Here is a 54,053-nt window from a genome sequence, read left to right as displayed (position 1 = left end):
TTCATCGGGTGGCATCGACAGGCAGATCCACCACTCGATCATGTTGAGCATGGGCTCGGCCGCTTTCGGCAGGTCGTCCAGGTTCTGCGTGGCGAGCCAGAACCAGGCGCCGAGCTTGCGCCACATCTTGGTGATCTTGACCACGTAGGGCGCGAGCAGAGGGTTCTTGGTGATGATGTGGCCTTCGTCCGTCACGTTGATGATCGGGCGGCCCAGGAACTGGTCGCGCTCGGCGATGTTGTTGACGGTGTTGATGAGCGAGATGTAGGCAATCGAGAGTTGGGCGTTGTAGCCCTCGCGCGCGAAGGTGGCCAGGTCCACGATGGTGATGTCCGCCTCGGGCCACGGCGTGCCGGACCGGTCGAACATCTCGCCGTCCACGCCCTGGCAGAACATATCCATGGCGTCGGCCATCTCCAGCAGCCGTGCGCGCCGCATCTCCGGCAGCGTGGCGTCGCGGGCGCGCTCGCGCAGCGCGTCGCGCACGTCGCGCGTGAGCACCGTGCGCTTGTCCGCCACGCAATGCTGGGCCGCATCGAGAATGCACTGGCGGATCAGGCTGCGGTCGGCGCGCGTCATGCGCGCTTCTTCCTTGTCCTCGCCGCCGGTGATCATCAGTCGTGCAGTGATCTCCAGCTCGCCGAGCACGTCACGCTGCTCATCGCCTTCCACGGCCATGCCGGCATCGGTCTGATCCTCGTCGAGCGCATCGGCGTCCAGCGTCTGTACCTGGCTCGGCGTATCGACCAGGCGCCGGGCGTCGGCGAACGGAGCCAGACTGACGCCCGCGCCCGGCGCGAGCTTCACCCGATGCACGGTGAGGCCCAGCCGTGCCGCGAAGTCGCCGAACAGGCCGAAGCTGTTGCCCGCCTCGACGATGAACAGGCGCGGCCGATAGATCGCCGTCACCTGATTCAGGATGTTGTTGAGCGTCGCGCTCTTGCCCGAACCCGTGGGACCGAACAGGAACAGGTGCGCGTTCATCTGCCGGTCGAGGCGGTTCAACGGATCGAAGGTGATCGGACCGCCGCCGCGGTTGAAGAACGTGATGCCAGGATGCCCCGTGCCCTGGCTGCGCCCCCAGACCGGCGCCAGGTTCGCCGCGTGTTGCGCGAACATGAGCTGGGTGTACCACTGGCGCTTGTCGGCCGCCGGGTCGAACACGCACGGCAGCCAACGCAGATAGCTGTTCAGCGGCGCCACCTCGTCCTCTTCGCGAACCGGTTGCAGGCCGGCGTTGAGCATCACGTTGACGAGCTGCAGGCCGCGCGCATCGAGCTGGTCCAGGTCGCGGCCGCGCAGATAGAACGCCAGCGCGCCGCGGTAGAGCTTGTGCGCGCTGCCGATCAGGCTGCGCGCCTGCTGCACGTCCTGGCGGGCCTGCTCCGAGGCCAAGGTCTCGCCGACGGCCTTCCTGGCGAGGTGGTTGAGGTGTGCCTCCAGCACGTCCTGGGGCGTGGCGACCAGCGTCAGACACATCATCGTGTCCTCGGGCATCTGGTCGAACAGCGCGTTCATGGCATCGCCGCCTTTGCGCGTCTCGCCCGTCAGATGGCCCGTCACGGGTGGCGTGCGCAGGCGATCCATCACGATCACCCGATGTGGCATGCCGTCGAAGAACCACAGGCCGTTGGGCACGTCCGAACGTGGCTGGCCGAAGAACAGGCGCTGCGCGAAGTCGGTGCCGCTGGCGAGTTCGATCTCGCCCTCCTCTCGCTCTTCCGGGTAGCGGGTCAGCGCGTAGAAGCGATCCCGATCTTCGGCAGCGGCGCCGAGCAGGGTCGGACTCGGGTTGAACCAGCGCAGCAGCCAGGCGTGGATGTCCGCCGCGCCGAGACGCCGGGCTTTCACGCCGGCATTCGCCAGCCCGCCGGCGAGGCGGTCGCAGATCGTGGTCAGCGCCTGCTCGGGCGACTGGCTGCGCCGCGGGGTTGAGGCCGCGGACGTGCGGCGGTAGACCACCATGCGCACGCGCCGGACCTGGCCGCGCCACGGCAGGCGCGTCACCGTGGTGTCCTCGAACAGGCCACCCGGCTTGGCGATGGCCCGCAGGTGATGGGCGAAGAAGCGCAGGTAGAAGTCGCTGAACGCACTTCCCTGCGCACGCGGCTGCAGATAGTTCGCCAGGGAGCGCAGATAGTTGGCCCAGTCGGCCTCGTCCTGGGCGTAGAGCTGCACCACCCAGGGGTTGTCGTCCAACTCGTCGAAGGAGTCCTGCAGGGCGTTCTCCAGCGCATCGCGCGCCTGCCATAGCCAGGCCATCTCGCGGCCCTCGGTGCCGACCGGCGCCAGCTCGAAGAAGGCCGCCACCGACTGGCCATCTTCCAGCAGCATGCACTTGGTGTCGGGCAGGTACTCGACCCAGGGCAGCAAGTCCGCGAACGACGGCGCGACGCCATAGAGCGCATCGTGATCGGCCTGGGTGGCCGGCCTGCGCCGGCCCCGGCCGAGCGCGCTGCCCGGCTCGGCGACACCCTGTGCCGCCAGGGCCGTTACGTGCCGTGCCCAGCCATCATCGGTCGCATTCTCGGCGTCAACAGGCGATGCGTCGGACTTGCGTGACCAAGGCAGCGACCAGGCCATCAGTAGTCCTCCACGCGCTCGCCCGGCATCGCGTACTGCACGCGCTGGTAGAGCGGGAACACCGTGCTGTAGCCGGGCACCGGCACCGGGTCGGTGCCCGCCAGGTGCGGGAACACGTACATCACCAGGTCGGGGTTCGGCAGGCGGTGGAACTGGCGGTAAATCTCGTTCTGCGCGGTACGGGTGTAGCGCGCCTGAACGCCGGGCGCCGCTTGCACATCGGCCTCGGCCAGCGGCCGGCGCAGGCCTTGGCGCGCATCGAGCAGTTGCCGCGCGGCTTGGCCGCCGCCCGCGCTGCCGCCGGTCTCCTGATGCCAGATGTCGAGCATGGTGCTGTCGCCGTGTGGCAGCAGCTTCTCCTTGCTGGTGGCGCAGCCGCCGAGCAGGGTGACCGCCAGCAGGACGGCGGCTGCGTCAATCCAGATCCGAGGCATGGGCTTCTCCGGTGCGGTGGTGGACCCGACGCCCCTTGGCGTCGTAGTCGATGTCGAGCGGCTGCTCCAGGTGCACGGCCACCTTGGCGCCCGGCTGCACGTAGACCGCCGCGAAGGCCTGGCCGTAGAGCTTGTTGACCCAATCGGCCATGTCGCGCACGCCGCCCGCGAGGATGCGGCCCATCGCTTCGTTGCCGCTGATGCCGACGGTGCCCAGCGAGCCGTTGCTGTTGGCGACCACGGCCACGCTGCCGTTGTCGGACTTGATGAGCGCGGCCGCGCCGGCGCCGGCCGCGGTGATGAGCGCCTGGCTGCCCAGGTACTGCTGGGCGTTGCTGCGCCGCTCGCCGCTGACGCAGGGGATGCCGTAGGGGTCGCTGATCCAGCCCAGGCCGCCTTGGATGCTGGCGCCGTTGTGCCCCGAGTTGCCGCCGCTGCCGCCCTTGCTGCTGTCCTCCGGCACCGTGCGGATGGTGCCGTCCTGGAACACGAACGTGACCGAGCGGATTTGCCCGCGCACGCACGAGAGCGTCCAGTCGCCCGAGGCCGTGCCGCTGACCACGGCGCCGGCCACGTCGGGGATGTCGATGCCGTTGGCCGTGAGGTTGTCCGGGCCGATCAGCACCTTGAACGGGTACGGGTCGTTCACGGTTCCATCGATCGGCACGCGCCCGATCAGCGCCGTCATGGCAATCGACCCCATGAGCGTCGAGTTCGACGGCACGGTGTAGACAGCCTTCGTGGATGCGCCCACCGCGCGGCTGCCGACGTCGGCGACGGATTCCACTGCGGCCGACAGGCTTTTCTGGGCTGGCCCGAAGCTCAGGGGAAAGCTCGGGTCCTTGCTGCCGTTCCTGGCGTCGACCTTGGCATCGTCGGGCTCGACCCACTGCGTGCCACCGACGCCGCGGTTGAAGCGCTGGCCGTCACCCTCTTCCAGCCCCAGCCCGACGGGCAGGTCGGACGAGCCACCCTTACCGGAAAGGCCCTCCAGTTGCCGCTGCAGATCCTGCAGCAGCCCCTGAGTCTGCTGCCTGTCGCTGGCCACCTGGGTGCGCTCCTGCTCCAGGCGGTTGCGTTCGCCTTCCAGCGCGCCCTGGATGCGTTGGTCGATCGCGCTTTCCCGCGCACGCAGGCGCTCGTTCTCGGCCTTGTGCTGCTTGTTGTCGCCGAGCGCGCTCTGCAGCTCGGTGCGCAACTGCTTCACCTGGGCCACCAGCGTGGCGACGGTATCGCGCGGCGTGTCGCCTGCGATGCCCAGGGCTTTCATCTCATCGGGCGTGAGCGTACTGGCCGCGCCCTTGGGGGCGGGCTGGCCGCCGGGGGCGCCGGAGAACAGCTTGATGCCGACGAACACCAGCAGCAGCGCCATCGGGATCAGCAGCCACTTGAGCAGCGGATTACTTTTCATCGCGCGCTCCTCCGGTCGAGCCGGCCGCGGCGGCCGGCGGCAGGTTCACGGTGGCGTCGATCGGGCTCAGCGCCGGCAGCAGCGACTCGGCCAGGCCGTGGCCGCGCGTGACCAGGTAGAGCACCGTGGTGTCGGACGGGGTGCCAGCCGGCCCCAGGTTCGGATGCTGGAAGGTCGCCGCCACGAAGTTCCCCTGCAGGGCGCGCGGGTCGAGGTCGAGCCAGCGCGCCGAGGTATTGGTGAGCCGCACGGCCGTCACCCACTGGTCTTCCAGGCGCCACGCGGCCAGTGCCCGTGCGTGCACCGGCAGCGTCGGCAGCAAGGTGTCCAGCGCGAGGCCGCGGCGCAGGTTTACGCGCCCGATGCCGGCGACCGGCTCGACGGTGCGCAGCGGCGCGTACAGGTTCTGTGCGGCATGGCGCGTCAGCACGACCGGTACCGGCGTTTCGCGCCGGGGAACGGGTTTGTCCGCGGGCGCATCGGCCCGCTCGTCCGCACCGCTTGCTGCACTGCCGCCGTAGCGCTTCGCGGGGGCTTCCGCTTCCACGATGCGCACCGGCTCCAGCGGCGCCTGGCCGTCCTTCGCCGGATCGGCGGCGATGTCGAGCAGGATCAGCGCGCCGGATTCCACGTCCTGCAGTTGCAGCCGCGTGGGCGGAATCGGCTCGCTCGCCCGCAGGTAGATCGCGCCGCCCGCACTCTGCACGCGCAGGTGATCGCCGACGCTGGCCGGCACGCCGACGCGCACATTGCGGTCGATGAAGACCACGCGCTCCTGGCCGACCACCAGCGGCACCGGCAGGGGCAGGCGCTCCCAGCGCAGGATTTCCACGGCCTGGCTGGCCGGTACGAAACCGAGGATCAGCAGGACGCCGGCCAGGGCCGACAAGGCAATGGGCTTCATGGAGAGTCTCCCTGCAGGTGGCCGGAGGCGTTGGCGGGCGCGCCGGCCTGGGGCGGCGTCGGCGGCGGTTCGATGCGCTGGGGTGCGCCGGCGTAGCAGTCCAGCGCCAGGCCGAAGGGGTTGCGCTCGGGGTCGATGTCCAGCCGGACGACCTTGATGGGGTAGCGCACCAGGGCGCGCTTGACCTGCTCGGAGCCGTAGTATTCGTCCGCGCTCACGTCGAGCGTGACGATCCAATCGCGGTCGGAGAGCACCTTGACCCGCGTGGCCGGATCATCGCCGTAGCCGCGGCCGGGAATCTCGTAGATGCCACGCACGCGCTGACGCAGCTCGCCACTGGCGCGCCGGTACTCGTAGTCCTGCTGCAGGAAGGCCCGGCAGCTCGGCGTCAGGTAGGCCGACAGCGCGCGCAGGTTGCGCGGATAGTCTTCTTCGCCGTTCGTGGGCCAGCGCTGCACCTGCTGCCAGATGTAGAACGAGAAGGCATACACGCTCTCGGGTGGCACGTCCCACCACTTGCGCGTGCTGCCCGAGCGCAAGTCCGGCGGCACATGGATGGTGAGACTCTTCGGCGCGCTCCACCAGCCGAAGCCGAGCAGCAGCGCCACCACGAACAACGCGCCGGCCCCCATACGCAGCGTCTTCACGTGCGCCTGCAGGTGCGCAACCTCGTTCTTGAAACGGCTCATGGCGCACCTCGATCGGCGTTGCGCCGGGTCGTCCAGTAGCCCGAGCGGGTGATGAGGCGCTGGCCGCCCAGGAGCGCTGCCAGCGCCGGATGCCGCAGGGACAGCCGCCACTGGAGCTGCCGGTACAGCCAGGTGTCGGGCCGGCCGCGCTTCTGCGCGCGCAGGAAGCCACCGCCGACGAAGACGCCCAACGCGATGCCGGCGACGATCAGCGTGGGCACCATGGCGATGCTGTGCGTGAGCCAGGCCACCGGCAGGCCGAGCGCGAACCCGGCTGCGGCCGACAGGCCGGCGCAGATCCACAACTCGTCGGCGGTCAGCCCGCGCACGACCACGGGCTGGCGGTTCAGCCGGTGCGGCAGGAAGGTCACCAGCGTGTCGCGCGGGATCTCCAAGGGGACGGCCATCGTTTGCCGCCCTCACAGCACGCCGGTGGCCTTGGTGAGCAGCCAGATGCCGACCACCAGCAGGATCGCGCCCACGGCGACCGTCAGGCCGAACTGGCCCCAGGTGGCGCGGCCGGTGTGGATCTCCGAGTAGCGCGTGTAGGCGTGATAGCAGACACCGACGAACATCGAGGCGACCACGAGCAGCGCGATCAGCAGCACGATGTCGTAGCCGTAGTTCTGCAAGGTCTGCAGGATGCCGCTGCCCTGGCCGCGCGAAGGGTCCTCCATGGTCGGCAGGCCTTGCGCGAAGGTCGACAGCGGCAGGCCCGCGAGCGCCAGCGGCAGCAGCGGAGCGGCGATGCGGGACGGAATGCGATGGGATGTCGTTGGAGTGTTCATGGCGTATGGCCCTTCGTGACGGTCAGGAGAGGAGAAAGAAGGTCAGCACCAGATACATCGCCACGAAGCGCACGACGACGGCGAGGAACTGACGCTCGGTGATGCGGTGCTCGGCCCAACCGACGTAGGCGGTGCGCATGGCCCACACGCCCCACAGCAGCAACACGGCGAACACGAAGCCCAGCACCACGGCAGCGACGGCCGAAGGCGCAAAGCCGCCGCTAGCCTGGAAGGCGGCGACCTGATCGGCAGAGGGCGTCATGGCGACGGCTCCTCGTCGTCGGCGCGGTCACGGCGAACGTAATCGCCGGCCAGCGGGACGGGATCGCGCGGCTGGGCGCGCTGGGGCACGAGGTAGTCCTGCAGGCCGGCGCGAACGCGCTTCAGGTCGGCACGCAGTCGGGCGTAGTCGAAGTGGTAGCGGGCGCGTTCCTGCGGAGCGGTACCGGCGGCGTGCTCGGCGAGGCGGTCGAGCAGGTCGAGTTGGCGGGTGAGCGCGGCGAGCTGCTCACGCTCCGAGGCGAGGCTGTCGGCAGCGACGGCAGGCTGTAGTGTCGAGAACGAGACAGCCAACACCACGGCCAGCGAAGGCCATGCGGATGCGCGGCGTTTGGTCTGTCCCATCGTGCCATTCCCCGTTGAAGCGGATGGCCAGATGCTGTGGCGCGCTCTCGCTTTGCGCCGCAGGGAATGGGAACTACGGCATGACCGGATTTCCGGGGCGAGCTGGCGATCAACCGTGCAATGCTCCCGAGATTGCGGAGTTGGCCAGCGCCTACCGCAGCTTGGTAGAATTGGCTAAACTTGGCAATCGTAATCTACGAAAGGCCAGATCGGATGGTTTCCGGATGACTGAAGTCGAGAGCGAGATCCTCACGCTTGAGGAGGTCGCGGCCTACCTCAAAGCCGGGAAACGGACGGTCTATCGCCTTGCCCAGAAAGGCGAGATTCCGGCGTTCAAGCTTGGGGGAACCTGGCGCTTTCGCCGCTCGGAGCTGGATCGGTGGATCGCCGAAAGCATCAGCAAGAAGAAGCCGGAGGCAGAGTGAGCGTGCACCAAATCAGCAACCGAATCACATTCGGGAAAGAACCAAAGGGAGGATTGCTGGCGTGCCAGTTCCCATAATTGATCTTTTTGCTGGCCCAGGAGGGCTCGGGGAAGGATTTGCTTCCCTGCAGGGCCACAAACGGCAGCCATTCTTCGAGATCGCCCTTTCCATTGAAAAGGATGCTGTCGCACATCGCACGCTGACGCTCAGGGCAGTGTTCAGGCGTTTGCGTGGCACCAAGGACGTCAAGCACTACTACAGCTACATACGAGGCGAGATCGATGAGGCCGCTTTCCGCAGGATCCCTGCCGTGGCCAGCGCCTTCGAGCATGCTGCCACCGAGGCGAGGTGCCTGGAGCTTGGCAAGTCAGACGAAGCCAGTATCGACAGGGAAATTCGTGCTGCACTGAAGGGGCAGGAAACCTGGGTGCTGATCGGCGGCCCGCCCTGCCAAGCGTATTCGCTGGCGGGGCGCTCCAGACGCGCCAACGACAAGGACTTTCACAAGGATGAAAAGCACTTCCTCTACAGGGAGTACCTGAGAATCATCCAGGTGCACAAGCCCACCATCTTCGTGATGGAGAATGTCAAGGGTCTGCTTTCCTCAAAGCACTCCGGCGACCCGATGTTCGAGAAGATCATTGCGGATCTTTCGATGCCGACCGAGGGGATCGAATATGAGATCCGATCCTTCACCAAGAAGGGCGACGGCAGTTCGCTGGAACCCACCGACTACCTAATCCATTCTGAGCGCCATGGGATCCCGCAAAGCAGGCATCGCGTGATTCTGCTCGGAGTGAGAAAGGGGCTGGACATGCCTCAACACCAGTTGCTGGCACCAGTAACAAGGCCTGTCACGGTCAAACAGGCCATTGAAGATCTTCCCCGAATCCGCAGCAAGCTGTCGCGTGGCGATTCAGTGGAGGCATGGCGCAAGGCTGTTCAGGCTGCCCCCACTTACGTCAAGGGATGGAGGACAGAAAACGAGTCCGTCATGATCGGGACAATGCGTGCCTTTGCCGCTGCGGCCACCAGCACCACGACCGGTGGCGCCTTCATTTCACGAGGCTACAGAAGGCCGAAGAAGCCAACCGAGCTTCAGCAATGGCTTCACGACCGAAGCCTGGGTGGTGTCTGTCAGCATGAAGCGCGCGCGCACATGGCATCCGATCTTGCTCGCTATCTTTTCTCGGCCAGCTTCGCTCATTTATGGGGATATTGCCCACGGCTGGATGTGTTCCCTCCCAAGCTGCTTCCCGATCACATCAATGTGCATATCGATCGGGAATCCGAAACGATCCCGTTCAAGGATCGGTTCCGCGTGCAGTGCAGGAACGAACCGTCCACCACGGTGGTGGCTCACATTGCCAAGGACGGGCACTACTACATCCACTACGACCCCTCCCAATGCAGAAGTCTCACGGTCAGGGAAGCAGCACGGCTCCAGACGTTTCCCGACAACTACGTCTTCGCGGGCAACCGCACGGAGCAGTACACCCAGGTCGGCAATGCGGTGCCTCCGTTGCTTGCCCACAAACTGGCCAAGATCGTTCGTAGTCTTCTGAACGAGATGAGCAGGAGGAGGCGGAGGCAGGCTGGTGATGCCGTACAGAAGAGGCCGGCGGGAAGAGTGCCGCGAAACCTGCGAGAACAGCTTCCGGTGCTTGCCGAAGCGGGCTAGTCAATGCTCTGACCAATCACCAGGACATCCTCATCGCCATGCAGCCACTCCTCAACCGCTTGCGCAGTCTCCTCGACCGAGTGCTTCAAGGCGCACTCCCAGACAACTGCCACGCGCCAGCCGAGAGCATGGAGCATCTCCGCATGGCGCCTGTCGCGAGCGACATTTCCCTGGAATTTCTGCCGCCAGAAATCTTCATTGGTCCTGGGAGTGGTTGTGTAGCGGCAGCCTTCATGTCGGTGCCAGAAGCAGCCATGGACGAACACCACTGCTCTGCGCTTCGGGAACACAAGGTCGGGGGAGCCGGGCAGCCCCCGCACATGAAGTCGATATCGAAAACCCCTGGCGAAAAGGAGGGAGCGAAGTATCCGTTCCGGCCGGGTGTTCTTTCCGCGAATGCTCGACATCATGCGGCTGCGCTGCGGAGTGGTAGGAACGCGCATGGTCTTGAGCATCTTCCGCCTGAATGTCTGCAGAAATGGCAGCTCCGCGCTTCCGCTTGGCAATGCGAACGGATGAAGACGACACCCGAAGCAGCAATTCGGAGCTTACCATGCACGTGACTCACGAGAAGACGCAAGAGGAAGCCGATGGCTCGTGATCGCAGTCATCCGCCGAGCGCGGCCTGCCTTTCCGAATCGATGCGGGACCTTGGGTACTCGCTCGAAACTGCGATTGCCGATCTGATCGACAACAGCATTTCCGCTGGCGCGGACACCATCGACATCATCTGCGATGTGTCCGGTGAGCATCCTGTGATGGTCATCCTCGACAACGGCAGGGGGATGACGGAAGACGAGCTGCTCGATGCGATGCGTCACGGGACCGGCAACCCCAGGCAGCATCGGTCGCCGAAGGATCTTGGGCGCTTCGGCCTTGGCCTGAAGACAGCCTCGTTTTCCCAATGTCGCTCGCTGACCGTTGTGAGCACACGCGATGGAACTGTCTGCGGAGCCGAATGGAATCTGGATCGCATCGATGCTGCCGACGACTGGATTCTTTCCATCCTGGACGATGCGGACATCCATGGGTTGCCTTATGTCGAACGGCTCGGCGCCCGGGGCACGGCCGTTATCTGGCGAGAGCTCGACCGATTGATGGAGGACGAGGCCGGGGATCGTCGAGACGAGATCGTCAATGAGAAGCTTGAGGCAGTAGGCAGACATCTGTCACTTGTCTTCCACCGGTTTCTCTCGGGTGAGATCAAGGGACATGCCAGGATTTCTCTCACCGTCAATGGTCGTCCGATTACGGCATTCGACCCCTTCTGCAGGAAGAATCCTGCCACCCAGGTGCTTCCGGAGGAGATCGTCCGCATCGGCGAGGCCGAGGTGCGCCTGCAGCCTTACGTGCTTCCACACCACAGTCGTCTGTCCGCGTCCGAGTACGACTACTACCAGGATCGCAGTGACTTCATCTCCAATCAGGGGGGCTACGTCTATCGAAACGGCCGCCTGATGGCCTGGGGCGACTGGTTCAGACTCGTGCCGAAGGGTGAGGCCACCAAGTTGGCGCGGGTACAGATCGACTTTCCCAACAGTCTGGACGAAGCCTGGACCATCGACATCAAGAAATCGCGTGCTCGCCCGCCGCATGGGGTGCGGGAGCGGCTGCGTCAGATCATCAACAGGATCACTGCCCGCAGCGTGACGGTGCATAGGGGGCGTGGGCAGAAGCTCTTTCAGGAGAGCCAAGCCCCGTTCTGGGAGCGCTACGCCGATCACGGCGGCATCCGTTTCGCAATCAACGAGCAGCACCCGCTCATCGCATCCCTGGGCACAAGACTTTCGTCCGAGGATGTGGATCTGCTTCGTGTCCTGCTGGATTCGATTGCCGCCTCCCTGCCGGTGGAGATGATCTATTCGGATTACTCGACCCATCCGCGCGAGATCAACCAGAGGGCGGTGGATGAAAGCCAGACTCTGGAGCGCCTGAAGAGTCTCAGGAAGGTGCTCTACGGCGACGGGCCGGGCGATCCGAATGCCTTTCTCCAGATCGTGCGCTCGACGCACCTTTTCGATGGCCAGATCGAACTGGCCGAAAAATTCATCAGCGAGACCTTTGCATGAGCCTCACAGTCATCACGGAAGAACGAAACATTGCCAACGCGCTCATCTCAGGCCTTGCCAACATGGCCGAGACGCCGACGCGCGAGCAGGTGGAGGAGAAGGCGAGACAGATCGCCGCGATCTTCGGCTATACGGGGGATCTCCGCAATATCGTCACCGAGGCGATGATCTCGGTCGATACGCGCATGGGGGCCGGTGTTTCGCTGGTGGATGTCACTGCGAAGCATGACGATCAGTGGGTCCACAAGCGTGAGGATGTCGCCTGGACGTATGCGGAATCCTATGGAAACTTTCTTCTCAAGGAAAGTTGGCCACCGCAGATGGTCCAGTCTCTGAGCGATGTGACGACCCGCATTCTCGGCCACCTGCAGGATCCGTTAAGCGAGGGCACGACCTGGAACCGTCGCGGCCTTGTCATTGGTCATGTGCAGTCGGGCAAGACGGCCAACTACACCGGCCTGATAGCACGCGCCGCCGACGCCGGCTACAAGTTCATCATCGTTGTCGCCGGCATTCACAACAATCTGCGCAAGCAGACGCAGCAGCGCATCGATGAGGCCTTCATCGGCCGGTCCAGCGATCCCGAGGATCGTCGCAACATCGGTGTCGGCCTCGCGCCGGGCTATCCGCATCCGGCCACCCTCACCAACATCAACGAGGACTTCAACAAGAACACGGCGGAAAAGAGCGGCTGGAAGATCAACGACTTCAGCAAGCCGATCATTCTGGTCATCAAGAAGAACGTCACGACGCTCACGGCTCTTCACAAGTGGCTGAAGGAGCTAAACGCCGAGGGCGATGGCCGGATTTCCGACGTGCCGATGCTGCTGATTGACGACGAGGCCGACAACGCGTCGATCAACACGAACAAGGAGGATCTGGATCCGACCCGAACGAATGCGATGATCCGGCGCATCCTCGGGCTGTTCGCGAAATCGTGCTATGTCGGCTACACGGCGACACCGTTCGCCAACATCTTCATCAACCCCGACGCCTATGGCGATGATGTGCGTGAGGAGTTGTTCCCGCGCGACTTCATCTATTGCCTGGACGCGCCAACGACGTACTTCGGTGCTGAGAAGGTGTTCCTCGACGAGGCGACCAGTCAATCGATCGTGAGGCCGATCGACGATTGCGAGAATCTCATCCCGTACGCCCACAAGCGTGACGATCCTGTCCCCGAGTTGCCCCCCAGCCTCTATCGCGCACTCGACGAATTCATCGTCGCCCGCGCCATCCGGAACCTGCGTGGGCAGACCGGCAAGCATTGCTCAATGATGGTCAATGTATCGCGCTTCGTGCCCGTTCAGAAGGCCGTGCGTGACTTCCTGAGTCTCAGGGAGAAGAAGATCAGGGAAGCGGTTCTCGCCAACTACGCGATGCCGGAAGAGGTTTCCGCAAGAAACGCGTACATGCAGGGCCTGAAGCATGCCTTCGATGCCGAGTATGCCGATGCTGGGTTTACTTGGGCGGAGGTGAAGGCTGCCCTCAGCGGCGTCTTCGAGCACCTCCACCTCTATGTCATCAACAGCAAGAGTGACGAGGTGCTCGACTACGCCCGCTACGCGAAGGAAGGAGTCGGGTTGACCGCGGTCGCAGTCGGTGGTCTGAGCCTCTCCCGAGGCCTGACCATCGAGGGGTTGACCGTCAGCTACATGTACCGCAACACGAAGATGTACGACACCCTCATGCAGATGGGCCGCTGGTTCGGCTACCGGCCGGGCTTCGAGGACCTCTGCCGCGTCCATCTCTCGCGCGATTCGATCAACTGGTACTCCCACATCGCCGATGCCGCCGAAGAGCTTGTACAGCAGGTCAAGCGCATGCGGCGCGATCGCCTTAGCCCGAAGGATTTTGGCCTGTACGTCCGCTCGCATCCGGACAGCCTGCTGATCACGGCGGCGAACAAGATGCGGTCCGGCCAGGAGGTCACGGTCGAGCAGAGTTTCAGTGGGCGATTGCGGGAGAGCTACATTGTCTCCACCGACCCTGACGTGAATGCCAGGAACCTTGTGCTGATCGCCGATCACTGGCGAAGTGGATTCGGCGGGCGACCGGAGGAGTCCACCGAAAAGGGCGTCATCTTCAGGGACGTGCCCGTCGAGGTAATCGACGACTTCCTCACCCGGTTCGAATGCCACTCGACCTTTGCTGGACAGAAGTCGGACGTGGTGAGCTATCTCGAACGGATTGCGACGAAGCGCCCGCTGGCCGATGTTCTGCTGATTTCCCCTTCGGGTGGCTCAGGCGGTGAAAACCCGTTCACCCTGAGGAATCAGGTGCGCGTCGTCGGGAAGGATCAGCCGAACGGCACTTCGTGGCGCCTGAACAAGGACAGGGTTGCCTCGCGTGGCGACGAGAAGCTTGGGCTCAGCGACGCACAACGCAATGAGGCCAGGACGCTGGCTGGCGGCGAAGATGGCTCAGGAGCGGTATCCGACACACATTACCGCATGGTTCGGAACAAGCCGCTCCTCATGATTCACAGCCTGGAGCCCAAGGGCGAGGCCGTGACGGGACCGATCGCCGCCTTCGGCGTCAGTTTTCCCTACGGGGACTATTCGACGACCATCAATGTAGTCGTGAACAAGGTCTGGCTCCAGCAGATGCAGGGTTACGCCGACGATCCTGACGAGGAGGATGACTACGATGCCTGAGTCCTCTCCGTGGGATGACATCGCCGTTCCGGGAGCGGACTTCAATGTCCGCCAGGTTGCGGTGGGAACGGCCGTGCCCTGTTTCTGGGGACGCGATGCCGGTGGCGCCTGCCTGTTCATCGTGGAGCTTCAGGGCGACCACGCAGCCCAGTACCGGAAGAACGCGGTCACGGTGAACGGCATCGATGTCGATCTTCGTGCCGGAGATCAGGGGCAGCAGCACTTGGTCCTCGCCCTTGAAAGGCAGGTCGACCGCGATCTCTTCGAAGGACTGTGCCGCACCCTTGCATCCTCGCTGGAGCACGCCACCGACTCGGCGAGTTCTCTCGCAGTCTCTCTGGCACACATCCGCCGTTGGAAGACCTTCCTGTCAGGCCGGAGTCAGCACCTGTCCATCGAGGAAGTCCGCGGTCTCTTCGCCGAAATCGTCTTCCTGACGGAACTGATCGATCGGCAGATATCGAGCAGTGACGCCGTCGAAGCCTGGCTCGGTCCGGAACGATCACATCAGGATTTCATCTTTGGCAACACAGCCGTCGAGGTCAAATCGCTCTCTGGCGCAGAGCGGAGCAGCGTCCGCATTTCATCGGAAGACCAGCTCGAATCCCTGAACGATGCGCTGTTCCTGCGCGTGTACCGGCTGAGCAGTCTGGCCGACGCGGCAGGAGCTCGATCGCTCAACGAGATCGTCACTGCAGTCCAGGCACGGCTCGGCGAGGCGGACGCCGTCGAGGCCTTTGACCGGAAGCTGGTTGCGCACGGCTATGCGCCGCTCCCTGACTACGATGAGCCTCGCTTTGTCGTCAGCGACGTGCGCAGCTATCGTGTTGGTGACGGATTTCCGCGTCTGATGCGGTCGCAACTGCCGCCAGGGATTGCCAACGTGGCCTACGACATCCGGCTGGAAACGATTGCTCCGTACGAGTGTGACGAAGCAGCCATCTTTGGGGAGGATTGATGGAGCAGACCGGCGAAGAATTCTTCCACGACTTCCGACAGGAACTTTTGGCGGGCGCCGAGGCCAATGGCAGCTTCCAGCTCTCCGAATTCATGGAGGCCATCGCGAACGACCTTGTCGAGACAGGCTTCACGGAAGGGTTCGAACTCTGCCATTTCCGGGCGCAGCGTGGCATGCGCGTGGACGGCTACTGGTTCAATGACGAAGGAGTTCTGGACCTCTTCATCGCGGACTTCGACTCCCGAAACGAGCTGGCATCGCTCACCAGAACGGAAGTGGCCGCGGCATTCAAGCGTGTTGCCAACTTCTTCGAGGCCAGCGCCAACAAGGGCCTGGCCGGCGAACTGGAGGTCACATCGCCGGAGTACGGCCTTGCCAGGCAGATTGCTGATCGCAAGGACGCCATTCGGCAGGTCAACCTGGTTCTCTTCTCCGAGCGCACGCTCAGCGAGAAAATCCAGGCCCTTCCCGATACGGAAGTGGCAGGTGTTCCGGTTGCTCACCACATCTGGGACATCTCACGACTTCATCGTCAGCGAAGCTCCCGCAGCCACAAGGAGCCACTCGACCTCGACTTCGAGCAGATGTTCGGCAAGGGCATCGCCTGCCTTCCCGCACACCTGGGGACCGATGCCTATCAATCCTATCTCATGGTCATGCCTGCCGAGGTGCTGGCGACCCTGTACGAAAGATTCGGAGCACGATTGCTTGAGCAGAACGTCCGTACGTTCCTGCAGGCGCGCGGCAATGTGAACCAGGGAATAAGGGCGACGATCCTGAACGAACCTGGGATGTTCTTTGCCTACAACAACGGGATTACGGCTACTGCACAGAGTGTCGAGACAGGGATGACGGATTCCGGTCTGGCGATCACGAGGGTTGTCGATCTCCAGATCGTCAATGGTGGCCAGACCACGGCATCGCTGTTCCACACACGGAAGCGGGACAAGGCCGATCTATCCCAGATATTCGTCCAGTTGAAGCTGTCCGTCATCGACAGCCTGCAGAGCGAAACGGTCGTTCCAAGGATATCGGAGTATGCGAACACCCAGAATCGGGTGAATGCCGCCGACTTCTTCTCGAACCATCCGTTCCATGTGCGGATGGAAGGGTTTTCCCGACGGATCTGGGCACCCGCGCAGAAGGGCGCCCCGCGCGAGACGAGGTGGTTCTATGAGCGCGCACGCGGCCAGTATGCCGATGCACAGTCGAAGCTCACACCCGCGGAGCAGCGTCGCTTCAAGGCGGAGCATCCCAAGCCACAGATGTTCACGAAGACGGACCTCGCGAAGTTCGAGAATGTCTGGGATGACCACCCCAGGTGGGTGAATCTTGGCTCCCAGAAGAACTTTGCGCGCTACGCCGCCCGAATCGGCAGCGAGTGGGAGAAATCATCCGACGCGTTCAACGAGTTCTATTTCATGAGGGCTGTCGCACGTGGTCTGATCTTCCGCGCCACGGAGCGCATCGTTTCTGCGCAGCCCTGGTACAACGGCGGGTACCGAGCAAACATCGTGGCCTACACGCTGGCGGTACTCGGTGACATCACGAAGCGCAGGAAGGAGAGCATCGACTTTCTGGGCATCTGGAATGCACAGAAGGTCGACCCAGTGCTCGAAAGTGCCATCGCTGTCGTGTCGGGGGTCGTGAACGACGACATCATCAGACCACCGCAAGGCATTTCCAACATTTCCGAGTGGTGCAAGAAGGAGGCGTGCTGGACGAGGATACAGGCTCGTACCGACGCCATTGCCAATCTCCTCCCGCCCGAGTTCTACGATCGACTTGTTCCGCAGGATGATCAGGCAGCGATCGTGAATACTGCGAAGCAGACGCAGAGGATCGACAACGGCATCGAGGCGCAGCGAAAAGTGCTGGCTGTTCCCGCTGCGGAATGGGCTCGCATCCATCAGTCGCTGCTTGAGAAAGATCTGCTCACGCCGAAGGAAGACGGCGTGCTCAGGGTGGCCATGCAGATTCCCTCCAAGCTTCCGACAGAGAAACAGAGCGTGGTGCTGCTGGATATTCTCGACAAGGGGCGGCTGGAAGGCGTGGTTGTGAGTGATCCCTGACCGAAGGATTGAAGAGTCCCTAATCCTGCGTGAAGCGACCCACAGTGATGTTTGCTGCCAGCGCGAGCAGCATCAGCAGTGGTGCAGGGACGCCTGTAGCGCAGGATGGTCCACTTGGCTGGCCTATTCGATCTCCGTTAGCACCATCTCACAGGAGAATTAAAAATGGAGTGCTTCCGGATCGACGAGAGCGGCTACACAGGTTTCGATCTGCTGAACCCGGAACAGCGCTTTCAAGGCGCCACGGCCATCGCGATCAGCGATGACGAAGCCGCACGCCTGATCCGAGAGCATTTCCCCAAACTGCAGGCACCCGAACTCAAGTACCGGTCACTCGCGCGCCGCCCCAGCTACCGACAGCCACTCCTAGACCTGCAGCGCGCCGTGCTGTCCCGACACAAGTGTGTGACCTACATTTGCGACAAGCGCTTCCTGCTGCTGTTGATGTTCCTGGATTACGCCGTCGAACCCTTCTACTACGAGCGCGGACTGGACTTCTATGAGGATGGCCAGAACTACTCGCTGGCTTCGCTGCTCTACACCGCCGGTCCAACCTTGCTCGGCAAGGAGGCATTCGACGCCTTGCTGGTCACTTTCCAGCGCGCAGTCAAGGAGAAAACCGAGGGTGCCCTGCGTGAGCTTGTGTTGGCGGCCAGTCGCCTCAATTGGCGCGAGTTGCCCGAGGCTCTGGGGCCGCTGGTGCAGGCATCACCAGAATGTCTGTCTGCCATCGCCACCACTGGCGTCACGACCGATGCGGCGATCGTAGTATTGCAGGCCCTGATCAGCCGGATGGAACTGATGGCTGATGGAGCGTATCGGGTCGAACATGACCAGTCGAAGAACCTGCTTACCTATCACGACCTGCTTCAGCGCTACATCGACCACCAGCACGAGGTCGAGTTCAGGCAGACCCAGATCGCGAGCATCCAGTTCCCCCTCAAGCTGTCCTCCGTCAGTCAGGTCGACTCGAAGGCCAGTTCAGCGGTGCAAGTCGCCGACGTCATGATCGGCGCTGCCATCGAGGCCGCCAACGGACTGACGGGCCTGCGCCCGCCGTTGCTGGAGCCGCAGGCCGTGATGTCGCTGTATGCGGATGATCAGTTCATCCACTTGGTGCCTTCGATCGACTTCACTGAGCAGAAAGAATTTCGGCAAGGCACGCAGGCGGCAGAGATGATCGACTATTTCGCCAAGCACTTCGGCACAAAGTCTTCGTGAGGCCGTCACGAGACGCAGACCACGGAAGAGACAGCACATGGCAAGAATCAGAAAAATCGAGATCGCCAACTTCCGCGGCATCCAGTTGCTGGCTTGGTGCCCGACGCCTGGCATCAACTGCCTGATCGGGCCGGGCGACAGCGGCAAGTCCACCGTACTGGACGCGATCGACCTATGCCTGGGGGCCAGGCGAAATTTCCAGTTCTCGGATGCGGACTTCTTCGGCCTAGACATCACGACCCCAATCAGCATCACGCTGACGCTCGGCGACCTTGATGACAGCATGAGGACGCTGGAGGGCTTCGGTGCATTCCTGCGCGGATACCACGCCAACACTGGCGTCGTCGAAGACGAACCCTCGGCCGGCGCGGAGGTTGTGCTCTGCCTGAACCTGACGGTCGCCAGTGACCTAGAGCCCTTGTGGACCCTTGTCTCCGACCGCGCCGCACAGCAAGGCATCGTCAAGACGCTCGCATGGAAGGATCGCGTCGCCCTGGCGCCCACTCGTATCGGTGCCCTGGCGGACTTCAACCTGGGATGGCAGCGCGGCTCCGTACTGAACCGCATCTCGGAGGAGCGAGCCGACGCTTCGGCCGCCCTCGTCAAGGCCGCAAGGGATGCGCGCAGTGCCTTCGGAGACCAGGCCGAACAACAGTTGGGAGAAGCGCTGGGGATCGTCACCACCACTGCTCAGGAGCTGGGCGTCAACATCGGCGCCAAGGCCAAGGCGCTGCTGGATTCGCATTCGGTGTCGTTCGGCGGCGGCACCATCTCCCTGCACAACGAAAGCGGCATCCCGCTTCGCAGCCTGGGCGTCGGTTCCACGCGTCTGCTTGTCGCCGGCCTGCAGCGCAAGGCGGCTGGTCAGGCGTCAATCGTGCTCTCGGACGAACTGGAGTACGGGCTGGAGCCCCACCGCATCGCGCGGTTCCTGGGCTCCCTCGGCGCCAAGGAGGCCGCTGCTCCGCTGCAGGTGTTTCTCACCACCCACTCACCCGTGGCACTGAGAGAACTGTCGGGCGGCCAGCTCTTCGTGCTGCGCCGCGGCCCCCTCGGCCACGAGGCTCGCCTGGTCGGCGCCGACAATGACATCCAGAGCACGATCCGCCTCTACCCCGAGGCCTTCCTGGCTGGCTCCGTGGTCGTGTGCGAGGGAGCCAGCGAGATCGGCCTGCTGCGCGGCCTGGACTTGTACAGGCTTGACCAGGGGAATGCGTCACTGGCTGCATTGGGCGTGGCCCTCGTCGACTGCGGTGGCGGGGAGCCGGATCGACCGTATGCCCGGGCCGCAGCGTTTCAGTCTCTGGGCTACCGGGTAATGGTGCTGCGCGACGACGACAAGAAGCCCACATCTGCGGTCGAGCAGGCTTTTGTCGAGAACGGTGGCACCGTCGTCGCCTACCGCGCGGGCCGGGCGCTGGAGGACGAGCTGTTCGGCAGTCTCACGCCGGTTGCCTGCCAGAGGCTGATCGGCTACGCCAACGAATTGCATGGCGACCTGATCGTCGAACACCTGCGCACCGTCTCGAACAACATGCTCACGTTCCAGCAGGTCTGGGACGAGATCCAGAACACCGGCCACCTGTCGGCCGAACGCAGGGCCATTCTTGGTCAGGCGGCGCGCATCCGAAAGGCTGGCTGGTTCAAGCAAATCTCGTGGATGGAGGACGTGGCGAGGACCATCGTTGCACCGGACCTGCATCTTTGCGATCAGGGCTTCCGTGCTCTGATGGACCAGGTATTCGGGTGGGCCGCTGATGGACCACGTTGAAATCGACCTTCGTGCAATCGAACGCGGAACCGTCACCGCACCGGCCGGCTGCGGCAAAACACAGTTGATTGCCCACGCGCTTTCCGGTCATCGGGGCAACAAGCCCATCCTCGTGCTGACACACACGAACGCCGGGGTCGCGGCCCTGCGTGGCCGGCTGGACCGCGCCGGTGTGCCAGCCAGCGCCTATCGATTGAGCACGATCGATGGCTGGGCCATCCGGCTCATCTCGACCTTTCCCGGCCGCAGCGCCCACGATCCGGAGATTCTGCGGCTGGCAGCACCTGCGCGGGACTACCCGGCAATCCGCGACGCCGCCTGGAAGCTGCTGCAAGCCGGGCACGTCAATGAGGTGCTGAAAGCCTCGTATGCGCATCTGATCGTGGATGAGTACCAGGATTGTTCGGTGCCTCAGCACTACATCGTCTATTTCCTCTCGTTGATCTTGCCGACCTGCGTGCTGGGCGACCCCATGCAGGCGATCTTCGGGTTCCGGGGCAATGCGCTGGCCGACTGGAACCAGCACGTATGCGCGCATTTTCCTGTCGTCGGGGAACTGGCAACGCCCTGGCGATGGCGCAACGCCGGCGCGGAAGCGCTGGGACAATGGTTGCTGGAGGCCCGCCGTTTGTTGGCGGCGGGGCAGTCGGTGGATCTGCGTAGTGGGCCACCGGAGCATGTGACCTGGATGCAGGCCGTACCGCCCAACGACCATGCCCAGCGCCTAGCCGCTGCGAGAACGGCATCGCCAACCGCTGACGGGCGCGTGCTCATCATCGCCGATAGCCGCAACCGAGCAGCTCAGCAGAACTTTGCGAGCCAGACGCCGGGCGCTTCGACGGTCGAGGCCGTCGATCTGCAAGACCTCATCGCCTTCGCCAGCAGCTTTGAAGTGGAGGCACCGAATGCCCTCGCGCAGTTATTGGCGCTTGCACAGAGCGTCATGACCAATGTGGGCGTGGCGGAGTTGACGCGGCGCCTGGAGTCGTTGGCAAAGGGAACTGCAAGGAATCCTCCGAACGAGGCAGAAAGCCGCGCACTGGCGTTCGGGCGCGCGCCCTCTCTCGCTGCGGCCGCCGCGCTGTTGTCGGAACTGCGGGCACTGCCGAACGTGCGTGTGCATCGGCCGGCCATCCTCTACGGGGTGCTCAAGGCGCTCCGAGAAGCCTCGTCGGGGGCCGTCCCTCTGGCAGAAGCGGCCCGACGCGTGCGGGAAGAGAACCGGCTGTTGGGGCGCCCGCTACCAAAACGCGCCGTCGGCAGCACGCTGTTGCTCAAGGGGCTGGAAGCCGAAGTCGCGGTGCTGCTAAATATCGAGGACATGAGCGCGCAGAACCTCTACGTCGCCATGACCCGGGGGTCGATGAAGCTCGTAGTGTGTAGCGCCAGCCCAGTGGTCGGTTAGAGGTACTTCTTGAACGTCGCCGCCGCAATGCACACCGCCACGCCGAGCAGTGCGGCGCTGGGCAGCAGAATCAGCAGCGGGTTCACGCTGACCGGCAGTGCCAGGTAAGTCACCCACGGCAGCACGGCCAGCGGGATCAGGCTGGCCCTGGCGCGGTGATAGATGAACCCCGATTCGCGTCCCGCGCCGAAGCGGCGGATGTCCCGGCGCACCAGGCCGTCCACCAGCCCGACGAAGGCGGCCATCAGGAACAGCGGCAGGGTCAGGCACAGCACCAGCAGCCGCACGAGGAAGACCAGCGTCGTGTAGGCCGAGGCGATCAGGTAGCCCTCCAGATGCACGTAGACCAGGCCGATGTAGTAGCGGAAATCCTTGGTCGGGCGATGGCTGCCGGCGCTGGCCTGCGCCGAGGCGTCGCGTATCCAGTCCAGCAGGCCGCTCTGCACGAACAGCCAGTCGTAGCCGTGCTCGACCAGCCGGTGCGCGGTGCGCCCCGGCTCCTGCACCAGCGCGCTGCGCGTGAAATGCACGGAGAGCTGATCCAGCTCGTAGTGCAGCATGCCCTGCGCGTGGCGCCAGCCCTGCTCGGGCCAGAGGAAGTGCATGCCGACGCATTCGATCAGGATGCACAGCAGCAGCGCGCCGCACAACACGCCGAAGAAGCGGAACGGCAGCGTGACCAGGCCGGCGATCAGCCCCTGCTGTCGTTGCTGCTGGCGCTGGGCCGCGACGGCCGGATCGCTCATGCTTCGGCCTCTTCAGACGCGGCCATCTGCTTGAAGTCGTCCAGCAGGTCGTCGGGCAGCGCCTTGTCCTGCAGGCCGGGGATGCCTTGGTTCTCCCACCAGTCTCCCGCCTCGACGTAGTGCTGTCGCATGTAGCCGGCCAGCTCCTGCAGATCCTTCGGCATGGCTTCGTCGGGGTCGGGTGCCGGCAGCGGCATGCGGACTTTCCAGAGGTTGCCGCCCTCGGTCAGCGCGAAGCACTGCCCCTTGGGCAGCGCCACCACATGCGCCGGCTCGATCAACGGCACGCTGTTGCTGCTGATGCGGTCCTGGGTGTTGGACGTGAACGCGGTATTGCCGTGCGGGTCGGAGCTGTCGGTGGCGCCGCTCATCAGTGCCGTGGCATACACCTCAACCTTGGGCAGTTGTCGCGTCAGCAGTTCGGCGGTGGCGGTCTCGCGCACGCGCAGCATGAACAGGTTGTTGAAGTTGCCGACGACCTGGCCGGCCTTGGCACGGTTGCCGATGCGCGCCTCGATGTCGCTCAAGGTCTGCGTGTAGGCCGTCACCTGCACGCCGGCACCGCCGCCCTTGTTGACCATCGGAATGAACTCGTCGCCCATGAGTTCATTGAATTCGTCGGCGTGGACGTTGATCGGAATCTTGGCGCCCACCGCGGCGCCGGGCAGCCCGTCGTCGATGCCGAACTTGTAGATGTGGCCGGCGACCGAGACGAGATCGCTGAACATCGAGTTGCCCACCGCCGCCGCGACTTCGGCGTCGGACAGCGCATCCAGCCCCACGTAGACCACCGCGCGTTTGCGGATGACCTGCATCCAGTCGAAGATCGGTCGCGGGTCGGACAGGTCGGAATAGTTCGGTGCGAGCAGTTGCGCGATCTTGCCGGTGGTGAGCTTCTCCAGCAGCGGCAGCAGCGAAGCGACGATCTTGTCGAAGTACGTCCGGTCGTAGCGCACGGCGCTGCGCAGGCCGTCGAGCACCGGGTCATAGATGCGCACCTGGGACAGGTACTGTTCGAGGGCCACCACGCGCTTCTCGCGCCCGATCATGTTGCGCGGGATGTTCTTGTCGTTCAGCTTCGCTTCGAGCTGGACGATGACCTCCCAGGCCTTCGGCTCGTTCTTGGCGAAGTAGTGCTGGGCGTACTCGATGAACAGCGCGTCGATGTTGATGACGTGGCGCTGGATCAGCAGGTAGTCCGGCCGCTGCCCCAGCTCGACCAGGGCGCGCGCGATGATGTTGACGAAGCGCCATGCGAATTCGCGGAACGCGGCGCTGTTGCCTTCGCCCGAGAGCTGCCCGGCGATGCGCGTGGCCACCTCGGAGATCCGCCCGAACCGGCCCACGGCGTTGTAGCGCGCCGAGATGTCCGGCCAGCCCAGATGGAAGACGTAGAACTCGCCTTCGCGCCCGGCGCGCTTGGCCTCGACGTACATGCGCTTCAACAGATCGGCATCGCCCTTGGGGTCGAAGACGATCACCACCTCGTGCTCGCCGCGAACCTTGCGGCGGATGTCTTGCGTGATGAACAACTCGGCCAGCCGCGTCTTGCCCACGCGCGTGGTGCCCAGCACCAGGGTGTGGCCGACGCGCTCGCCCAGCGGCAGGGTGACGTCGGCCTCGGCCGGTTCGATGCCATGCAGGCGCGGCATTCCGCCGACCGGTGGCAGCGGTCGCGCCGGGTTGAGCGGGCTGTCCCAGGCCAGCGCGCGCGCCAGCGTCGAGACGGGAAACGGGGCGAACTCAAGCCGCTCCTCCAGCCGCCGGGCGGCCCGGTAGATCGCCGTCGGCTCGACATAGCGGCGGAACTCCGGCCGGTAGGTCTGCATCAGCCGGTGCGTGTGCCGCTGCTCCCAGCGAAAGCCCCGGCCGACGAACAGCCGTTGCTGACTCACCGGTACGTCGCGGCTGGTCATTACGTAGCGCGGCAGGCGGCGGATGTTGCGGCGATAGCGCAGGATCGCCCAGGCATCGCGCAGGCGAATCGCGCCGAAGGTCAGGAAAGCCAGCGCCGAGCCCAGGCCAAGCAGCGGGTTCAGCGCAAGCGACCACGGTGCCACCAGGCACAGAATCGCGGCGCCGGTGCAGACCGCCACGGTGTAAAGCTCCACCGCTGGCCGCAGCAGCACCTCGACCGCATGCGGTTGGGCCATTGGCGCACCTACTGCTCGACGCCGGTGGCCGTGATGAGCACCGGGTAGTGGCGCAGGCCCAGGCGCTGGGCCAGGTCGTCGCCGGAGACCGGCGACAGGGTCAGGCCAGGCGCCAGCCTGCGCAGCGCCGTCAGCGCGGCCATCGACTCCACATTGACCACCAGGCCCACGGCCCCCAGCTCGCGCAGCGCGGTCTGCCGCTGCCGCAGCCAGGCGCGCGAACGCTCGTCGTCGCCGATCAGGAACAGCGCCGTCAGGCCCGGCGCCCGGATGACACGGCGCTGCACCTCGCCCGGCGACAGTTGCGTCGAGCGCACCGGCAGCATGGCGGCTTCGGCGTCGGCCGCGTTGCCCACGCGAGGGGCCGGCATCGGGGCCGGCGGTGTGGCCTGATCCGGCTGAGGATTCAGCGACCGGTAGTACGGCAGCGGGGAGTCGCCGCCGCGGTCTTCGACGACGATCAACGGCGCGGAGGCGGTCTGCGCGAAGACGGTGGTCGTGGGCAGCAGCCCGATGGCGGCGATGAGGACGATGTGGTTCATGGCGTGGTGGCCTGGAGGGTGGGAACGGGAACGTCGGGGTCGAGCACGCGGGTCAGGTGCCGATGCACACTGCGCCGGTAGCGCGCTGCGGGTGCCCCGCCGGCGGGCCGGTGGTAGCGGCCGATGGCAAGCAGCCAGTCCTCGCCCGGCGTGTGCTGTTCGCGCAGGATTTCCGCAGCGATGGCGAGGTTGCGGTACGGGTCCAGCAGCTCGCAGGGCTGCGTGTAGCGATGCGTGTGGTAGCCGAGATTGACCTGGCCGAGGCCGGCGTCGATGCGATTGGCCGGCGTGTGGGCGAGCGCACGGTGCAGCCCCGCGCAGGCCTCGGCGCGGGTGGCGTAGCGCTGTGGCGAGCCGGCGACGTTGAGCGTCCACGGCCAGGGGATCAGGCGCCCGCGCAGCATGGCGCCACTCTCCTGCAAGGCCACCGCGTACAGCACCGCCGCCGGCACGTCTGCACGATGCGCTGCCAGTTGATAGGCCGGCGGCAGCACTTCCCGCGCCAGGGCGGCCAACGCCCAGCCGCCGGTGGCGAGCAGCAGCGCGGCGCTGGCGCAGCGGATGGCGACGCGGGATGGCCGACGCTCCCGGCCCGGAGCACCTATTGCCGCTGCCATTGGCCGTTCACCTCGCGCACCACGGCCGGCAGATCGCCCGGCAGGCCGAGCGACAGCCAGCGTCCCGCATCGTGGTTGAGCGTGATGGTGCGGGCGCGCACCCTGGCCGGGTCGATGCCCGCCTGGGTGGCCCACTGCCGGATGCGCGCGTCGTCCTGACGGCTGCCGACCATGTAGAGGTCGAAGGCCGTGCCGGCCGCCTGCAACTGCTGCACGCGCTGCACGCACGGTGCGCAGTCGGCCTTGACGAAGACCGCCAGGCGCCCGGAGCCGGTGTTGCCGGCACCCTGCGCCTTGGCACCGGGCAGGCTCACGCGCGGCTGGCCGGGAAACAGGCGCTGCCACGCCGCGTCGTAGGCCCGCTGGTAGGCCAGCGTCTTTCCGACGCGCCGGGCCTCGGCCTGCACCTGCAACTCCGCGTAGCGCCTGCGCTCCTCCTCGCTGCGGGCCTCGATGCCCAGCGCCGTGAGCGGATCGAGGTTCGGGGAGTAGACGCCGAGCGGCCCCTGCATCAGTTGCCGATAGCGCGCCCACTCCTCGGGGTGAAGCCCCCACTCCCGCGCCTGCCTCTCGTCGAGCGCGGCATCAGCGCCCGGCTGCACCTGGGCGGGCACCATGCGCGAGTTCGTCACCGGGGCCGGCTGGGCGGATGCGCCGAAAACGGCGAACAGAACGACGGCAGCGAGCAACGACCGCAGGATCATGGCGACCTCCTACGGCACCGCGATGCGCTGCGTCTGGCCGTTCACCTGGAACACGCCCGCCTTCGCCTCGATGGACTGCAGTTGCCAGTCGCCCTCGGCATCGCCCTCGCGCAGCAGCCGGGCGCCCGCGAGCGAGGCCGCGGCGGTGGAGGTGATCGACAGAAAGCGTTCGCCTCCCCGCAGCTCCACGCCGAGCACCCGGAACGGCGGCTCCGGCACCGTGGGCTTCGTCGCAACAGGAGCGCGCGGGCGAGCGGCGGATGTCACCTGCCGGGCCTTCTCCAGACGGGTTTCGATTCCGTTCACACGCGCCTGCAGCGTCTGCAGGTCGATGGCCAGGGCCCTCGCCTCATCGGCCTCTTCGAGGCGCGTCATCCGCTCGTCCAGCGCCTGCCGCGCGGTGGCGAATTCGGCCTGGCTGATCGGCGCCGGCCGGTGCTTGCCCGCATCGACCTGTTGTTCGAGATCGGCCACGCGCTGGCCCAGCGCACTGACCTGCGCATCCTGTGCGCTGCTCTGGGTCTGCTCGGCGAGCCGCGACAGGCCGACGCTGTTGATGAGTGCCACGGCACTGATGAGCAGCAGCCAGAAGGCTGCGGCGATCCTGAGCCAGCGCGTGCGGGAATTGCGCTCGGATGGCGCTTGGGGAAAGGTCATGGCTGCATCTCCTCGGGCCGGTCGGCGTCCGGCACGGGCGTGGCGGTGCCGGGCGGGTTGGCGGAAAGGAAGGCGGGAGCACTGTGCCGGCTGAAGCAGACCTGGCGGGTCAAGTCATCGACCGACAGCTCCCAGGCGGGGCCGGCAAGGGTCAGCAAGGCATCGCGCAGCATCAGCGGACCCAGGCGCAGGTGTGCGGCGGGCAGCGGCAGCGCGTAGAGCGTGGCGGCTTCGGTCGCATCGCAGAGCCGGTAGCCGGAGCGCAGCAGCACATGGCGCATGGCATCGCCCACGCTGGCATCGAGCATGGGCGGAATCGAGACCTCCACCGCCTGCTGCAAGAGATCACGCTGCGCAGGTTCCGGCACCAGCTCGACCAGGGTGTAGCGGCCGTAGCGGGCCACAGGCACCAGTCGCTGCTCCGAAGCTGTCTCGTCGGGCGGCGCTGCTATACGGTCAGAGGTGGCCGGCGTCGTCGTGCAGCCGGACAGCAGGCCGCTGAGCACGGCGAAGATGCAGAGGAAACGAGGCAGAGACGGCAGCATGTGGCACCCCATGGCGATGAGATGCCTTCACCATTGCAGAACCGTGCTGCGCGGGATGCCGGAAATCCGAAACGCGCGGCGCCCCGTTTCCGAGGGAAGTCAGGACGGGTTCGGGCCCGTCATTTCGCCGGTGGCGATGGCGCTCGGGTTCGCCGTTGAAGACGCCGCCCGGTCCGGCAAGTGCGGCCGCACCGGTTCGATCCGCTCGATGAACCGGCGAAGTTGCTCCGGTGACTCGGCGCTCCGACACGGCAGCTGGTCTTCGATGATCAGGATGCGCATGACGGCACCGTTCCAGACGGATGCCGTCAATCTATGGCCAGCTTCGCGACCGGTCTACTGAAGTGTTTCTGACTTTCCCATCAGGATCGGGCGCGGGGACCGGCCTCACGGCGTAGCCTCCCCGTGCCGTCGGAAGGCGCGCCAGAGCGCGAGGTCATAGGCAATCTTCAGCGCGCCACAGGCCACCAGCGGCGCGGCCAGCCAGCCGGCGGCGAACAGCGCGCCACCGATGGCCGGGCTCACCGCGGCCGCGAGGCTCCTGGGCACGGCGGTGAAGCTTGCCGCCGCGGCGCGCTCAGCCGGCGTGACTACCGCCATGACGAAGGCCGAGCGCGTCGGCACGTCCATCTGCGACAGGGCGCTGCGCAGGAACAGCAGCGTGAGCGCCACCGGCAGACTCTCGGCGAGGGCGGCGAGGATCAGGCAGACGCTCGACGGGATGTGGGTGAACACCATCGTGTTGACGAGGCCGATGCGGCGCGCCACCCAGGGCGCTGCGAGCTGGGAGCCTGCCGAGAGCAGCCCCGCCCAGAAGAAGAAGTGGCCGGCGGCGGCGAGCGAGAGGTCGAAGCGCTCGAACAGCCAGAGCGCGAGCAAGGTGTTGACGATCAGTCCTCCGGCGAAGGCGTCGACCGAGAACAGCGCGGCCAGTTTGATCACGATGCCGCGCGAAGGCCCCAGTGGTGCGGGCGGCGCCGCCTGTGCGTGGACCGGATGGTTCGGCAGCGTGCGGTAAAGAAGGAAGATCGCGACGCCGGTCAGCCCGTAGGCGACGAACATGAGGCGCAGCGCGTCGAGCTGCACCAGGCCCGCATTCGTCAGGGTTTGCGGAATGGCCGTCGCCAGAGAACCGGCCGCGGCGCACAAGGCGCCGACGAAGGTGTAGCGCGCGAAGAGGAAGGTGCGCGCCTCGCCCTGCGCCGACTCGGCCAAGCGGGCGTGCTCCAGCGGCAGGAAGACGCTGACGTCGCCGGAGCTGGGATTCATCGTGCCGACGAAGGCGACGAGCAGCAGCGGCCAGAAGTCGCCAACGCCACCCAGGCCGGCCAGCAGCAGACCGGTCAGGCACATCAGTCCGGCGGCGGCGAGCAGCAGCCGGCGCTGCGGGAAGCGATGTCCCCACTGGCCTACCGCCAGGGTCGCCAGCGCCGAGCCGAGCAGTGTGGCGGTACTGATCAGCCCGACTTCCCACGTGCCCAGCCCCAAGGCCAGCAGATAGACCGGCAGCAGGATGGCGACATAACCGTCGGTGAAGGCCCGCAGCGCCCGGCCGGCGAGCAGCAGGCGCGCCTCGGGCGCGGCCCCGGCGGGTAGCAGCATCACTTCGAGCCGAGCAGCCGCGCGACCTTCTTCAGCGGCGTATCCGCGCACCAGGCGTAGAGCGCGTCGTACATCACCATGCCTGCCTTCAGCATCTCGTGGTCGTCGGCGAAGTTGAGCGACAGCCCTTTCGAGATGGCCAGCAGGCCGGCCGCCTCCTTCGCGAGTTGGGGCTGGCCGCAGTCGGCGGCGCGCACGATCAGCGCCAGCTTGTTCAGGGCCGGGTCGATGAGCTGATACTTCTCGATGAAGGCGTCGAAGCTACAGTGGTCGCCGTGGTGGCCGAGCTCGACATTCGGCACGTCATAGGGGATGGCGCCGGTGTCGGCGGCGAGGCGCATCACGTCGCCGGCCGGCACGTAGAGGAACTCGGGGGCCTCGTCGATGAAGCGCGCCACCAGCCAGGGGCAGGCGATGCGGTCGATCTTGGGGCGTTCGCGGGTGATCCATTTCATCGGGGTCGTCTCCTGTTCAGAAACCTTCGGCTTCGCTTTCCTGATAGGCCTGATAGGCGTTGCGGCCATTCAGCTCCTTGAAGTTGGCCAGCGATTGCCAGGCCGAGGCGTCGAAGCCCGACTTGGCCGGTTCGATGTCGGTGCCTGTCTTCACCGCATCGTCCATGTGGCGCTTGAGCCGCGTCAGGTAGTCGCGGGTCGGATGCTCGAAGGCGGCGAGCGGCGCGGGCTCGCCATGCCCGGGCACGAAGATGGCGCTGTCCAGGGAGCGCAGCGCATCGAAGGCCTCAAGCCAGCCCTTGACGCTGCCATCCGGAATCAGGGCCGGCAGTCGGCCGTCGTACAGGATGTCGCCGGCGAACACGGTGCGGTCGGGGCGCACCTCCGCCACCAGGCTTCCCTTGGTATGGGCCGTGCCGGCGTGGCGCACGCGCAGCACGACGCCGCCGCCGAGATCAAGATCGGCGGACTCGCCCGCGCTGAGCAATCGATCCGGTGCGGCCGGTACGGGCCATTCGGCAATGCCGAGAATGCCCGCCGCCGCGCCCACCATCGTGGCGCCGTCCCGCGACATGCGCTCGGCCGCATCCCGGCCGGCGAGGATGCGGGCGCCGGCCCGGCGGAAGACATCGTTGCCGAGAAAGCGATGGGGCTGCGAATTGGTACTGACCACATAACGCACCGGCAGCGCGGTGCGCGCGCGGACGTGGCGCAGCATCGCCTCGGCCATGTCGGGTGAATAACCGCTGTCGATGACGGCCACCGCCTCCTCGCCGACAACGAAGCCGAGATTCATGCGGAAACCCCGATTGGCCTTGCTCGGGCCCTCGTACGGGCCAATCCAGGCCCAGGCATGGGGAGACAACTGTCGAGGTGCAGGCAGAACGTCGGCGTATGACGCTCCCACCCCCAGCAGGCTCAGGAGCACGAGGCCGATCGACCGCGCGAGGCACTTCATGGCTCGACTCGCGCCGCCTCCATTCGGCGTCGGCCGGCCGATCGGTTCATGCGCGAACGATGCCGGGGCAGTGGCGTGCTTCATTCAGCCCTCCACGTTGGCCAATGCAGCCTCGGCAGCCGCCCAGGACAGGTTCTGCATGAAGGCGTCCACATAAGCTGCGGCCTTTGCGCCGAAGTCCATGTGGTAGCTGTGCTCGTACATGTCGAGGGCGATCAGCGGCGTGGCGCCGGCCAGGTTGTGGGCGTGGTCGGCGGCCCAGGCGTTCACGAGACGCTCGCGGCGCGGGCTCCAAACCAGCAAGGTCCAGCCGGAGCCGCCGCCCTGGGCCTTGCCCATGGCCGTGAATTGGGCGCGCCAGGCGTCCATGGAGCCGAAATCGCGCACGATGGCCGCCTTCAGCGTCCCGCCAGGGTCGCCTCCCGCGCCACCGAGGGAATCGAAGTACACCTCGTGCAGGATCATGGAACCGCTGGCGATCATCTCCTCGCGCTTGAGGCCGTTGATCTCGAACACCGGCGCCGCTCCCCAGGTCAATTGCGCCAGCTGTTGCTCGATGGCGTTGAGACGCTTGACCGCACCGCCGTAGTTGTTCTCCCAGTGGCTGACGATGAGCTTTTCGGACAGGCCGGTGAGCTTGGCTGGATCGCACGAAAGGGGCTTCAGTTCGTAAGGCATCTTGGCTTCCTCAGCAAGGTGGATCGGAAACGGCGCGACGAAGGCTGACTCGATCAGGTTCAGCCTTGGTTCGGAAACACCAGCCAGCCCGCCAATCCCGCCGCGAGGATCACGACGACGACGTTGAGCTTGTTCTTCCAGGCATAAAGGAACGCCAAGCCTGCGGCGAAGATCGACATGCCCATCGCCAGCGATGGGACACGTTCAGCCGTGACCTGCGCCAAGTCGAGGGTAGTTGCGCCGATCAGGCCGACTACGCCGGCCGCGACGCCGTCCAGGAACGCGTGCAGCCGTTTGTTCTCCACGACAGCCTCCAGCCGGTCGTAGAAAATCAACGAGAACGCAAAGGCCGGAAGAAAGACACCCACCGTCATGGCCACCGCCCCGATCGGCCCCCCTGCCACATAGCCGACGAACGTGGCGAAGATGATGAGGGGTGCCGGCAGCACACCGGACAGCGCCAGGCCGTCCAGGAACTGCCCATCCGTCATCCATCCGCGCCCGACGGCGTCATTGCGAACGAACGGGATCGCCGTGTAGGCACCACCGAAGGTGAGCAAGCCGGCCTTCAGGCCCGAGGCGAAGATGAGCAGCACCGAGGCTTGGCCCTGAACGACCGTTTCCACCAGCTTCGCCGCCGGCGCATCCCACCAAGCCACGGCCGCAGCCAGCGCCACCGCGCCCAGTGTCACCAAGAGCGCCAAGGCCCGATGCTTCAGCACGAGCAGCGCGTACACCAGGCCGCTCGCCGGCAGGGTGATCCAGAAGTCGACACGAGCCATGGCGGCCAGCGCGCAAACGATGGCAATGGCCCACAACCAGCGATCGAGCAGGATGTGCTCGCCGATACGGTGCACGGCGCGCACAATCAGGGCGATCACGGCCGCCTGGATGCCAAGGAACGCCGCGCCCAGCGAGGTGCCAACGAATTCGATCTGGAAGTACAGCCAGGACAGCGCGAACATCAGCAAGAACCCGGGAAGCATGAACCCGAGTCCCGCCAGTACGCCCCCCAGCCGCCCCTTCGCCCGGATGCCCAAATGAACGCATATTTCGTGCGCTTCGGGTCCGGGCAGCACCTGCATCACCGCAAGCAGCTTGTTGTAGCGTCTGCTGGAGATCCAGCGTTCCTCGTCCACGAGCTCGCGGCGCAACATGCCGATCTGAGCCACAGGCCCGCCCCATGCGAGCAAGCCGAACTTGAGGAAGCGCGCGAAGAGCTGCAGGTAGCTCATCGCTGGAGGGACCGCTTCAGTCGTGGCAGCGGTCTGAGGACTGGTCGGGGCGTTCACGTTGTTTTTTCCTCGTAACTCTTCAATAGCCAGTCAAAGACTTCGCATGCGCGGGCAAGCAGCGCGTCGTCGTCGGGTTCGAATGCCCGCAGGCCGGCGAGCAGCGATTCGATGCCCAGCGCTTCCGCGACCGGGAGCCCCCCCACATCCAGGCAATGCACGAGCTCGCCCAGACGTACCAGCGCAGGGGCGGAATCAAGTCCGAAACTCGCCAGCAGCGTCTCGAAGGTGACCTTGGTGCCCACGTGGCTGAAGGCGGCACCGTCGAAATCGAAGCCAAGCCAATCGGCTTTGCAGTCGGCGGGACTCGCCAGCCAGACGATGCGGGCCTTCGGGTCGATGAACCGGCGGATCAGCCAGCCACTGGCCAGCCGGTCCACCCACGGGCGCGCCCGCGTGGCCCAGGTCCTGCCCTGATAGTCGGCGCGGTCCAGCCGCGGAACATCCGCCTGCCGGGCGGTCGGCTCGTCGGGAGACAGGCGGCGGGTGATCGCGTCGCGCAGGTCGTCGAGCAGGCTCAGGGTCTGCCGCTGCGCCTCGCCGGGAAAGAAATCGATGCGCGCCACCTGCTCGAAGCGGCGCACGAGCGGCTGGAGTTTGCGCGCGGCGGCGGCGCCATCCAGGGATGCCAAGCTCCGCCCGAGTTCCTTGATCTCCTCGGCGATGCCGGCGTACTCCTCGCCCCGGTCGAACAGGGCGCGCAGCGCGCCCTCCTGGGCTTCCTCACACCCCGAGAGTCGATAGACCTCGCCGCTGCCCCCGACTTCCACCGCCTGCGCCGCCACTTCGTCCAGCGCTGCGGCGCTGTCGGCCGAGTCAGGCAGCAGGTAGACCCCATCGCGCAGCGTCGCGCAGCCCAGCGCCTTGACGGAGCGCCAGACGCGCATGCGGCCGGTCGATGCCTTGGTGGGCAGGCTGATGAACAGCGCGAGAAAGCTCAAGCACGGACTCCTTTATCGCCAAGGGGTTGGTAATGAGTTATATATCTTACTGCATGTTATAGATCAAACGAAATCTAAGAAGTTGCGTAGCGAGTCCGTCGGATCTGATCCCAAATCGCATGGTGCCCGCCGATGCGCCGACCAGCCTTATCAAGGAACGCTGGGAGAAGCTGGCGATGGCCGATGCTGGCATTGACCGGCACTACTACGGCCGCGCTTTTTTGTTTTCTGAAACGCTCCCCTGAAATAGCGACTGCGGCAACGACCGAAGACAAGAATTCGGCCCCCGAAGGGGCCGACCAAGAGTGAAACAATCTCAATGCACCAACTGCCGCGCCAGTGCCACTTCCACCGAGTCTCCGTCCTGGTTCAGGACATCCAGCCCGGATTCGGGCACGTCTCCCGACGTGCTCTGCGACACCATGATCTTCCTGGCCATCAACCCCAGGCAGGTCATCTGCGAGGAGTTGGCGTAGCCGAGGTAGATCACGCGCACCGACTGCTTCTGACCGATACGCCATGAACGGCGTGCGGCCTGCTGCAGCGAATACACGTTGTAGCCCGACTGCATGAACACGATCGTCGGGAACTCCAACAGGTCCAGGCCGGTTTTCACCAGTTCGGGATTGGTGACGAGCACGTCGATACCGCGGTCCAACTGCTCGGCGATCCAGTCTTCCCGGCGGGAGGCATCCACGCTCGCGCGCAGTACCGCCACCTTGAAGCCTTCCTGCTCCAGCAGCACCTTCAGGCGCGACGTGGTGTCGCGCGTGCCGGTGTAGACCGTGTAGACCAGGGTCTTGCGACCTTCTGCTTTCTCCTGCTTGCAGATATCAATCAGCTCGCGCTCCTTGGGCATCACCTCCAGCTCGTTGAACTGAGCCGGGACGAAGGCCAGGGTGTTGCGCGTGCGTGGATGCACCACCGTCTCCGACCGGAAGCAGCAATCCGGCCAGGCCAGCAGCACGTTGAGGACCACACCCAGCAGCGTCGTGTCGCGCTTCGCCAGGGCCTGCTTCAGCTCCTGGGTCAGCCGACCCGCCAGATCGCGGTAGGCCGCAGCTTGCGCCGTGTCCATCGCGACTTCGCGGAACTCCTCGTCGTAGGGCGGCAGCACATTGCCACCGATGTCCTTCAACTTGAGGAAGACCGTGAACGGCAGGACGCAACGCAGCACGCCCTTGGGACCGAAACCCGGCGCCTTGACCGTGCGCACCGATACCTTGGTGCCCTTGGCCGTCTTGTGCGCCGTGCCGGTGCTCTCGGAATAGATGTCCTTGAGCACGCCGTGATCGCGCATGAACGCCATCGCGGCCGACGTCATGCTGCCGCTCTTCGTCGGCCGGTAGCCGTCTTCGATCATCCGCCCCGGAAGGGCTCGGAACAGCAGGTGGAACAGGTCGTCGCCGTAGCCGCCCATCAGCGTGCCGGTGAGCAATAGCGTCTTGCGCGCCTTGGCCGCCAACACCCCCATGGCCTGGCCCTGTGCGGAGCCGCCGTTCTTGTACTCGTGCGCCTCGTCGGCGATGAGCAGGTCGAACGTGCCTTGGGGAAGCTGCCTCTTGATGAACTCGGACGGCTGGTAGCCGCCCTCGCCGAAGCCGAACTCCATGTTGGCCATCGCACGTTCCATCCGATGGGCTTGCCGGTCCGAGAAGACCAGCTCGCCGTTGCCATCCATCAGGTTGATGAACTCGTGGATGTTGTCCCCGAGCATCGACGCGAGGAAGGCGTCACCGAACTTTTGCATCAGCTTCTGCGCGGTGACTTCCCCGATGGTTGGAATACGCTTCAGTGCCTTGAGCACGGTCGAGGACTGGTCGCTGGCGGACAGGCCTCTGGGACGGATCAACGACCACAGCGGTGCACGGCAGTGGCTGCACTTGCGGCGGGACTCCTCGGCTTCCAGCTCGACCGGATTGATCGGCTCGCCGTCGAGGTCGGTGATGACATGCCCGCAATCCGGGCAGGCCCCCACGTCGCCGTGAGGCGTGCGCCGCCGAACGAAGACAGGCTTCCAGTGGAACCCCATCCGCATCCGCACGCGGCCCAGGACGAAGAACTCCTGGCCCTGGGCCGGCACGCCCAACTGCTCTCGCAGTTTCAGCAGCTTGACCAGCGTGTCCGGGCCATTGAGCACCCAGACCTTGGCACTGGCCACCGTCTCCTGGATTTCGCGCCGCCACTTGTAGACCAGGTGCGGCGGAGACAGAACCAAGGTACGGCGGTAGCCTTCGGCGTTGAGCACGGCGGCGGTGGCAATACCCACCGTCGTCTTGCCGCAGCCCATCTCGCCATTGACGATCGCGGCGCGTTCGCCACGATCGACCAACAGCTCGGTGACGGCGTGGACCACATCGGCTTGCGCCGGGAACAGCTTGCGCTTGAGCGCGGCGAGGATCAGTTGCCGATGCACCCGCACCTGGCCGGTGTAGACCGGAGGATTGGCGCGGTTGAGCGAATCGAGCAGCTCGTCGCCGAACTCCGATACGAAGTCCTGCAGGCTGAGGGTGAGCGGAGAAGATGCGGCTTCGAGCAGGTCGCCCTGCACGGGCGAGGCATCGGAAACAGCCGCGGGAACAGTTTCGAGATCGAGTGACATGGTGATGCTCCAATGGAAATGGGGCATGCACCGACCCCTGCGGGGCGATGGCATGCCCCAGGGGTGGGAAGAGAAAGACGGCCGAGCCGTCAGAGGACGATCAGTACTCGGATGGCAGCAGCAGCGTGGTGACGCTGCGGTCCCACTCGGTGATGATCCAGAGCTTCAAGGTCGGCGTGACCTGGTAGGACGAGAACAAGCGGTCTCCGGACTTCAACGCGGCATCGTTGGAACGCCGGTCGCAGTCGTCGAGATCGCCCCAGTCACCACGAAGGTGGCGACGCAGATAAGGCACCGGATTGAACTGGCCCTGCTGGACCAGATCGTTGATGCCGGCGGTCATGACCACTTGCCCGGATGGGAACCGTGGTTGCGAGACGAGATTGAGAACAGCGAGTGCCATGGTGATTTCTCCTTCAGGGAAAAGAGGCCACGGCGCCCCATCGGGGCGACATGACCCCGGTGAGTGGACAAAGAAGGCGGCGAAGCACTGGCGGCTTGCCGTCGGGGAACGACGATCAGCGGATGGTCAACACCTCGCCCCGCGTGGCGGAGCCCGGTGTCATGTCCCAGGCGCGGATGACCGGCACGAACTTGTCGGTGAGGATGCGTGTCTCGGCCACGGAGCCGTCGTCGCGCTCGGTGTACTCCGTCTGGAGAGTCTTCTCCTTATGGGTATCACCTTTCACGACGAGCGTTCTGCCGCTCTTCGAGGTCACGACGCCCGAGATCGCGCCCGCGGCCAAGGCCAGAGCGAGATGCCAGTGGGACAAGGCCCGCGCCGGTGGACGCAGCGACTGCTGCGCGCCCCCCAGGTGCGTATCGAGCGCCGGCCAGAGTCCTTGCAGCCGGCCGACTTCATCGGCGAACTGCTCGGGCTCCATCGTCACGCGATAGAAGTGCTCCGGCTCGGCCGGGCTGGCAGGGACGGTGTACGGCAGGAACGGCCATTCGAGCGGCAGCTCCTCGGCTTCGGCGTCGCCCTGTCCGATCTGCAGCAGCAGACCGCGGGTGGCCTTGACCGAATCCGATGCCTGGTCGCGCTGACGAATCCTGCGACCGAAGATCACCACCTGCTTGAACTGCGTTTCCACCGCACGGTAGATGCGCAGGTCGGCGAAGTGGCGCGTCAGCCATCCGACCAGCTCGGCGTCGAGCACGTAGGACGGCACGATGAAGATCAGCACGCCACCGTACTGCAGCAGCGGCAGCGCGCGCTGATAGAACAGCTTTTCCAGCCGCGCACGGCCCTGGCCCTGATAGCCGATGTTGCCGTTCACGTCCTTGCTCAGGTCGCCATACGGCGGGTTCAGCCACAGCAGCCCGAAGGACTGGCGCGAGATCAGCGAGTCCATCAGGTCACCGTGGATGCAGCGATCGACCAGTTGCCGTGCGTGGCGGGCACGCTCGGCGTCGTACTCGACGGCGAAGGCCTGGACCTGCTCGCGCCCGAGGGCGTGGGCGGCTTCGGCAATCGCCACGCCTTCGCCGGCGCAGGGATCGATGATGGACATGGAGCCGGGAGACGGCGCCAGTGCGGACAAGGCCCGCTCCAGCGTCGGCTCGTCGGTGGGGAAGTAGCCGTTACGAATGAAATTGCGCGCCAGGCGCGGAAACATGAGTGCCATGGATTTCTCCTGATGATGGATGAGGGAAGGCGGGCACGCGCGGCGCGCATGCCCGTGGGGATGGCTCACGCCACACGCCGAAGCGGTGCGTTCGCGGCCAGTTCGTACTGCGTGGCACCGAGGGTGCCGTTGCGGATCAGCTCGCCCAGCGCCTTCGTCAGCGCCGGGACATCGAGGGCCAGCCGATGGCCTTCCAGCGGCCCGAGGGCCAAGGGAAGACCGGTCAGCATCCGCCGTGTCTGCAACAGCTCCAGCACGGTGTCGCGCCAGTGGTCGAGCAGTGGCAGCGGGCAGGTGTCCTGCACCAGCGTCCACAGCCGGTCGAGCCGGTGAGCGGAATCCCTGGGCAGAAGCGCCAGCGCGCTGGCATTGGCCTTGTCTGGCTTCACGCAGCGACGGTCGAACAGCCACACATTCGTCAGCGAACCGAACAGCGTCCGCCGATAGGCGCGGGTGATGCGCTTTTCCAGGTTCTCGACGTTGCCGACGAAGACCGGGATGGATGCGCCCTGCTCGGTGATGACGTGGAACTGGTCGAGCCCCTGTTCATCCCGGCCGAGAGTCAGGCGGGCGAGGAACTCCTGAACGGCGGTGTCGCGCGCCCAGATCGAGAGAAAGACGAGATTGCCCTGCTCGTCACCGACGCAACCGTCGGCCATGAGGTCGGGGCATTCGTCGATGCGGTACAGCGGTTTCGCGGAAGAAGGTGCAGGCATGGTGATGTCCTCTTGGAAATGAAGGAGCAACCACAGCCCGCGGGGCCATGCTCGCCCCGGTTGGGTGAAGGAAGATGCGTGCCGCTAGACAGCGCGGCCCGCGTGGAAGCGGTGAACCCGCTCGCGCCACTCGGGGCTTTGCACCGGCGCCATGTCGAGATAGCGCAGCGGGCACGAGTAGTAGTACGGATGCACGGACTCATCGAGTGACTTGTAGCCCCAATCGCCGCCCGAGCTTTCCAGCAGATGGCAGCCGATGTAGCAGACGGACTCACCGGCCGCGAGGCCCATGACGCCCGCCTGCCTGGCGGTGACGCGAACCACGGTCCACAGAACGTCGCCGTCCAGTGTGTGGTCGATGACTTCGCAGCAAGCGCGGTCGGACGCCTGCGGAGCGAGCAGCTCGCGGATCAACTGATCGCGCGTCTGACGAACGAAGGTCCAGCCCATGAGGGTCTCCTTGAAGAAAAGGCCGGAGCCCTCCCCGTCGGGGGAGAACCCCAGCGGGTGGCGGAATGCCGCGCAAGGCGGCGGATGAATCAGGCAGCTTTGAGGTGCCAGTCCTGGGACAACGGAGCGAACTCGTAGCCGAGCTTGTCGAGACGGTCGCGCTGCTGACGCAGCACACGACGATCCACGGTCGCATCGAGCTTCACGGTCTCGCCCAGGGGCCACAAGGCACCGAACAGCGCCGCGTCGTCTGCCTCGGCCGAGGCCGCAGCGGACACGGGAGCCGGTTCGCTGCCGAACGGCGTGGTATCGACCAGGGGATCGCGCGGACTGCGCGGCTTCGCCTTCGGCTTGGCCGGGGGCGTTGCCGGCACGGGCGCCTGCGCCTCCTCGTCGATCGGATCGACTTCCTGCGGACTCAGCCGGCGGGCTTCGTCGCGGCTCAGGGCGTCGATGTTGGACAGTGTCATCCCGCCCAGATGGGCGCGAATCTCGATGACCATGCGGCCGTTGGCGTTGTACGTGGAGGGACGAATCTCGACGATGACGAAATCACCGTCGTACTTGCCCTCGCGGTACTGATCGAGTTCGGCGTTCTTCACGACGAACTCGCCGATCGAGGTCGCCAGGCGGCCGACGTTGAAGTCGCCGTTCCTGCCGTGGATGGTCTTGATGGCCAGTTGGCCGGGGATGGTGATCATGAAGGTCTCCTGCGGACGAAGAGAAGACAAGGCCCCGGGGATGGGGCCTTGCGGATCAGAACGACTCGGCAACGGCCAATGCGGGGGCATCGGCTGCGTCGTCGGCAGCATCGGCGACGGGCTCGGAAGGCTCCGGTGCCGAGGCTTGCTGCGCGGCGGGCGCGTCGGACGTCACAGGGACTTCCGGGTCCCGCTCGTCGGTCTCGGTCGGCTTGGGCTCGGCCTTGTAGACGAGCTTGCCGTCGACCTTGATCCAACTGACGAACAGCAGGCGGGCCTTGAGGCTCACACCCTGCTCGCCGGCACGCTTGCCCTTGGAGTAGGTGAAGGTGTCGGTCCACAGGTCGCCCATGCGGAAGCCGATCATCACCTTCTTCTCGGCGTCGACCGCCTGAATGCAGCGGCGCACCAGGTGCTGCGCTTCCGATCCCGATACGCGCGTGTCGAAACGCACATACGAGACGTCATCGCTGGGACCGTTCAGAGCCGCGATGTCGCAGGCCAGGAACGCATCGCCTTTCTTGGGCTTCACTTCGCGGATGCGATTGAGGTACCCGAGGCCGGTGATGTGCAGATCGAAGTAGGACTTCTCGTTGGAAGTGGTCATGGTGAATCTCCTGGGAACAATGAGGCGGAGACACACCCGACCCAAGGCGGGGAAGGTGTGGAACCCCCGCGTGGGTTGATGGAACAGCTTGGTGGCATCGCCATCGAGAACCGATGGCCGTTCGCGCATGGATGCCGGTGCGAACTGGGGTGATCAACGCGGTCGGAACCGCGTCGCAGCCTTGAAGATCGTGGCTGCCTGGGCATGTCGCTGACGGACGTCAGCGGAACATGGCCGGAAGCGTGGCGCCGGGACGGCGCGCAGGCGAGCGGCAATCGGCACTCGCGGCTGTCCGCATTGCCGGGAAGAAAGAGGCCCCCGGAGCGGGGGCCAGGGATGGGCGGTCAGTTGCCGTTGGGTGTGGGAGGAACCGCCTGCAGCGACAGGTGTGTCGTGGTGGCGGACACGTCGAGGTCGTCCTCGCTGTGCAGGATGCGCGCAAACACGCCCTCCTGCGGATCGAAGAACTCGCCGAAGTCGTCGTCGCCGAACTCGGCGCGCGCCAGCTCCCACCAATAGTCGAAGGCATCGACATCCGGGTTGCAGCCGGCGGCGTAGGCGATGGTCTTCTGGCGACCATCGGGCCGGCGCTCGCCGCGCTCGGCCAGGAAGTACACGCCCTGATCCTTGACCAGGATGACGCGGCATTGATTCGCCACCGCTTCGGCGAGCACGGGCCGCAGCTCCGTGCCTTTGAATCGAACAGTCATGGGTGTGATCTCCAGGGAGGCAGGAAGAGAGGCTTCCCGCCGCGAGGGCGGGAAGCTGCTGGGAGGGTCAGTGCCGGACAGCCTTGCGACCCGACAGGCACTGCACGCGAATGCGTTTCCAGCTCCCGTCGTCGATCAGCCGTTCCAGCGTCTCGCCGAGGGTGTCGAAGAACACCTCATCGACCCGTTCGATCAGCTCGCCGTCGCGGTGCAGCTCCACCGCGTAGAGGTCGAGGCCACGCTCATACAGCACGGTGACGCGACCCTGGAACTTCATCGTGGCGACGGTGAAACCGATGGCCGGCGGCGTGCGGATCATGTCGGCGGGCAGCGGATCGACCCAGGTGATGTCCCGTGCACCGGCATCCACCAGCATGTGGGTGATGCGCCGGAAACCATCGGGAGCGGGCAACTGCTCCAGTTGGTCGATCAGTTCCTGCAGCTCGGGGCAGCGCGGCTCGGGGATCGGCAGCTTCGCCGGTGCAGACCCGAGCACGAACCGCTTCACCGTGTAGGGCTGGCCGTCGGCGGTGAACTCGGTCTGCTCCTCGGGCGTGTCCGCCCGCTGACCGTCGAAGCGGCGTCTGACATAGGTTTCGACCTGCACCTTGGCGCCCTCGTCGGGCACCTCGGTCACGAGCGTTCGATCGAGCACCGCGAACTCGGCTCGCCCCGTCTTGACGACGATGGCCTCGTCGGTGGTGGCGATGACCTTGCCCTCGAAAGGCTTCGGGTCGATGTGAAAGCCCAGCGTCGAAACCTTGGGCTGGCCGTCGAAGATGTTGAACTTGAACGAACGGACGTTGGAAGGCACATGACCGACGACAAGCGTTGGCATCTGTGCACGGATGGCTTGGGTATCCATGGGGAGACTCCTTGTGGCAACCAAGGGACTCCCGCCCGCAAGGGAGGTCTGTCCCTTGAGGGTGAGGTGGATGGACGCAGGTGCGCCCGGAGAACGAAACAACCAGCACGGCGAACCGCGCCGCAGTCTTGAAGGTCTCGACTGCCTGGGCATGCTGCCGGCAACGCCAGCGAACATGCGGCCAGCGTGCGGCACATGGCGGCGGCCGTCCGCCGGGAATCGGCAATGCGCCGGCACCGCGTTCCGCGAAAAAGAAGAGCCCCGCACGGGGCTCAAGAGGGGGTTACTCGTCGTCGTAGAGCGTCAGTCCGTCCAGCACGGGCGCGTCGGCATCGAAGATCAGCAGCCGCACGTCGGCGAGCGCAGCCAGGTGCAACACTTCCACGAGGGACTCCGGCATGCCCTTGGCCCGGTGCTCCTGCCGAAGCTCTTCGGCGGTGATGCCCTCGACATGCTGCAGGTTCGCATCCGTCCAGGGCGTGGCGATCAGCTTCATGCCGACCGCCGGGCTGTAGGGAATGCGGAAGGCCACGAACAGAAAACCGCTCGGCGTGGCGATGTCCGCCAGTTCGGCGAGGAAGCGACCGGCCTCCTCGGTGATGTGCGCCGAACTGATTTCCCAGGCACGGCTGTAGAACCCGGTCTCGAAGCGCAGGCGGCGTACCACCTCGCGCGCGGCTTCCTCGGAGTAGGTATCGCCGACGTGCAGCGGCTGGCCGGCTTCTTCGGCCATGACGGTGTAGACGAGGTTTCGGGCGATGCCGTGGCTGGGACACTGCGCGTCCAGCTCGGGCGGCACGTTCTGGCCCTCGGTGATCAGCGCGAAGTCGTCGCAGAAGACGCAGGCATGGCGCTCGACCTGGCTGTCCGGCAGGTGCGACTGCGAGACGTGCAGCGGCAGATAGCTCAGCGGGCAGTCGTCGTCGTAGGAAATCGCCAGCAGCCGCTGCACGGACAGGCCATCGTAGCCGCGGACGAAGGGGTTTTTGGAATGAGACATGGGATTCCTCCAGCAGAGGATGGCCGAGGCAATCCCCTGCCGGGGATTGAACCCCAGTAGGTGGATGAAGTGGCAGCCGGTCAGCCGGCCGCGGCATCGGGCCGCCCTGGTGGCGGGCGGTGCAGGTCAGTGGAAGATGCTGATTCGGGACATGGCCGCTCCTGCGAAAGGAAGGAGGGACATGGCCCCGAACGGGGACGCATGTCCCTCGTGGGGTGGGATGAAAAGACGGTGGGTTGCCAGGCGCGGCTCACCAGCCGTTGTAGTGCAGCGTGAGGTCGGCGATGACCTGGCGCCGTTCCAGATTGAGGCCGCCGAAGTCGGACAGCCCCTCGAAGCCGCAACGCTTGAGCATCGCGCCGCCCTCGCGGGAGTTGTAGAAGCTCACCATCGCGGACAGGAACATGCGTTGACCGCTGCTCAGCACGCCCAAGGCGTCGTTGAGCATCAGCATGTTGGGCCGCAGGTCCCACTTGGTGGTGGCACGCTGCAGACCTTCGCGTGTGCCGTCGCCGAACCACTCGTGGCCGGCGATCTGCGCGCCGCGCTTCCAGGCCTCGAAGAAGGCCTGCGGTGCAGCGTCGAAGTGCGCCTGTTCCAGCGCCATCTGATCGAGCACGTCTTCGGGTAAAGACAGATTCATGAGAGAACTCCTTGAAGGGTGGGAATCAGGGGTGAGCGCGCTGTGTCCAGGCATGGGCATCCAGGGCGCGCTGTGCTGCGAGGTGGTTCGGGAAATACTCGACGGACTCCCGCGATACCGGGCCTTCGTCGTCTTGCGTGCCGATGTAGTGGCCGGCCGCGCTGCGCAGCACCTGTAGCGGCAAACGCTTGCCGGTCCAGGCCAGCGCCAGCGCACCACTGCGCACTGCGGTTGCAGAGGAAGATGCGGAAGGTTCAGACATGCCGTGCTCCTTGGTGGGTCGGGGAGCACGCATCCCGCAGGGGATGGGGTTCCCCTCGGGTGGTTGAGAAAAGTGCATCGTCGCCAGGCCGGCGAGCGTCCGCGGTGGGCGATGCGAAGCGGACTGGATCGGTCAACGCGGCGAACCGCGTTGCAGTCTTGAAGACCGAGACTGCCAGGGCATGCCGCTGACGACTGTCAGCAACGCATGGCGTGAGGATGGGCGCGAAGCATGGCTGCCGTCGCAGGGAAAACCGAATCGCGGACGGCCCGCTTTAGGGCAGGCCCGCGTCACGGGACAAGGCAAGGGCCAGGGCGACGAAGGCCACGCGGGCCTTCGGCTGGAGAGGAAGGAAAACCACCTGTGGGCTGCGTCAGCGCAGGCCGTCGTCAAAGCCGTTCGCTGCGTCAGCAATCGCACCCGGCCCGTTTCGTGGCTGGGGCCGGAAACCTCTGGCGTGCATCCACACACAAAGGGAGCCCGTTGTTCCGCCGGCGGGCACCGGCACGGAATACCCTCGGCCCAAGGGGCCTCCTCACGGCTCACGCGGCGGCAAGGCGTCAGGAAGCCCCTCGTGGCCGAGGCAAGGCACACCGATCAAGGGAATGGCGGCGGGCGCGATTCGTGGAGCAATGACCTTCTCGCCCCGTCGCCCGATGGTGGGCAGACGGGGCGCGCACACCGTTGCAGAAGGAGACGCGCGCTTTGGAGTCCCGCGCGGTGCGGGACGTTTGCCTCGCCGCCAGTGAAGGGCTGGCGCGGCAGGGGGAAGCGAGGATCAGGACGCCTTGGAGGCAGCGCGCCGCTTGCGCGGTGCGCTGCGCCGGCCCGTCGGGGACTCGATCGGCAACGTGCCCTTGCAGTCCGGGTAGCGCGAGCAGGACCAGAACGCGCCGCTTTTGCCCGTGCGCTGCTGCATCGGTGCGCCGCACTGCGGGCAGGCCGGCGCCGGCGGCAGCTTGAGCGAGAGCGTTGCGCCGCGGTACTGCTGCACGAGCTGGCCGACCCACACGGACTGCTTCTCGATGAAGGTGTCCAGCGCCATCTGGCCGGCCTCGATCATGTCGAGCGCCTGCTCCCACACCGCCGTGGTGCCGGGGTCGGCGATGGCCGAGGGCACCGCGTCGATGAGCGTGAATGCCGCGTCGGAAGCGCGGACGGCGCGGCCTTTCTTGACCAGGTAGCCGCGACCGATCAGACCGTTGATGATGTTGGCGCGTGTCGCCTCGGTGCCGATGCCGGTGGTATCTCGCAGCTTCTGTTTCAGGCGCGGGTCGGTCACGAACTTGGCGACGGTCTTCATGGCCTTGATCAGCTCGCCCTGCGTGTAGGGTTTGGGCGGCAGCGTCTTCAGCGCCTTGAGATCCACCTTTCCGACCGGGCAGGACAGGCCCGCATGCAGGGCGGGCAGCACCTGGCTGTGCTGCGCATCCTCGCCACCGGCATCGTCCGGCCCCGGCGTCGCCAGCACCTCACGCCAGCCGATGACGGCAATCTGCTTGCCCACGGCCGCCAGCGACTGACTGCCGCACGAGAACTGCGCTACCGTCCGGTCGAACTCATGGTGCGGGAGGAACTGCGCGAGGTAATGAGCGCGGATCAGCCGGTAGACGGCCAGTTCCTTCTCGTTCATGGCCGACAGGTTGGCGGGCTCCAGCGTCGGGATGATGCCGTGGTGAGCCGACACCTTGCCGTCGTTCCACGCACGCGAACGCTGGTTGCGATCCAGGCGCTCGATCAGCGGCCGCAGGCTGGGGTCGGTCTTGACCAGGCTGTCGAGTACGGTCGGTACCTCGGCCAGCATGCTCTCGGGCAGGTAGCCCGAATCCGAGCGCGGGTACGTTGTCGCCTTGTGCGTCTCATACAGCGCCTGGGCAATGTCCAGCGTCTCCTGCACGTCGAGGCCCAACTGCTTGGAGCACACCTCCTGCAGCGTGCCCAGGTCGAACGGCAGCGGCGGCCCTTCGCGAACGCGCTCGGTTTCTACCGACACGACCTGCGCATCGCGTGCCGCGCGAATGCGATCCGCAGCCTGCTGCGCCACCGGCTGCTGAAGGCAGCGACCCGCTGCATCCGTGCTGCCTTCGGGCGGTATCCAGCTCGCGGTGAAGGACTGGCCGGCATGGGATAGCAGCACGTCCACGGCCCAATACGGCACGGAGACGAAGCGCGCGATCTCGCGATCGCGGTCCACGACCAACTTCAGCGTCGGCGTCTGCACGCGCCCCACCGACAGCACGCCGGTATAGCCGGCCTGGCGCCCCAGCAGTGTGAACAAGCGGCTCAGGTTCATCCCGATCAGCCAGTCGGCGCGCGATCGGGCGAGTGCGGAGAAATACAGCGGCAGCGTCTCGGCGGACGGCTTGAGTGCACCCAGTGCCTTGCGGATCGACGCATCGTTGAGCGCCGACAGCCACAGGCGCTGAATCGGCCCGTGGTAGCCGCATAGGTCGATGATCTCGCGGGCGATCATCTCGCCCTCGCGGTCGGCATCGGTCGCAATCACCAGCTCGCCCGCCTTGGCGACGAGCTGCTGCACGACCTTGAATTGCGCTGCGGTCGCCGCCTTGGGCTCGACACGCCAACGCTCAGGAAGAATGGGCAGTTGCTCGATGGCCCAGCGCTTGTATTGCTCGCCGTAGCCTTCGGGTGGAACCGCCTCCACCAGATGACCGATGCACCAGGTCACGACGACACCGGCGCCGCTGTAGCAGCCGTTGCCGCGTTGGCTGGCGCCCAGCACACGGGCGATGTCCTTGCCCTGGGACGGCTTCTCGCACAGGAACACGCGCATGAAGCCTCCTTGGAAATGTGCGGTTCATTGGATGGGCGTCAGCTTGGCGGGGCCAGGAGATGCCGGCAGCAAGGAAGCCGATTGATGCAGACACCGCTTTGTGATCGGCAGGCGGTCCGTTGCCGCAGCTGTGCGCATGGACCACAGGAGCTGGCACAGCAAGAGCGTCGTTTCGGGAGGGCGGCTGGAACTCTGTGGACGACCTTGGAGCTATCCCCTGGGGATAGCTCGCTGGTGCATCGCGGGCGTATGACGGTTGCTACAGCCGCCCTCGGGGGAACGGCGATGGGCGAATTACTGTCCGCCGGCGGGCTTGGCGCTGAGCGCCACCGACTCGATGCGGTACGGCAGGATGCCCACGCGCCGCGCCTCGACCTTGAACGTCACGCGCTCGTTCTCGTCGGCGTCCTCCCATTCGTCGCGCACGGTGCGGCCCTCGACCAGCACCCGCATGCCTTTCTGGTACAGCGTCTTCCAGTGCTCGGCGTCGCGGTGCCACAGCTCCACGGGTGCCCAGAAGCCGCCGCGATCTTCGTACTCGCCGTCCTTCTTCGGGATCGGGTTGTCGAAGTAGACGTTCAGGCGAAGCAGCCGGCGTGGCTCGTCGTTGCCGTTCGGAAATTCGCGGTAGTCCGGCGCAGAACCGATGCTGCCCTCGCCGACGAAGTGCGTGCTCATGGTGACTCCTTGGTGGTGGGTGGAACGGACGCGGTATGCCCGTGGACGCGCCGCAGGTAAGCCACTTCGGCCTGGGCGGCCTTGTTGGCGCATTCCAGGGCTTGGCGAGCGATGCTGTGGGTCAGACTGATCTGCATGTTCAGCACGATGCGCTGCAGTTCGATCGCGTACAGCTCGTCGATCAGCGAGGCCGGCGTCGCGGGGTTGGCCAGCAGGGCCTCCCACAACGCCACGCCCATGGAGGAACGGTCGAGGTTGCGCCAGCGCAGGAAGGTCGTCCCTGCGCCAGTGGCCTGCTGGGCCAGTTGCACGTCGAGCAGACTGAATGGGTAGGCGCGCGCCTGGGGCAGCACGCGCCGCTGCGCCAGGCCAATCACGTCGTCGCGCAGCGCTGCGCACTGGCTGGCCCAGGTCTCCAGACTCCCCTTACCCTTAAAAGGCTGTAAAAGGCCTTTTAGGTAGCCTGCGTGTTCCAGCCGCTGGAAGTCCGCCTGTTCCAGCGCCACGAAGCGCGTGGAGTGGCTGATAGGGGGCGATGCTGTCATGCGCCCGCAGCCTCATCGCCCGCCGCACCATCGGCTGTGCCATCCGTGTGAGCCGGCGCATCGGGCTCGATGGCGGGCGCTGCAGGCGGCGTGCCGGGCTTGGTCGTCCGCCGCGCGATCGGTGGCGCGAAGCGCGAGCGGCGCGTGCCTTCCAGCACGTCCTGCGGCAACTCGCCGAACTTCTCCAGCGCCGCTCGCGCCGCCGCGTTCTTCGCCGCGAAGTCGTCGCGCGTGGTGCCCGAGTAGCGGTACTGCTGGGCCAGCGAGAACAGGCTGCGCAGCGCGTGCGCACCATCATTGAGCCAGCGCTCCAAGGTGCTGCGATCGATCAGCGCCGTGTGGTGCGCCAGGATGAGTTTGCGTGCCAGGTCGTCGTAGTCGGCCAGCAGATACACCGCCATGAAGCCGAGCTGGGCGTTCACGAACAGCGGCAGCTTCACCGGCTGCACGTTCATGTTCTCGCCCAGGGACAGCGCCGCTGGCACGTCGGCCAAGGCCTGATCCACCTGTTCGCGCAGGGTCTGCAGACGGGTCTTGGTGTCGGCGAGCTTGTCCTCGATCCGCAGCATCCACCAGTCCGAGTAGGGGTCGTCCTGCTCGGCGCCGCGCTTCATTTTGTTCATGGCGCCGATGAAGCCGTTGAGACCGATGATGCCTGGGCGCCCCTCGGTCGGCGCGCGGCCGTGCCAGATGCGCGATGCATGGTGCGTGTGCAGCGTCAGCGACATCGCGCTGCGCAGCGATCCGAGATTCAGTTGCAGGGGTTCTGTGCGTTCGTTGGCCATGGGAGCGACTCGCGGTGAAGGGGCGAGTCGCCAGCATCGGCATCGGCCGGAAGGCCGTCAGTCAACAAACCGCAGCCCATGCGCGCCCGGTTTGTTCCGCACGGAAGGCTGTGTGTGCCGGCTATCCCCTGGGGATAGCTCGGCGGCGGGCCGAAGGGTGGAGTGCGAATCCGCGCTGTGGAGTCAGCGCGTCCAACTGGATTGGTCGCGGGGCAGTCGCCCGTCGGGATCATTGACCTCGACCGAATTGCCATCCCTGAGCCGATCCACGAACACCACGATATTGGTGCCGCCATCGTTCGCCTGGCTGGGGAACAGGATTCCGGTATGGCCCTGGGCCAGCACCATGTCGCCCAGCACCCAAGTGGGCGGCTCGATGTGAAGGTCGAATTTCAGATGGCGCCAGTCCTCGCGCCAGTCGTGCCACAGCTCGTCCCAAGGTTCGCCGCGGTGGAGCTGCCGCAGATCGACCAGCTCGCGCAATGCCACGGTGTACGAGCACATCGTGCAGGGCGGCAGGAAGGGCGAGGTCTGCTGGTATTCGCGTAGCGCGGTCGCTTCCTCCAGCGACAGATACAGCGCCTCGACGCCCTCCCGGTTGAAGCGCCCGCCCTTGGCCGCCGCACCAGCGCCGCTGGTTGGCCGGCTGGCCCACTGCGGGGTGTGCGCGCGAAACAGCGTGGTGCCGGGCGGCAGGTCGAGGAGGATCATCCGGTGAACCCTGCACTGATCGACTCCAGGTAGTCGATCGCATCGTCGGTGCGTCCTTCCTGCACCAACTGCAGCAGGGTCTTGTGGTGGAACGTCGGGATGGGCTCGTTCTTGACCATGAAGAATGCACGCGCGGTATCCGGCTGCACCGCCGAGGCGGCCGATAGCACCCGCATCAGGTCACGAAGCGCGGCCTGGAGTCGCGGTGACTCGGGGTGGGTGCGCAGGGTGTTGCGGTGCACGCCAGCCAGCGTGGCCAAGTCCTGGTACTGCAGGCCCAGGGCATCGGCGACGTTCGTGGCGGAAAAGCGGGACGTGCCGGCTTCACGCACCGATTCGAGCACATCCGCGAAAGCGGTAGAGGCCATGACGTTGCTCCCAAAGGCAAGGAATCACGAGCACATTATACGCACAGTTTGAGCACAGTTCCAAGCGGTCTGCTCCCCCAGCTGGAAGGCGACCTGTTCCGTCTATCCCCTGGGGATAGCTCAGGGATCGCGCAAGGCTGAACGCAGCCGTGCGAGGTAGGCGCGCGCCACCTCGGGGTCGGCTGGGCGGGAAGCCGAAGGCGACGACGATGGCGCCGGCCCCGCAGCTCGCGGCGCGGGCGGCGCTGCTGCGTCGTTGCCCGCCCACGCCTTGAACTCCCCGCGGATCGCCTTCTGGATGATGCCGAACAAGTAGCCGGCGGGATTGCGCACCGTACTGCCGCCACAGCGTGCCGCCCACTCGTCGAGCACGGCCTGCCGCTGCGCCTCGTCCACCTGCTGCAGCGCCATCAGCGCGCCGGCCTGCTGCTCGTCCTTCAAGCGCAGGAAACGCTCGGGCAGCCGCAGGTTCTGCAAGGCCCTCGCGCGCGGTACTGTACGTACTTCATTTATACGATCATTACGTACTGTACGGTCCTCCTTCGGAATCCGAAGAGAGCCGTCCGGCGCGGGTTTCGGCCCTGCTTCGGATTCCGAAGACGGGCGCGCGTCATTCCGAAGCAGGGCTTCCTGGCCTTCTTCGGATTCGTGGTCCGCACCCTCCTGTGGATAACCTGGCGTCGTCCAGCCATGCCGCGCCATGCGCTGCGCCAGCACTTGCAGACGGGTCGGCAGCGTGCGCCCGCTGAGCAGGGGGTCTTCGGCGATCTCTCGCAGCGTGTTCATGCCCACGACCTGCACCGCCTTCGCCGCGTGCGTGAGCGCCTGACTCACCAGGCCCAGGTAGTCCGGGTCGAGCTGCATCGCCTCGAAGGGCGACAGCGGTTCGTCGTGCAGCACGTAGAGGTTGCCTTGGATACGGCCGGTCTTGGGATCGCGCCGCCGCCGCACCAGGCTGAGCCAGCGCGTCAGCCGCAGCAGCGTCAAGGCGCGCGCAACGGTCTCGTGCGAGGCTTGCGCCGCACAGGGCATGGACGCCAGATAGGGGCGGAGCTGGTCGTAGGTGGGAAAGGCGGTCACGCCGTCGTCGTTGAGCTGCAGGCGGAACACCTGCCAGGCGTTTCGCTCCAGCGGCGTCAGGCGCCGGTCGAGGAACAGCCTGCGCGGCACGCTCTCATGGCGGTTGCCGCTGTAGAGGAAACCGTCGGCGGCCGGCGCCGTTCCCTGCGCCGGCTGCAGGTGCTGCAGGGCCTCGTCGAAGAGCGCGGACAGCGCAACGGGGCCTTCGCGCCGTGGTGCGCCGCCCGTGGTCATGGCCTATACCAACCCATGGTCGATCCAGTTCCGTATCGCCGACCAGATCACCGACATGGGCAGGGTCATGGCCTCGGCCAGATCCATGGTCAGCGCCACCATCGCCATGTCGTCGTTCAGCGCGATCTGCCGCTCCGTGATGCCGGCCTTCCAGCGTTCCCACAAGGCCACCTCCTGCGCCTCGTCGAGCACCGGATGCCGGCCCTTGCGCTTGGGCAGCCCGAGGATGTCGCGGCGCAGCGCCACTTCCTGATGCGTGAGGCCGTAGAACTTGCTGACCATCTCCGTGCTCGCCCCCAGGCGCAGCATGCGGTCCACCGTGGCGATCTCCCGCTCCACGTCGTGCACCTGGCTCAGCAGCCGCTTCAACACTTCCCGGTTCACCGATACCGAACACCACGACACCGTGGCATTCACCAGCATGCTCACGAGCTCGGGGTGTTTCAGCGCATCCAGCTCCTCCTCGCCGAAGCCCATGGCCTTGCAGCGGCGCAACTGGCCGTTGCGCAGGTCATGCAGGGCCTGGGCGATCACGGCCTGGTTGAGCGGGTGCGGTGCCGACATACGGGAGCCTCCTGCGCTCAGGAATCCTGGCTCGCTACGCCGGCTTCCAGATCCAGCAGCCGGCGCGCCAGGCGCAGCAGACGGAACAGCTTCACCAGCGCAGCATCGCTCAGGCGTGTGGCCGAGCCGCCATGGCCATGGAGCAGCGCCGCCAGCTCATCGGCCAGCCGCGCGCGGTCCAATCCGTTCGCGGCGGGCGGCGCTGCACTCAGCGCATGCAGCAGGGTCAGCACCGCCCGCGCGAACACCGGCAGCGCCTTCGCCTGGCCCACGGCCGGCGCCACGCAGACGAAGCCGATGCCGCCGTCGCTGGCCTCGATGTGGTCGGCTACCGCTGCGTCCCCGGCGATCTCGCGCGCGAATTGCGCGATGTGCACGCGCAGGCGATCCGGCACGTCCAAGCTCGGCTCGATGTACCAGACGTCCGAGATGGGATAGAGTCCGCCCGCCTGCACGGGGATCGCACGCAGCGCATCGGCCTCGAAGTCGGGCAGCTTGTCGCCGAGCTGGTCCGCGACCATCCGTTGGATGGACTGCAGGCGCTCGGTGGTCGGCGCCGGCGTCACGATGTGCCCTTGCAGGCGCTCGTCGCGCTGCCCGTGCTGCTCCTCCGGCGCCTCGGGCGGTGCAGGCGGTGTTGCTGCTGGCGCCGGAGGCGCGGCTGGCGTGGTGTCGCGCGGCACAGACGAGGCGGGTGGCTGCTGAGGCGCGGAGACCGGCGGGGGAGGTGCAGCAGGCACGACAGGCGCTGCCGCTGGCGTCGGCGCCGCCGGTTCGCTGGTCAGCGCACGCTGGCGGCTTTCGCTGTCGTTGATCTCCAGCGCCAGCGTGTCGTAGTCCGCCTCCAGCAGCTCGGCCATCTGGCCCACCAGCTCGTCCTGTACTCGCTGCGGCGAGAAGTCGTCCGGCTGTGTGTCGAACTGCGTCAGCACGTCCTGAAACAAGGTGGCGAAGTCCACGGCCACAGTGCGGCCCAGCGCCCGCCGCTCCCAGGTGCGCTCGCACGCCTTGCGCAGCACTGCGAGCCGGTCCACCTGATGCCGGCCCAATCCGCCGTACAGCAGCGTCGGGATCGCCGGCAGCAGATAGCGCACCGCATCGTTCATGCGGCTGATGTGTGACTGCGGCACCGGATAGCCGTCGGCCGTCAGCCGCCGCGCGAGTTCGCTCTGTGACAGCGCCTGGCCGCTTTCCTGCTCGTAGAACTCGCGCGCCTTCTCGATGCCCAATGCCCGCTCGATGAAGGTCAGCCCGCCGCGCAGCTCGTTCTCGGCCAGATGCCCGGTCAGCGCCACGATTTCGCCGCGCGCCGGCCACGGGCGGAACAGGCACGCAATGCGGAAGAAGCGTTCCTCCTTGGTCTCGCTCCACAACTCGCGCAGGATCGCCAGCCGCGTGTTGCCGCCGTTGCGAATGATGTAGTGCGCCTCGCCCGGCCTGCGCGTGATCGCGGGGGGCGCGTCCAGCCCGCGTTCGCGGATGGACGCCTTGATCTCCGCATAGGCCGGGTTGCGCGTCACGCGCGGGTCGTGGTCGTAGGGCCGCAACTGGTCCAGCGTCACCACCATCGGCGTGTCGGCGATGGGGTCGCTCAAGGTCGCGGCCGAAGGGCCGCTGCGCTCGAAGCCGGTGGCCAGAAGCTTGGCAGCCATGTCCTGCGGCGTCAGCTCAGCCACGGCCGTTCTCCTGCGCCTGCCGGTCGGCGCGGCGAAGTTGCGCGCGTGCATTGCGGTCGGCACGGTGGTCGCTCGCCGTCGAACTGGTGTAGATCGACGCGCAGCCTTGCTTCGTGAATTTCAGGTGCCCGCCGGACGTGCGCACCACGCGCCAGCCTTCGCCCAGCGCGAACTCGATCAGCGCGCGCAGCCGTTCACGGCCGCGCGCCAGTTCATGTGCGCTCGCCATGGCTGGCCCCTCCCGCATCGGCCCGGCCGGTGACCAGCGCGAAGCACTCCCGCCACGCGGGGAACAGCTCGCCGGCCAGCGTGCGCATGGTCTCCAGCGCCGCGGGCGCCGTGCGCCCAGCCGGCTGCCGGTACTCCACCCGGTGCACTGGCAATCCTCGTGTCGCAGCGCGCGGATAGGCTTCGATGGCCGGCACGTCGGTGCCCAGCACCTGCACGCCGGCCTGTTCCTGGAACACCTGTCGCAGCGCCTGCTGGACCAGCCGCGCGTTCGACGACACCGGATGCACACGGTTGATGAGCAGGCGCAGCGGCGGCGGCTCGATGCCCAGGTGCCGATACGGCGCGATGTCCTCGATCAGTTGCAGCGTGCCGCGCCGCAGCTCGCGCGCCGCGAGGATTTCCGGCGTCACCGGCGACAGCGCCAGGTCGGACGCCAGCACAGCCATCTCCAGCAGCACGCTGCGCGCGCCCTGGGTGTCGATCAACAGCAGGTCATAGTGCGTGCGGAAGACGGGCAGCAAATGGCGCAGTCGCAGGCGCCCATCCGGAGCGTGCAGCAGCAGCGTGTTCAGTTCACCGCGGTCGTCGTTGGAGAGCACCAGGTCCAGGCCCGCGATCGCG

At 66.0% G+C, this 54,053-nt stretch carries 57 protein-coding genes (2 of these 57 running past the window's edge); 10 read left to right on the top strand and 47 right to left on the bottom strand.

Annotation, left to right across the window (positions count from 1 at the left end):
* The 9 genes in view from ACUDCK_RS25765 to ACUDCK_RS25725 are tightly spaced (at most 22 nt apart) and all read right to left on the bottom strand, a layout consistent with a single transcriptional unit that may run on beyond the window.
* Nucleotides 1-2,583, bottom strand: partial view of a conjugative transfer ATPase gene (locus tag ACUDCK_RS25765; protein WP_128701155.1) — the 5' portion only. It extends 306 nt beyond the left edge of the window; 2,583 of the gene's 2,889 nt are visible here — the first part of the coding sequence; its start codon is at nt 2,581-2,583; its stop codon lies off the left edge, out of view.
* Nucleotides 2,583-3,017, bottom strand: a complete 435-nt coding sequence (locus ACUDCK_RS25760) for a TIGR03751 family conjugal transfer lipoprotein (protein WP_033986610.1) — start codon at nt 3,015-3,017, stop codon at nt 2,583-2,585. Before ACUDCK_RS25760 ends, ACUDCK_RS25765 begins: the two co-directional genes overlap by 1 nt.
* Nucleotides 2,998-4,428, bottom strand: a complete 1,431-nt coding sequence (locus ACUDCK_RS25755; RefSeq protein ID WP_033986608.1) for a TIGR03752 family integrating conjugative element protein — start codon at nt 4,426-4,428, stop codon at nt 2,998-3,000. The genes ACUDCK_RS25760 and ACUDCK_RS25755 overlap by 20 nt, the downstream gene beginning before the upstream one ends.
* A complete protein-coding gene (locus ACUDCK_RS25750; protein WP_033986607.1) occupies nt 4,418-5,332 on the bottom strand; it encodes a TIGR03749 family integrating conjugative element protein in 915 nt (304 codons plus the stop codon). Before ACUDCK_RS25750 ends, ACUDCK_RS25755 begins: the two co-directional genes overlap by 11 nt.
* Complete coding sequence (locus ACUDCK_RS25745; RefSeq protein WP_033986604.1) at nt 5,329-6,021, bottom strand: PFL_4703 family integrating conjugative element protein; 693 nt, start codon at nt 6,019-6,021, stop codon at nt 5,329-5,331. Before ACUDCK_RS25745 ends, ACUDCK_RS25750 begins: the two co-directional genes overlap by 4 nt.
* Nucleotides 6,018-6,428: a TIGR03750 family conjugal transfer protein gene (locus ACUDCK_RS25740; protein WP_128701154.1), complete on the bottom strand. Its 411-nt coding sequence runs from the start codon at nt 6,426-6,428 to the stop codon at nt 6,018-6,020. The genes ACUDCK_RS25745 and ACUDCK_RS25740 overlap by 4 nt, the downstream gene beginning before the upstream one ends.
* Nucleotides 6,429-6,440: 12 nt before the next feature.
* The gene (locus ACUDCK_RS25735) at nt 6,441-6,809 is read right to left on the bottom strand and encodes a TIGR03745 family integrating conjugative element membrane protein (protein WP_033986600.1); all 369 of its coding nucleotides are present in this window, start codon (nt 6,807-6,809) and stop codon (nt 6,441-6,443) included.
* A 22-nt stretch (nt 6,810-6,831) separates the two neighbouring features.
* Nucleotides 6,832-7,071, bottom strand: coding sequence for a TIGR03758 family integrating conjugative element protein (locus ACUDCK_RS25730; RefSeq protein ID WP_033986599.1), 240 nt, complete (start codon nt 7,069-7,071; stop codon nt 6,832-6,834).
* The gene (locus ACUDCK_RS25725) at nt 7,068-7,433 is read right to left on the bottom strand and encodes an integrative conjugative element protein, RAQPRD family (protein ID WP_033986597.1); all 366 of its coding nucleotides are present in this window, start codon (nt 7,431-7,433) and stop codon (nt 7,068-7,070) included. The genes ACUDCK_RS25730 and ACUDCK_RS25725 overlap by 4 nt, the downstream gene beginning before the upstream one ends.
* Nucleotides 7,434-7,513: 80 nt before the next feature.
* Between ACUDCK_RS25725 and ACUDCK_RS25720 the strand changes: the two genes are divergently transcribed.
* Both ACUDCK_RS25720 and ACUDCK_RS25715 read left to right on the top strand, forming a co-directional pair.
* Entirely contained in the window at nt 7,514-7,858 is a 345-nt protein-coding gene (locus ACUDCK_RS25720) for a helix-turn-helix domain-containing protein (RefSeq protein WP_445659272.1), read from the top strand.
* 61 nt (nt 7,859-7,919) lie between these two features.
* A complete protein-coding gene (locus ACUDCK_RS25715; RefSeq protein ID WP_033986594.1) occupies nt 7,920-9,539 on the top strand; it encodes a DNA cytosine methyltransferase in 1,620 nt (539 codons plus the stop codon).
* Here the strand turns inward: ACUDCK_RS25715 and ACUDCK_RS25710 are convergent.
* Nucleotides 9,536-9,994, bottom strand: coding sequence for a very short patch repair endonuclease (locus ACUDCK_RS25710; protein WP_009397211.1), 459 nt, complete (start codon nt 9,992-9,994; stop codon nt 9,536-9,538). The two genes, ACUDCK_RS25715 and ACUDCK_RS25710, sit on opposite strands and share 4 nt — an antisense overlap.
* Nucleotides 9,995-10,129: 135 nt before the next feature.
* Here ACUDCK_RS25710 and ACUDCK_RS25705 point away from each other — a divergent pair, with 135 nt between their 5' ends.
* From ACUDCK_RS25705 to ACUDCK_RS25675, 7 genes are all read left to right on the top strand, one after another.
* Entirely contained in the window at nt 10,130-11,608 is a 1,479-nt protein-coding gene (locus ACUDCK_RS25705; protein ID WP_029133609.1) for an ATP-binding protein, read from the top strand.
* Nucleotides 11,605-14,265 carry a Z1 domain-containing protein gene (locus ACUDCK_RS25700; protein WP_033986592.1) on the top strand — a complete coding sequence of 887 codons (2,661 nt, stop codon included), beginning with the start codon at nt 11,605-11,607 and terminating at the stop codon, nt 14,263-14,265. The genes ACUDCK_RS25705 and ACUDCK_RS25700 overlap by 4 nt, the downstream gene beginning before the upstream one ends.
* Entirely contained in the window at nt 14,258-15,223 is a 966-nt protein-coding gene (locus ACUDCK_RS25695) for a PD-(D/E)XK motif protein (RefSeq protein ID WP_033986590.1), read from the top strand. The genes ACUDCK_RS25700 and ACUDCK_RS25695 overlap by 8 nt, the downstream gene beginning before the upstream one ends.
* Nucleotides 15,223-17,295, top strand: a complete 2,073-nt coding sequence (locus ACUDCK_RS25690) for an AIPR family protein (protein ID WP_128701153.1) — start codon at nt 15,223-15,225, stop codon at nt 17,293-17,295. Before ACUDCK_RS25695 ends, ACUDCK_RS25690 begins: the two co-directional genes overlap by 1 nt.
* 165 nt (nt 17,296-17,460) lie before the next feature.
* A complete protein-coding gene (locus ACUDCK_RS25685) occupies nt 17,461-18,516 on the top strand; it encodes a DUF3800 domain-containing protein (RefSeq protein ID WP_033986587.1) in 1,056 nt (351 codons plus the stop codon).
* Nucleotides 18,517-18,553: 37 nt separating this feature from the next.
* A complete protein-coding gene (locus tag ACUDCK_RS25680) occupies nt 18,554-20,287 on the top strand; it encodes an ATP-dependent nuclease (protein ID WP_033986585.1) in 1,734 nt (577 codons plus the stop codon).
* Nucleotides 20,274-21,692: a UvrD-helicase domain-containing protein gene (locus tag ACUDCK_RS25675; protein ID WP_128701152.1), complete on the top strand. Its 1,419-nt coding sequence runs from the start codon at nt 20,274-20,276 to the stop codon at nt 21,690-21,692. The genes ACUDCK_RS25680 and ACUDCK_RS25675 overlap by 14 nt, the downstream gene beginning before the upstream one ends.
* On the opposite strand, the gene ACUDCK_RS25670 is transcribed toward ACUDCK_RS25675, so the two are convergent.
* From ACUDCK_RS25670 to ACUDCK_RS25605, 14 genes are all read right to left on the bottom strand, one after another.
* Entirely contained in the window at nt 21,689-22,438 is a 750-nt protein-coding gene (locus tag ACUDCK_RS25670) for a TIGR03747 family integrating conjugative element membrane protein (protein WP_033986582.1), read from the bottom strand. The two genes, ACUDCK_RS25675 and ACUDCK_RS25670, sit on opposite strands and share 4 nt — an antisense overlap.
* Nucleotides 22,435-24,591 carry a type IV conjugative transfer system coupling protein TraD gene (gene traD, locus ACUDCK_RS25665; protein ID WP_033986581.1) on the bottom strand — a complete coding sequence of 719 codons (2,157 nt, stop codon included), beginning with the start codon at nt 24,589-24,591 and terminating at the stop codon, nt 22,435-22,437. Before traD ends, ACUDCK_RS25670 begins: the two co-directional genes overlap by 4 nt.
* Nucleotides 24,592-24,599: 8 nt before the next feature.
* Nucleotides 24,600-25,133: an integrating conjugative element protein gene (locus ACUDCK_RS25660; RefSeq protein ID WP_033986580.1), complete on the bottom strand. Its 534-nt coding sequence runs from the start codon at nt 25,131-25,133 to the stop codon at nt 24,600-24,602.
* Nucleotides 25,130-25,750, bottom strand: coding sequence for a lytic transglycosylase domain-containing protein (locus ACUDCK_RS25655; protein WP_128701151.1), 621 nt, complete (start codon nt 25,748-25,750; stop codon nt 25,130-25,132). The genes ACUDCK_RS25660 and ACUDCK_RS25655 overlap by 4 nt, the downstream gene beginning before the upstream one ends.
* The gene (locus tag ACUDCK_RS25650) at nt 25,735-26,454 is read right to left on the bottom strand and encodes a TIGR03759 family integrating conjugative element protein (protein WP_033986576.1); all 720 of its coding nucleotides are present in this window, start codon (nt 26,452-26,454) and stop codon (nt 25,735-25,737) included. Before ACUDCK_RS25650 ends, ACUDCK_RS25655 begins: the two co-directional genes overlap by 16 nt.
* A 9-nt stretch (nt 26,455-26,463) precedes the next feature.
* Nucleotides 26,464-27,111: a hypothetical protein gene (locus tag ACUDCK_RS25645; protein ID WP_128701150.1), complete on the bottom strand. Its 648-nt coding sequence runs from the start codon at nt 27,109-27,111 to the stop codon at nt 26,464-26,466.
* Nucleotides 27,108-27,656 carry a PFGI-1 class ICE element type IV pilus protein PilL2 gene (gene pilL2, locus ACUDCK_RS25640; protein WP_033986572.1) on the bottom strand — a complete coding sequence of 183 codons (549 nt, stop codon included), beginning with the start codon at nt 27,654-27,656 and terminating at the stop codon, nt 27,108-27,110. Before pilL2 ends, ACUDCK_RS25645 begins: the two co-directional genes overlap by 4 nt.
* A gap of 99 nt (nt 27,657-27,755) precedes the next feature.
* Nucleotides 27,756-27,938, bottom strand: a complete 183-nt coding sequence (locus ACUDCK_RS25635; protein WP_033986571.1) for a hypothetical protein — start codon at nt 27,936-27,938, stop codon at nt 27,756-27,758.
* A gap of 105 nt (nt 27,939-28,043) precedes the next feature.
* Nucleotides 28,044-29,258: an MFS transporter gene (locus ACUDCK_RS25630; RefSeq protein WP_033986569.1), complete on the bottom strand. Its 1,215-nt coding sequence runs from the start codon at nt 29,256-29,258 to the stop codon at nt 28,044-28,046.
* Entirely contained in the window at nt 29,258-29,713 is a 456-nt protein-coding gene (locus ACUDCK_RS25625; protein WP_033986567.1) for a chromate resistance protein ChrB domain-containing protein, read from the bottom strand. Before ACUDCK_RS25625 ends, ACUDCK_RS25630 begins: the two co-directional genes overlap by 1 nt.
* A 16-nt stretch (nt 29,714-29,729) precedes the next feature.
* Entirely contained in the window at nt 29,730-30,755 is a 1,026-nt protein-coding gene (locus tag ACUDCK_RS25620; protein WP_196751209.1) for an MBL fold metallo-hydrolase, read from the bottom strand.
* Nucleotides 30,756-31,349: a superoxide dismutase gene (locus ACUDCK_RS25615; RefSeq protein WP_033986565.1), complete on the bottom strand. Its 594-nt coding sequence runs from the start codon at nt 31,347-31,349 to the stop codon at nt 30,756-30,758. It lies immediately after the preceding gene.
* Nucleotides 31,350-31,408: 59 nt separating this feature from the next.
* Entirely contained in the window at nt 31,409-32,584 is a 1,176-nt protein-coding gene (chrA, locus tag ACUDCK_RS25610; protein WP_128701149.1) for a chromate resistance efflux protein ChrA, read from the bottom strand.
* Between the two features lie 53 nt (nt 32,585-32,637).
* A complete protein-coding gene (locus ACUDCK_RS25605) occupies nt 32,638-33,582 on the bottom strand; it encodes a chromate resistance protein ChrB domain-containing protein (RefSeq protein ID WP_128701148.1) in 945 nt (314 codons plus the stop codon).
* 119 nt (nt 33,583-33,701) lie between these two features.
* On the opposite strand from ACUDCK_RS25605, the gene ACUDCK_RS25600 reads away from it, so the two are divergent.
* Entirely contained in the window at nt 33,702-33,827 is a 126-nt protein-coding gene (locus ACUDCK_RS25600; RefSeq protein ID WP_255321382.1) for a hypothetical protein, read from the top strand.
* A gap of 71 nt (nt 33,828-33,898) precedes the next feature.
* Here the strand turns inward: ACUDCK_RS25600 and ACUDCK_RS25595 are convergent, their stop codons facing one another.
* The 23 genes from ACUDCK_RS25595 to ACUDCK_RS25485 form a co-directional block, all read right to left on the bottom strand.
* Nucleotides 33,899-36,184, bottom strand: a complete 2,286-nt coding sequence (locus ACUDCK_RS25595) for a helicase-related protein (RefSeq protein WP_033986562.1) — start codon at nt 36,182-36,184, stop codon at nt 33,899-33,901.
* 100 nt (nt 36,185-36,284) lie between these two features.
* Nucleotides 36,285-36,587 (bottom strand): hypothetical protein, encoded by a 303-nt coding sequence (locus ACUDCK_RS25590; protein ID WP_033986560.1) that lies wholly within the window; start codon nt 36,585-36,587, stop codon nt 36,285-36,287.
* Between the two features lie 115 nt (nt 36,588-36,702).
* Nucleotides 36,703-37,812: a DUF6094 domain-containing protein gene (locus ACUDCK_RS25585; RefSeq protein ID WP_033986558.1), complete on the bottom strand. Its 1,110-nt coding sequence runs from the start codon at nt 37,810-37,812 to the stop codon at nt 36,703-36,705.
* A 65-nt stretch (nt 37,813-37,877) separates the two neighbouring features.
* Nucleotides 37,878-38,528 (bottom strand): hypothetical protein, encoded by a 651-nt coding sequence (locus ACUDCK_RS25580; protein WP_003141029.1) that lies wholly within the window; start codon nt 38,526-38,528, stop codon nt 37,878-37,880.
* Nucleotides 38,529-38,612: 84 nt separating this feature from the next.
* Entirely contained in the window at nt 38,613-38,978 is a 366-nt protein-coding gene (locus ACUDCK_RS25575; protein ID WP_033986555.1) for a hypothetical protein, read from the bottom strand.
* Between the two features lie 89 nt (nt 38,979-39,067).
* Nucleotides 39,068-39,679: a DUF3275 family protein gene (locus ACUDCK_RS25570; RefSeq protein WP_003294141.1), complete on the bottom strand. Its 612-nt coding sequence runs from the start codon at nt 39,677-39,679 to the stop codon at nt 39,068-39,070.
* Between the two features lie 55 nt (nt 39,680-39,734).
* Nucleotides 39,735-40,286: an STY4534 family ICE replication protein gene (locus ACUDCK_RS25565; RefSeq protein WP_031755002.1), complete on the bottom strand. Its 552-nt coding sequence runs from the start codon at nt 40,284-40,286 to the stop codon at nt 39,735-39,737.
* A 344-nt stretch (nt 40,287-40,630) separates the two neighbouring features.
* Nucleotides 40,631-40,996, bottom strand: a complete 366-nt coding sequence (locus tag ACUDCK_RS25560; protein WP_033986553.1) for a DUF3085 domain-containing protein — start codon at nt 40,994-40,996, stop codon at nt 40,631-40,633.
* 67 nt (nt 40,997-41,063) lie between these two features.
* Nucleotides 41,064-41,861, bottom strand: coding sequence for a hypothetical protein (locus tag ACUDCK_RS25555; protein ID WP_033986551.1), 798 nt, complete (start codon nt 41,859-41,861; stop codon nt 41,064-41,066).
* A 283-nt stretch (nt 41,862-42,144) separates the two neighbouring features.
* Nucleotides 42,145-42,861: a DUF5983 family protein gene (locus tag ACUDCK_RS25550; RefSeq protein WP_023093153.1), complete on the bottom strand. Its 717-nt coding sequence runs from the start codon at nt 42,859-42,861 to the stop codon at nt 42,145-42,147.
* A gap of 250 nt (nt 42,862-43,111) precedes the next feature.
* Nucleotides 43,112-43,504, bottom strand: coding sequence for a hypothetical protein (locus tag ACUDCK_RS25545; RefSeq protein WP_033986549.1), 393 nt, complete (start codon nt 43,502-43,504; stop codon nt 43,112-43,114).
* Between the two features lie 25 nt (nt 43,505-43,529).
* Nucleotides 43,530-43,766, bottom strand: coding sequence for a hypothetical protein (locus tag ACUDCK_RS25540; protein WP_033986547.1), 237 nt, complete (start codon nt 43,764-43,766; stop codon nt 43,530-43,532).
* Between the two features lie 778 nt (nt 43,767-44,544).
* Nucleotides 44,545-46,560, bottom strand: a complete 2,016-nt coding sequence (locus tag ACUDCK_RS25535; protein ID WP_033986546.1) for a DNA topoisomerase III — start codon at nt 46,558-46,560, stop codon at nt 44,545-44,547.
* Between the two features lie 294 nt (nt 46,561-46,854).
* Nucleotides 46,855-47,238 carry a single-stranded DNA-binding protein gene (locus ACUDCK_RS25530; protein WP_033986544.1) on the bottom strand — a complete coding sequence of 128 codons (384 nt, stop codon included), beginning with the start codon at nt 47,236-47,238 and terminating at the stop codon, nt 46,855-46,857.
* Nucleotides 47,235-47,783, bottom strand: a complete 549-nt coding sequence (locus ACUDCK_RS25525; protein WP_033986542.1) for a DUF3158 family protein — start codon at nt 47,781-47,783, stop codon at nt 47,235-47,237. Before ACUDCK_RS25525 ends, ACUDCK_RS25530 begins: the two co-directional genes overlap by 4 nt.
* Nucleotides 47,780-48,568, bottom strand: a complete 789-nt coding sequence (locus ACUDCK_RS25520) for a PFL_4669 family integrating conjugative element protein (RefSeq protein ID WP_017462948.1) — start codon at nt 48,566-48,568, stop codon at nt 47,780-47,782. Before ACUDCK_RS25520 ends, ACUDCK_RS25525 begins: the two co-directional genes overlap by 4 nt.
* 183 nt (nt 48,569-48,751) lie before the next feature.
* Nucleotides 48,752-49,279 carry an RES family NAD+ phosphorylase gene (locus ACUDCK_RS25515; protein WP_023093160.1) on the bottom strand — a complete coding sequence of 176 codons (528 nt, stop codon included), beginning with the start codon at nt 49,277-49,279 and terminating at the stop codon, nt 48,752-48,754.
* On the bottom strand, nt 49,276-49,647 hold the full coding sequence (locus tag ACUDCK_RS25510) for a hypothetical protein (RefSeq protein ID WP_023093161.1): 372 nt from the start codon (nt 49,645-49,647) through the stop codon (nt 49,276-49,278). The genes ACUDCK_RS25515 and ACUDCK_RS25510 overlap by 4 nt, the downstream gene beginning before the upstream one ends.
* A 120-nt stretch (nt 49,648-49,767) precedes the next feature.
* Nucleotides 49,768-50,961 carry an STY4528 family pathogenicity island replication protein gene (locus tag ACUDCK_RS25505; RefSeq protein WP_023093162.1) on the bottom strand — a complete coding sequence of 398 codons (1,194 nt, stop codon included), beginning with the start codon at nt 50,959-50,961 and terminating at the stop codon, nt 49,768-49,770.
* A 3-nt stretch (nt 50,962-50,964) separates the two neighbouring features.
* Nucleotides 50,965-51,525: a DUF2857 domain-containing protein gene (locus tag ACUDCK_RS25500; protein ID WP_023093163.1), complete on the bottom strand. Its 561-nt coding sequence runs from the start codon at nt 51,523-51,525 to the stop codon at nt 50,965-50,967.
* A gap of 17 nt (nt 51,526-51,542) precedes the next feature.
* Nucleotides 51,543-53,201 (bottom strand): ParB family protein, encoded by a 1,659-nt coding sequence (locus ACUDCK_RS25495; protein ID WP_023093164.1) that lies wholly within the window; start codon nt 53,199-53,201, stop codon nt 51,543-51,545.
* Complete coding sequence (locus ACUDCK_RS25490; RefSeq protein WP_012584779.1) at nt 53,194-53,430, bottom strand: hypothetical protein; 237 nt, start codon at nt 53,428-53,430, stop codon at nt 53,194-53,196. Before ACUDCK_RS25490 ends, ACUDCK_RS25495 begins: the two co-directional genes overlap by 8 nt.
* On the bottom strand, nt 53,414-54,053 hold the 3' portion of the coding sequence (locus ACUDCK_RS25485) for a ParA family protein (protein ID WP_023093165.1). Its footprint extends 227 nt past the window's final position; 640 of the gene's 867 nt are visible here — the last part of the coding sequence; its start codon lies off the right edge, out of view — the gene reads right to left on this strand; its stop codon occupies nt 53,414-53,416. Before ACUDCK_RS25485 ends, ACUDCK_RS25490 begins: the two co-directional genes overlap by 17 nt.

This window comes from Achromobacter sp. CF-sbj1-Ac2-l, from assembly GCF_052698165.1.
The sequence above is the reverse complement of the archived record's forward strand: the minus strand, read 5'-3'. Positions and strand labels throughout refer to the sequence as shown.

What these genes read in the sequence shown, in the direction of transcription:
- ACUDCK_RS25710 (WP_009397211.1), bottom strand. Translation starts at nt 9,994, where the DNA reads ATGCTCAAGACCATGCGCGTTCCTACCACTCCGCAGCGCAGCCGCATG.
- ACUDCK_RS25650 (WP_033986576.1), bottom strand. Translation starts at nt 26,454, where the DNA reads ATGATCCTGCGGTCGTTGCTCGCTGCCGTCGTTCTGTTCGCCGTTTTC.
- ACUDCK_RS25520 (WP_017462948.1), bottom strand. Translation starts at nt 48,568, where the DNA reads ATGGCCAACGAACGCACAGAACCCCTGCAACTGAATCTCGGATCGCTG.
- ACUDCK_RS25690 (WP_128701153.1), top strand. Translation starts at nt 15,223, where the DNA reads ATGGAGCAGACCGGCGAAGAATTCTTCCACGACTTCCGACAGGAACTT.
- ACUDCK_RS25505 (WP_023093162.1), bottom strand. Translation starts at nt 50,961, where the DNA reads ATGACCACGGGCGGCGCACCACGGCGCGAAGGCCCCGTTGCGCTGTCC.
- ACUDCK_RS25630 (WP_033986569.1), bottom strand. Translation starts at nt 29,258, where the DNA reads ATGCTGCTACCCGCCGGGGCCGCGCCCGAGGCGCGCCTGCTGCTCGCC.
- ACUDCK_RS25500 (WP_023093163.1), bottom strand. Translation starts at nt 51,525, where the DNA reads ATGTCGGCACCGCACCCGCTCAACCAGGCCGTGATCGCCCAGGCCCTG.
- ACUDCK_RS25565 (WP_031755002.1), bottom strand. Translation starts at nt 40,286, where the DNA reads ATGACCACTTCCAACGAGAAGTCCTACTTCGATCTGCACATCACCGGC.
- ACUDCK_RS25735 (WP_033986600.1), bottom strand. Translation starts at nt 6,809, where the DNA reads ATGAACACTCCAACGACATCCCATCGCATTCCGTCCCGCATCGCCGCT.
- ACUDCK_RS25720 (WP_445659272.1), top strand. Translation starts at nt 7,514, where the DNA reads ATGACCGGATTTCCGGGGCGAGCTGGCGATCAACCGTGCAATGCTCCC.
- ACUDCK_RS25530 (WP_033986544.1), bottom strand. Translation starts at nt 47,238, where the DNA reads ATGAGCACGCACTTCGTCGGCGAGGGCAGCATCGGTTCTGCGCCGGAC.
- ACUDCK_RS25740 (WP_128701154.1), bottom strand. Translation starts at nt 6,428, where the DNA reads ATGGCCGTCCCCTTGGAGATCCCGCGCGACACGCTGGTGACCTTCCTG.
- ACUDCK_RS25615 (WP_033986565.1), bottom strand. Translation starts at nt 31,349, where the DNA reads ATGCCTTACGAACTGAAGCCCCTTTCGTGCGATCCAGCCAAGCTCACC.
- chrA (WP_128701149.1), bottom strand. Translation starts at nt 32,584, where the DNA reads ATGAGCTACCTGCAGCTCTTCGCGCGCTTCCTCAAGTTCGGCTTGCTC.
- ACUDCK_RS25550 (WP_023093153.1), bottom strand. Translation starts at nt 42,861, where the DNA reads ATGTCTCATTCCAAAAACCCCTTCGTCCGCGGCTACGATGGCCTGTCC.
- ACUDCK_RS25600 (WP_255321382.1), top strand. Translation starts at nt 33,702, where the DNA reads ATGGTGCCCGCCGATGCGCCGACCAGCCTTATCAAGGAACGCTGGGAG.
- ACUDCK_RS25510 (WP_023093161.1), bottom strand. Translation starts at nt 49,647, where the DNA reads ATGGCCTCTACCGCTTTCGCGGATGTGCTCGAATCGGTGCGTGAAGCC.
- ACUDCK_RS25670 (WP_033986582.1), bottom strand. Translation starts at nt 22,438, where the DNA reads ATGAGCGATCCGGCCGTCGCGGCCCAGCGCCAGCAGCAACGACAGCAG.
- ACUDCK_RS25595 (WP_033986562.1), bottom strand. Translation starts at nt 36,184, where the DNA reads ATGTCACTCGATCTCGAAACTGTTCCCGCGGCTGTTTCCGATGCCTCG.
- pilL2 (WP_033986572.1), bottom strand. Translation starts at nt 27,656, where the DNA reads ATGCTGCCGTCTCTGCCTCGTTTCCTCTGCATCTTCGCCGTGCTCAGC.
- ACUDCK_RS25525 (WP_033986542.1), bottom strand. Translation starts at nt 47,783, where the DNA reads ATGACAGCATCGCCCCCTATCAGCCACTCCACGCGCTTCGTGGCGCTG.
- ACUDCK_RS25570 (WP_003294141.1), bottom strand. Translation starts at nt 39,679, where the DNA reads ATGATCACCATCCCCGGCCAACTGGCCATCAAGACCATCCACGGCAGG.
- ACUDCK_RS25755 (WP_033986608.1), bottom strand. Translation starts at nt 4,428, where the DNA reads ATGAAAAGTAATCCGCTGCTCAAGTGGCTGCTGATCCCGATGGCGCTG.
- ACUDCK_RS25635 (WP_033986571.1), bottom strand. Translation starts at nt 27,938, where the DNA reads ATGCGCATCCTGATCATCGAAGACCAGCTGCCGTGTCGGAGCGCCGAG.
- ACUDCK_RS25515 (WP_023093160.1), bottom strand. Translation starts at nt 49,279, where the DNA reads ATGATCCTCCTCGACCTGCCGCCCGGCACCACGCTGTTTCGCGCGCAC.
- ACUDCK_RS25660 (WP_033986580.1), bottom strand. Translation starts at nt 25,133, where the DNA reads ATGAACCACATCGTCCTCATCGCCGCCATCGGGCTGCTGCCCACGACC.
- ACUDCK_RS25725 (WP_033986597.1), bottom strand. Translation starts at nt 7,433, where the DNA reads ATGGGACAGACCAAACGCCGCGCATCCGCATGGCCTTCGCTGGCCGTG.
- ACUDCK_RS25590 (WP_033986560.1), bottom strand. Translation starts at nt 36,587, where the DNA reads ATGGCACTCGCTGTTCTCAATCTCGTCTCGCAACCACGGTTCCCATCC.
- traD (WP_033986581.1), bottom strand. Translation starts at nt 24,591, where the DNA reads ATGGCCCAACCGCATGCGGTCGAGGTGCTGCTGCGGCCAGCGGTGGAG.
- ACUDCK_RS25705 (WP_029133609.1), top strand. Translation starts at nt 10,130, where the DNA reads ATGGCTCGTGATCGCAGTCATCCGCCGAGCGCGGCCTGCCTTTCCGAA.
- ACUDCK_RS25575 (WP_033986555.1), bottom strand. Translation starts at nt 38,978, where the DNA reads ATGGGCTGGACCTTCGTTCGTCAGACGCGCGATCAGTTGATCCGCGAG.
- ACUDCK_RS25695 (WP_033986590.1), top strand. Translation starts at nt 14,258, where the DNA reads ATGCCTGAGTCCTCTCCGTGGGATGACATCGCCGTTCCGGGAGCGGAC.
- ACUDCK_RS25490 (WP_012584779.1), bottom strand. Translation starts at nt 53,430, where the DNA reads ATGGCGAGCGCACATGAACTGGCGCGCGGCCGTGAACGGCTGCGCGCG.
- ACUDCK_RS25760 (WP_033986610.1), bottom strand. Translation starts at nt 3,017, where the DNA reads ATGCCTCGGATCTGGATTGACGCAGCCGCCGTCCTGCTGGCGGTCACC.
- ACUDCK_RS25560 (WP_033986553.1), bottom strand. Translation starts at nt 40,996, where the DNA reads ATGACTGTTCGATTCAAAGGCACGGAGCTGCGGCCCGTGCTCGCCGAA.
- ACUDCK_RS25625 (WP_033986567.1), bottom strand. Translation starts at nt 29,713, where the DNA reads ATGAAATGGATCACCCGCGAACGCCCCAAGATCGACCGCATCGCCTGC.
- ACUDCK_RS25730 (WP_033986599.1), bottom strand. Translation starts at nt 7,071, where the DNA reads ATGACGCCCTCTGCCGATCAGGTCGCCGCCTTCCAGGCTAGCGGCGGC.
- ACUDCK_RS25580 (WP_003141029.1), bottom strand. Translation starts at nt 38,528, where the DNA reads ATGCCTGCACCTTCTTCCGCGAAACCGCTGTACCGCATCGACGAATGC.
- ACUDCK_RS25545 (WP_033986549.1), bottom strand. Translation starts at nt 43,504, where the DNA reads ATGAATCTGTCTTTACCCGAAGACGTGCTCGATCAGATGGCGCTGGAA.
- ACUDCK_RS25700 (WP_033986592.1), top strand. Translation starts at nt 11,605, where the DNA reads ATGAGCCTCACAGTCATCACGGAAGAACGAAACATTGCCAACGCGCTC.
- ACUDCK_RS25745 (WP_033986604.1), bottom strand. Translation starts at nt 6,021, where the DNA reads ATGAGCCGTTTCAAGAACGAGGTTGCGCACCTGCAGGCGCACGTGAAG.
- ACUDCK_RS25655 (WP_128701151.1), bottom strand. Translation starts at nt 25,750, where the DNA reads ATGGCAGCGGCAATAGGTGCTCCGGGCCGGGAGCGTCGGCCATCCCGC.
- ACUDCK_RS25620 (WP_196751209.1), bottom strand. Translation starts at nt 30,755, where the DNA reads ATGAAGCACGCCACTGCCCCGGCATCGTTCGCGCATGAACCGATCGGC.
- ACUDCK_RS25750 (WP_033986607.1), bottom strand. Translation starts at nt 5,332, where the DNA reads ATGAAGCCCATTGCCTTGTCGGCCCTGGCCGGCGTCCTGCTGATCCTC.
- ACUDCK_RS25555 (WP_033986551.1), bottom strand. Translation starts at nt 41,861, where the DNA reads ATGGATACCCAAGCCATCCGTGCACAGATGCCAACGCTTGTCGTCGGT.
- ACUDCK_RS25685 (WP_033986587.1), top strand. Translation starts at nt 17,461, where the DNA reads ATGGAGTGCTTCCGGATCGACGAGAGCGGCTACACAGGTTTCGATCTG.
- ACUDCK_RS25540 (WP_033986547.1), bottom strand. Translation starts at nt 43,766, where the DNA reads ATGTCTGAACCTTCCGCATCTTCCTCTGCAACCGCAGTGCGCAGTGGT.
- ACUDCK_RS25585 (WP_033986558.1), bottom strand. Translation starts at nt 37,812, where the DNA reads ATGGCACTCATGTTTCCGCGCCTGGCGCGCAATTTCATTCGTAACGGC.
- ACUDCK_RS25645 (WP_128701150.1), bottom strand. Translation starts at nt 27,111, where the DNA reads ATGACCTTTCCCCAAGCGCCATCCGAGCGCAATTCCCGCACGCGCTGG.
- ACUDCK_RS25680 (WP_033986585.1), top strand. Translation starts at nt 18,554, where the DNA reads ATGGCAAGAATCAGAAAAATCGAGATCGCCAACTTCCGCGGCATCCAG.
- ACUDCK_RS25675 (WP_128701152.1), top strand. Translation starts at nt 20,274, where the DNA reads ATGGACCACGTTGAAATCGACCTTCGTGCAATCGAACGCGGAACCGTC.
- ACUDCK_RS25535 (WP_033986546.1), bottom strand. Translation starts at nt 46,560, where the DNA reads ATGCGCGTGTTCCTGTGCGAGAAGCCGTCCCAGGGCAAGGACATCGCC.